We start from the raw sequence: 47319 nt of genomic DNA on the forward strand, positions 1-47319 counted from the left end.
CGCCCTCCGCTGGTTGAGCCGGGCGAGCCGCTGGGCGAGCGCGTGTCGAAACCTGGTGCCGTACAGGGAGAGTCTCCCTGTGCGTCACGGGGTTTCGACACGGTCCTCGGCTAGCGCCTCGGACCGGCTCAACCGGCGCGGAGTGGACCAACGCGTTGAGACACGGACAGAGACCACCCGGGGTGGTGCTCCGGAATCGGTCAGCCGGAGGTGAAGGTCAGGGTGTGCTTGCCGGATCGCTTCACGGCTTCGGGAGAGCTGGGCCACGCGAACGTCCGGCCGCTGCGCCACGCGGCCGACTGGTCGTTGTAGTGGCCGTCGAACGGGTGGCCGGACTGGCCGCCCAGCAGCACCCAGCGGGAACGGTCGAGGTCGGCCAGGTCGACGACCATCCGCATCGACGGACCGGCGCCCACCTCGAACCCCTTGCTCGCATCCCACGCGTTGGCGTTCACGACGGCCTGGCCGCCGTCGAGGCCCCATGGGCCCTCGTTGACGGCGGCGTGCACGATGCCCGGGACGCCGTCGCCGCCCAGGACGACGTGCTTCAGCTCCAGGCGGTGCACCTGGCCCCAGGTCCACTCGCCGGGGTCCTTGCCCATCTCGCGGGTCAAGTCGAGGCGGGCCTCCTGCAGGGCCCGCCGCAGGATCTCGTCCCGCCGCTCGGTGACCGCGGGCGTACGAACGTCGTCCCACCAGGGGTCGGTCGGGCGTTGCAGCAGGTCCTCGACGACGGCCTGGTCGCGGGCGCTGCCCGTCGGGGCGAGGTCCTTCGGCAGCTCCTCGAAGGTCAGGTCGAGCGCGCGCCGCCAGACGGCGTTGTAGTACGCGGCCGCCGCGGACTGAGGGCCGGACGCGGGCGTCGTGTAGTCCCACCCGCGCAGCAGCTGCTGGCCGTCGCCGGTGAAGTCGTCACCGCCGAGGTCGATGCGCAGCAGGAGCGGGACGAGCGACCGCGCGAAGGGGTTGGTGCTGTCCATCTGGATGCGGGTCATGTCGTCGACGGAGATCTTGCGACCACCTGCGGTCGCCTGCTGCAGCCGGTGCAGGATCTGCGAGCTGCGGTAGCCCGGCGCCCACTCCGTCGTGAGGTACGGGGAGGTCGCCGTCGTCACGGCGTTGTTGGCCGTGACGATCATCCCCTCGGGCGGGTTCAGCCGGCTGGGCAGCCGGTCGTACGGCACGTACCCCTGCCAGTCGAACTCCGAGCGCCAGCCCGGCGCCGGCCAGAACCCCGGGGGCGATCCCGCGACCGACGAGCGCCGGATCGGCACCACGCCAGGCGCCTGGTACCCGATGTTGCCCTCGGTGTCGGCGAACACCATGTTCTGCGACGGCGCCGCGAAGTCCTTTGCTGCCGAACGGAACTCGGCCCAGCTGTGCGCACGGCCCATGCCGAACAACGCGTCCGCCGTGCGCCCGGGCGACAGCGCGGTCCACGCGAGCGCGACGTCGTACCGGCTCGGATCGGTACCGGGCACGTGCCCCTTCTGGCCGGCCACGCGGACGTCGTCGTCGGCGTCCGACAGCAACGGCCCGTGAACGGTCTCGCGGACGGTGATGTCGACCGGCGAGCCACCGGCGACGGCGATGCGCTCGCGGCGGACCTTCAACGGCACCCGGATCCCGTCGCGCTCGTACGACGCGCCGGTCACCTTCTCCAGGTAGAGGTCGGTGACGTCGGGGTTGAGATTGGTGAAACCCCAGGCGATCCGGCTGTTGTGGCCGATGACGACCCCGGGCAGGCCGGGCATCGTGAACCCGCTGACGTCGTACTGGCAGGCGGCGGAGAGCGTGCGGCAGTGCAGCCCCGTCTGGTACCAGATGCTCGGCAGGGCGAGGCCGAGGTGCGGGTCGTTGGCGAGCATCGGCTTCCCGGTCGTGGTGAAGCGGCCGGACACCACCCAGGAGTTCGAGCCGAGGCCCTCGCCGCGCCCCGCGATCACGGGCACGGAGTCCAGCGTCCGGGCCGCGGCGGTGAGCGCACCGACCTGCCCGGTGTCGTACGAGGCGGGCACCGCAGCCGGCACGGCGGTGAGCGCTGCGACCGGCGGCCGCGGCGTCGTGGTCGAACCGGTCGTGGTCGCCCGCGGCTGGGTCGTGGTCGCCTGGGCCGCCGGTGACCAGTCGGCCGCGGACAGGATCGGCGGCCGGCGCGTGGCGTCGTACGCCGGGAAGAGGCTTGTCACCTGCTGCGGGGTGAGCACCGCGGAGAGCCGGGCCCGGAGCAGCTCGGTGTCGTAGTTGCCCTTGAGGTCCCACGCGAGCGCCTTGAGGTAGACCAGCGAGTCGACCGGCGTCCACGGCTCGATGGCCTTGCCGGGCACGCTGAGCCCGAGCACGACGTACTCCATGGAGACCCGCGACGGCGTCCCACGGCGCTCGAGGTAGGAGTTCACGCCGTCGGTGTACGCCCGCAGATAGCGCTGGGTGTCCGGCTGCAGCAGGCCGAGCTCCTGCTGCGCGACCCGGCGCCAGCCGAGCGTGCGGGTCACCTTGTCGGAGTCGACGCCCGGCTCGCCCACCAGAGCGGCCAGGCGACCGCTCGCGGCCCGCCGTACGACGTCCATCTGGAAGAAGCGGTCCTGCGCGGTCACGAACCCCTGCGCGCGGAACAGATCCTCGCTGGTGTCGGCGTAGATCTGCGGGACGCCCTGGCCGTCGCGGACGACCTCGACGGGGCCGGACAGGTCGCGCAGGTGGATGGTGCCGTCCAGCTGCGGGAAGGACCGGCGGACCAGGCCGACACCGAGCACCCCGACGATGACGAGCGCGACGACGAGCACGGTCGAGACGGCGAGCAGGACGCGACGCACCACCGGACGGCTGAGCACGCCTGCGAGACTAGGGCACCGACCCCGCCTGGAAGGGAGCTCCGCCGTTGCCTGCCCTGCTCCCCTCCGCGGCCACCGCGATGCTCACCGACCGGCTCACCGGCTGGCTGCTCATCGGCGCGGTGGTGCTGCTGGTCTCCATCGCGGCCGTGCGGCTGGCCAACCGCTGGGGTGTGCCGGCCCTGCTGCTCTACCTCGCGATCGGGATGGGGCTGGGCGAGTCCGGGCTCGGGGTCGAGTTCGACGACCGGGCGCTGGCCCAGGTCCTCGGGTACAGCGCGCTCGTCCTCATCCTGGCCGAGGGCGGTCTGTCGACGTCCTGGTCGGCGATCCGGCCCGTCATCGGCCCGGCCGCGCTGCTGTCGACGATCGGTGTCGTGGTGTCGGTCGGGGTGCTCGCCGCCGCGGTCCACCTGCTGCTGGGGCTGTCGTGGAACGTCTCCCTGCTGCTCGGCGCGATCCTCAGCTCCACCGACGCGGCCGCGGTGTTCTCGGTGCTGCGGGTGGTTCCGCTCCCCCGCCGGCTGACCGGTCTGCTGGAGGCCGAGTCGGGGTTCAACGACGCGCCGGTCGTGCTGCTCGTCGTCGCGCTCGCCGAGAAGGCCGCCCCGCACGGCGCCGACCACCCGTGGTGGTTCCTGGCGTTGGAGGCGGCGGGCGAGCTCGTCGGCGGTGCGCTCATCGGGCTCGTCCTGGGGTACCTGCTCGGCCGGCTGCTGCGCTGGGCCGCACCCGGCTCCTCCGGCCTGTTCTCCATCGCGGTCATCTCGGTGACGGTGCTCGCGTACGCCGCCGCGGACGCCGCCCACACCAGCGGCTTCATCGCCACGTACGTCTGCGCGCTCCTGCTCGGGAACCTCCACCTGCCGCACCGCCCCGCCGTCCGCGGGTTCTCGCAGGCGGTCGGGTGGCTGGCGCAGATCGGGCTGTTCGTGATGCTGGGCCTGCTCGCCTCGCCGTCACGCCTCGGCGAGCAGGTGGACGACGCCCTCGTCGTCGGGCTCGTGCTGCTGGTGCTCGCGCGGCCGCTGTCGGTGCTGGCCACGGTGTCCTGGTTCCGGGTGCCGCTGCGCGAGCAGGCGTTCCTGTCCTGGGCGGGGCTGCGCGGCGCCGTGCCGGTCGTGCTCGCCACGGTGCCGTTCACCCTCGGCACCCCGCACACGGAGTGGATCTTCGACCTCGTCTTCGTGCTCGTGGTCGTCTTCACCCTGGTGCAGGCGCCGACCCTGCCCTGGATCACCCGCCGGCTGGGCATCGTCGACCCCGCGCACACCGTGGACGTCGACATCGAGGCGACGCCGCTGGAGCAGCTGGGCGCCGAGGTCGTGCAGGTCACCATCGGCGAGACGTCGCGGCTGCACGGGGTGGAGATCTTCGAGCTGCGGCTGCCGGTGGGCGCCAACGTCACCCTCGTCGTCCGGGACGGCGAGGGCTTCGTGCCGACGTCGAGCACGACCCTGCGTCGTGGCGACTCCCTGCTGATCGTCGCGACCGAGTCGGTGCGCCGGAAGACCATCCGCCGCATCCGCGACGTCTCCCGCGAGGGTCGGCTCGCCGGCTGGCGCGCCGCCCGCCGCGACGACACGGCGCCGGCCTGAGCGCGCCCGTCCCGACCGCCCGTGGCCGCGGCGCCCATCGGACGGTCCGGAGCAGGCCTCCGGTCGGCGTACACTTGGCAGTCGAGCACGTCGAGTGCCAACCCGTTCACTTGATCACGCAGAGGTTCGACGCCCATGCCTACGTACCCGTATGCCTGCACGCAGTGCGGCCACCAGTTCGAGGTCTTCCAGTCCTTCAGCGACGACGCGCTGACCGAGTGCCCCGAGTGCACCGGCGCCCTGCGCAAGGTCTGGGGCTCGGTCGGCGTCGTGTTCAAGGGCTCCGGCTTCTACCGCAACGACAGCCGTAGCGACAGCAAGGGCTCCTCGTCCAAGAGCAGCACCGGCTCGTCCTCGACCGGCTCCTCGACCTCGAGCTCGGACTCCAGCAGCTCCTCGTCGTCCCCGTCGTCGTCCTCGTCGAGCGCGGGCTCGTCCTCGAGCAGCAGCTCCTCCTCGACGGGGACGTCCTCCGGCGCGGCCTGAGCGCCGCGTCCACATCCCCGCACGACCCGAGCCGCTCGTCCCCAGGGCGGCCTGAGCGCGGTCGCGAGCCGGCGCCGGCTGGCTAGCCTGCCGGCATGACCCAGACACCCCGCGCCGACATCGGCGTGATCGGCGGATCCGGCTTCTACTCCTTCCTCGACGGCGTGGAGCGCGTCCCCGTCGAGACACCGTTCGGCGAGCCGAGCGACGACGTCGCGATCGGCGAGCTGGACGGGCGGCGCGTCGCCTTCATCGCCCGCCACGGCCAGGGCCACCGCTTCCCGCCGCACCGGGTCAACTACCGGGCCAACCTCTGGGCGCTGCGCTCCGTCGGTGTCCGCCAGGTGCTCGCGCCGTGCGCGGTCGGGTCGCTACGCCCCGAGCACGGCCCCGGCACCGTCGTCGTGCCCGATCAGGTGATCGACCGCACCTGGGGCCGCGAGCACACCGTGTACGACGCGGTCGGCCCGGTCGTGCACGTCGCGTTCGCCGACCCGTACTGTTCGCGCGGGCGTACGGCGGTCCTCGGCGCGGCGTCCTCCGAGGCGAGCGCCGCGGCCGTCGACGGCGGAGTCCTGGTGGTCATCAACGGGCCGCGCTTCTCCAGCCGGGCCGAGTCCCGCTGGCACCAGGCCGCCGGCGGCACGGTCGTCGGGATGACAGGCATGCCGGAGGCCTCGATCGCCCGGGAGCTTGCGATGTGCCTGACCTCGATCTGCCTGGTCACCGACCACGACGCCGGCGTCGAGGTCGGTGGGCACGTGACCCACGAGGAGGTGCTGCGGGTGTTCGGCGAGAACGTCGAACGGCTCAAGGTGCTGCTGCGAAAGGCCATCGCCGCGCTGCCGGACGCCGAGCCCGACGAGACGGCCACCTGCTCCTGCCGCCGCGCTCTCGACGGCCTCGACCTGCCGATCGACCTGCCGTGACGGCGCGTCGCGGCAGGTGGTCCGTCCGGTTCGAGCCGCTGCTGCCGGCCGGCTGGCGCGGGCACAGCCGCGAGGCCGCGTGGCGGCGCTCGCGGGCCAGACGGGTCGGTGCCGGGGTGCTCGCCGCCACCGCCGCCGTCGGCGTGGTGGGCGCCGTCCGACCGCCGGCCGAGCCGACGCACGCGGTGGTGGTGGCGGCCCGTGACGTGCCCGCCGGCGCTCGGCTCACGTCGGCCGACCTACGGACCGTACGGTGGCCCAGCAGCGCTCGGATGCCCGCTGCCGTCCCCGCTCGAGAGCTGGTCGGCCAGGCGCTGGTGACCCCCGTGCGTGCGGGCGAACCGGTCACCGCGACCCGGCTCCGCAGCGTCGCCACCCTGCCGAGGCTTGCCGACGGTCAGGTGGTGGTGAGCGTGTCCCAGAGCGACCCCACTCTCGCCCGCACCGTCCGGGTCGGCGACGCCGTCGACGCGTGGGCCGCCGAGGGCGGCCAGCAGATCGGGCTCCGGCTGAAGGTCGTGGGGGTCGTCGGGGCCGGCGCGCGCAGCGGCGAGAGCGTCGGATCGGGATGGGGTGCCGGGCGTGCCGATGACGACCAGCCGCCGGCGCTGCTGTTGGCGGTGCGCCGGGACGTCGCCGGTCGGCTGGCCCGCGCCCAGGCCGGTAGCCAGTCGCCCGGAACGGCAGTTCTCCTGGCCATCAGCCCGGTCACCTGAGCAACACGCGTCACTCCAGAAACGCACCGCAAATTCGGCTGGTCCATCAGGAGAATACGGAAAGTCCTTTATCACGCGTCCGATAATTCGTTGACGCGGGTCGTTCTCGCGGGCCCTGCGCTCGGCTACCTTGAGGAAAACCGACCCCTCCAGCAAAGGACGAACCATGAAGGGCTTCAAGAATTTCGTGATGCAGGGCAATCTGGTCGAGATCGCGGTGGGCCTGATCATCGCACTCGCGTTCAAGAGTGTCATCGACGCCCTGGTGAAGGTCATCATGCAGCTGGTCGGCAAGATCGGCGGGTCGCCCGACTTCTCCAACTGGAAGCCGGCCGATCTGAGCATCGGAGCCTTTCTGACCGCACTCATCTCCTTCCTGATCGTGGCGGCAGTCGTCTACTTCCTGGTCGTCAAGCCCTACGAGGCAGCGAAGAAGAGGCTCCAGCGCAATCCCGACCCGGAGGTCGAGCCGACCGAGGTCGAGCTGCTGGCCCAGATCCGCGACGCCCTGGTGACACGCCGCTGACCGCATGACCGACGCTTGCGGCGCGCGAGCGTGACGAACGGGGCGGGATCCCATCACGGATCTCGCCCCGTTCTCGTGCATTCCACCGGCACATCCCGACGGCCACCACCATCACCACGAACCCACCCCGGCAAAAGGTGGCGCCCGGCACAGCCATACCTGCGACATCGACCAACTTCTGCCGACGGGCCCGGCACCCCCGCGTCTGTCCGCCGAGCGGCCCGCCTCCCCACTTCCCCACCACCGGCAAAAGTTGGTCGCCGGCACAGGTATGGGTGTGCCGGCGACCAACTTCTGCCGAAGGGGACGGGGCGGGTCTGGATCGCTCGGCCCTGGTCGCACACCGGGCGAGTCCTACTCCCAGTGCGGCGGGCGCTGCTCCTGCCACCACCGGTCGGCGGGTGTGGCCCCGCCAGGCTCGCGCGGGTCGACATCGTCCCTCGTCTGGTCGAGCGTGCCGCCGACCTGGGCCACACCGCCGGTCGCCGGCCGGGACGCGCGCCTGGACCGCCGCGGGTTCCCGCGTGCGCGGTCGGCGCTACGCCGCTCGCCACGCTCCTCGGAACGACCGCCCTCAGGCACCGCGCACCTTCTGATCGAGGTCCGGGTCCTCGTCCGGGCGCGACTCCATCGGCAGCGCCTCCTGGACGCCCTCGCCGACGGGCTCCTGGTCGATCGGCAGCGTGTCCTGAACCGGTCCGCCGTCGAGGTCGCCCCGGGCCGATGCCGCGGCGTGTACCTCGTCGACCGAGTGCTCCTCGGCCGCCTCCGCCTTGGCCTCAGCAGCATGCTCCTCGGCCGCACGCGCCGCGACGGACTGCCCCTGGACCGCCGTCGCGGCCGCCGCCGCTTCCTCCGCCGCCTGCCGCTTACGCAGCACCTCGGCGACGGCGTCCTCGGCCTTGCGCGCCGCGTCGTACGCGACCCGTCGTCGGCGCTCGGAGTGCTGCTGGGAGGCCATCCGGACGGTGTCGAGGATGCGGGCGACGTCCCGCGCGGGGTCGCGGAACACGTCGACCGACCAGACGCGCTCGTGCGCCCAACCGAGCCGGCGCAGCTGCTCGATCCGCAGCCGGTCGCGCTCGCGAACGCCCGCCGTGTCGGCATACACGGGGCCGTCGGTCTCGACGACCACGAGCATCTCGCCGGAGCGCATCGGGTCCTCGATGGCCAGGTCGAGCGGGTGGGCCGAGATGCCGTACCCGGTGTGGACGACGAGTCCCTTGTCGCGCAGCCGGCGCGCGAGGTCGAGGACGACCGGGGTGATCGGTCGCTGGGGCGGGCCCGGGACGAGCGGGCGCTCCAGCACGCTGCCGGTCGAGGCGGTGAGCCGCCGCCGGCCGCCGACGATCGTGGGCTTGCGAGCGCCGTGATCGTGGTGGGTCGCGCCACCGTCCGTCGCCTCCACCTCGCCGGCCGGTTGCGTGGCGTCAGCGGCCGCCTCGTCGTCTGCGACCTGGGCCCGCCGAGCCGACCCACCGGAGGCGGCGTACAGCAGGAAGTCCCGCAGCATCTGCGCGCCGCGCGCCCGTAGCCGTGGCACCTGCAGCTCCTCCCCCGAGAAGGAGGAGACGACCGTCATCCGGCGCCGCGCGCGGGTGATCGCGACGTTGAGGCGGCGCTCGCCACCCTCGCGGTTCAGCGGGCCGAACCGGTGCGGCACCTGCCCGTCGCTGCGCCGGCCGTACCCGATGGACAGCACGACGACGTCCCGCTCGTCACCCTGTACGCGGTCCAGCGGCTTGATGAAGAACGGCTCGTCGGAGCGGTCGGTGAAGAACCCGCGAACCTCCGGCGCCCCGGCGAGCGCGCGCCGCAGGGCGTCCTCGACCCGCTGGGCGTGGGTGAGCCCGAGGGTGATGACGCCCAGCGACTCCCCCGGCCGGCGGCGGGCGTGGTCGAGCACCACCTCGACGACCCGGTCGACCTCGGCGACGGACGTCTCGCCGTCGCCGCGTCCGCTCACGACGTCCAGGCGTACGGCACCCTCGGTCTCGGTGCCGGGGAACGTCACCAGGCCGCCGCGGTAGATCTGGGCGTTCGAGAAGGCGATCAGCCGCTCGTCGTGGGAGCGGTAGTGCCAGGTGAGCTCCTGCGTCGGCAGCATGGTCGAGAGGACGTCGAGCACCGACTGCACACCCTCGACCTGGAGGTCCTCGGGCGTGGTGTCCTCGTCGGGGGCGTCCGTGATGAAGAACGACGTCGGCGGCAGCTGACGCGGATCACCAGCAACGACAACCTGATTCGCGCGCGAGATGGCCGAGATCGCCTGAGCGGGCGGCACCTGTGACGCCTCGTCGAAGATCACCACGTCGAACCACATGCCCGGGGGTACGACCGACGCGACCACCAGCGGCGACATCGCCCAGCACGGTCGTACGGACGTCATCAGCTCGGGCGCCTCGGTCAGCAGCTCGCGCAGGGACAGGTGCCCACGGGTCCGGTCGGCCTCGACGCGTACGGTGTCGGCCTGGTCCGGCAGGTCGGCGACGACGCGACGGACCTGGGCGTCGACCGCGCGCTGCACCCGAGCGACGCCGGAGTCGATGTGCGCCCGGTCGAGGTCGGCGTACTCCGCCTCGATCCGTCGCAGCTGGGGGCCGTCGTGGGCGCCGTAGGTGTTGTCGCGCTCGCCGATGGCCGCGAGGACCGAGCTCCACCAGATGAACGCGAACTCCTCGGGGACCCGCTCCGGGGCGAGGCCACGACGGGCGAAGTCGTCGACGACGCCACCGAGTCCGTTGGCGCGCAGGCGGTCGAGTCGGGAGACGACCTGCGGGACGACCGCCAGCCGGTCGAGCGCGTCGGCGAGCCGCAGCAGCCGGTCGTGCAGGTCGTCGAGATCGGCGCCGGTCAGGTCGTTGCCCTCGGCCGTGCCTTCCAGCCGGGTCTCCAGCCAGGTCAGCTGCTCGCGGAACCGCTCGTGCGCGCGCTGCACCTCCGGGACCTGGATCGGCGCCGCCGGACGGGAGCCCGGCCCGCTGAACGCCCGCCACTGCCGGCGCTGCTCGGCAGCCCGCACCAGCACGCCGTGCAGGTCCGAGGGCGGTGTCCCGGGACGCAGCAGCGACCGGGCCTGACCGCGCAGCCGGCGCCGGTCGAGGTGGCCGAGAGTGACGCCGTTCTCCTTGCGGTACGCCCGCGACCCGGTGGCGGCGACCAGGTCGTCGACCGGCGCCTCGAACAGCTGCGGCCGGAACGTCTCGAGGGTGGCGAACACCCGGCTCATCAGCTCGAGCTGGTCGTCGGCCTCGATCACCGTGCGCGGAGGTGTGAGGCCGACCTGGTCGGCGAGGCGGTCCAGCCTCTCGCGGTGCCGGGCGATGCCCTCGGTCGCGAGGTGGACGACCAGCGCCTTGGTCCGCTCGGTCTGGTCCTCCCCGACGACGCGCGCACCGAACCACGGGTCGGGCTCGCCCTGGGTCCACGCACCGAGGGCGACGACCTCGTCCAGCTCGCCGAGCAGCTCGTCGCGGCGACGGGCGGTGACGGCGTCGAGCTCGTGGCCGATGAGCCGGACGTGCGAGCGGGGCGGGTGCGGCAGCGACGCGAGCCGCAGGATCTCGGTCTGCGCCTGGTCGACGGTGACACCCCACGGCTGCCGCTCGTCGTGCATGCAGCGGCGGTGGTCGATCAGCCGGTCGCGCCGGTCGACCAGGCGCGGGTCGACGGCCGGTCCCGGCGAGCCGTCGTCCGCGGCCACCCGGTCGAGGGTCTCGACCAGCGAGCGGGCCAGACTCGCGCGGTGCGGCCGGCCGTCGTGCGCGTCGAGCACGAGCTCGTCCAGCCCGCGGCGCTCCAGCCGGCCGACGACGGCGTCGATCGCCGCGCGCTTCTCGGCGACGAACAGCACGCGCTGCCCGCGGGCCGCCAGGGTCGCGATCAGGTTGGAGATCGTCTGGCTCTTGCCCGTGCCGGGCGGGCCCTTCATGACCAGGTGCGACCCGGCGCAGACGGCGTCGATGACCGCGTGCTGGGAGGAGTCGGCGTCCAGCACGAGGCGCTCGTCGTCCAGCAGGCTCTCGCCGATCCTCGGTGGCGGCGTCGCGCGGACCGTGTCGATGGCGTCCAGGTCGCCGGCGAGGGCGGCGATGACGTCGTGGTCGGCGAGCCCGGCGCCCTGTGCCGTGAGGTCGGTGACCATCGGCATCTTGGCGTAGGAGAACGTTCCGAGCACCAGCGACGGCGTGATCCGGAACCCCGCGATGCCCTCCTCCTCGCACACCCGGGTGAGCGCGTCGAACGCCGGGTGAGGGTCCCAGCCGCTCGCGCCGTACGCGAGGTTGCCGAGCTTGCGGTCGTCGATGGCGAGGCTGCGCTCGGACTCCAGGTAGGACAGCAGGACGGCGTTGACCTCGATCTGGTCACCGAGGGCGACCACCAGGTCGTCGCTGTCGGCGACCACCGGCCGCAGCGTCACCCGGCGCAGGAAGACCGGCGCGCGCGGGACCCGCCGGTACGCCGTCGGGACGTCCCAGGTCGCCATGCCGACCGCCAGGAACCCGGCGGAGATGCCGCGCTCCTGGGTCAGCTCGACCGTCTTGGCCCGGATCGCCCAGGCCCGGCGTGCCGCGTCACGGTAGGCGTTCGGCTCCCGGACCAGCTCGGAGAGGCGCACGGAGTGGCCGGCGAGCAGCTTCGCGACGCCCGCGGGGTGGGCGGTGGTGATGTCGAGCGTGCCGCCGGGCAGGTCGCGGTGCCACAGCAGCGTGTTGCGGCCGCCGAGGTCGACCAGGTGCTTGCTCCACGTGCGTACGGCCGCGGCGACCCGCGCTCGACGCGCGTCCGCCGTGGCGCCCTCGACGTGCTCCGCACTCACCTGCCCGAGGTTAACGGCGAATGACGTCCGCGCCGAGAAGGCTCACTCGCGGCGCAGGAACGCGTCGACGAACACCGAGGTGATCTGGTCGGGCGTGTTGGTGATGTAGGACAGGCCGCCGGTCGAGGTGGCGATGTCCTTGAGCGCCTGCGGGTCGGTCTTGTCACCGATACCGATGGTGATGATCTTGACCGGCTTCTTCGGGTCGTACTGACCGCGCAGCTTGCTCAGCACCTGCTGGAGGTTCAGGCCGCCGTTCGGGTCGTCGTTCGCGCCGTCGGTCATCACGACGACCGAGTTGACGTACCGCGCGTCGTAGGACTCGCTGATGCGCTGGTACGCGGCCGCGACCGTGTCGTAGAGGCCGGTGTCACCGTTGCGCTTGGCCAGGTCGGGTCCGGTGCCGAGCGCCTTGGTCAGCGCCGCCTTGTGCGCCCTGCCCTGCGGGGTGTCGTCGATGGACTCGATGGACGGGACCAGCTCCTTGTAGTCCTTGCCCTTGCCGTCAAGGTCGGTGGAGAAGGCCCAGCCGCCGATCGCGGTGGTCGGCGGGAGGACGTCCAGCGCCTGCGTGCACATCTTCACCAGCATCTCGACGCGGCTCTGGCCGGGCGAGATGTCGGTGAGCATCGAGCCCGAGACGTCCAGCACGACGAGCATGCGGGCGTCCTTGCTCAGGTTCTCCCAGGCGCGCTGGGCGCTCTGGCTCTCCGCGGCGCTCGCGCGCTTGGCGATCTTCACGCCGGCGGGCAGGCCGGTGCCGGCCGGCAGCTGGGCGCCCGGGACCCGGAAGCCGGCTGCGGTCAGCGCCTTCTTGCCCTGCGCCGACACCAGCTGCTCGTGCAGCGCGTCGAGCGCGCCCTGCGGGGCCGGGGTGCCGCGGACCGGCGTGGTCCAGGTGTACGTCAGCTCGGCGGCGCCCTCGGTGGGTACCAGCGGCGAGAGCTGCCCCTGGGGGTGCTCGTGGTTGTACGCGGCCATCTGCTGCTCGCTCGTCGGGAACAGCCGGGCGATGTCCTTGCCGGCGGACGACTTGGTCTGCAGGGTGTCCTCGGTGCTCAGCGACCGACTCAGCCGCAGGTAGGAGCGCAGCAGCTCCTGCTTGTTCTTCTGCTGGTTCGGGCCGGAGACCGACTGGTTCGCCGCGACGAACGAGGTCAGCGAGGCGGACGAGACGTTCGGGTCGACCATCGACAGCGGGTACTCCGACTGCAGGATGCTCGCCCACGACTGCGGCTTCTGCAGTCTCGCGTCGGACCGCAGGCTCTGGGGTACGGCCACCACGACGGGGCTGGTCGCGATCGTCTCGCCCGGGGTGATCCAGCCCGCGCCGAGCTTGGCGTTGATGTTGTCCGCCCAGATCGTGCTGTCCGGGATCCACACGTCGGGGACGGAGGTGTTGGACGTGATCGCCTTGGCGGCCTCACCGGAGCCCTTGGCCTGGACGTCGTACGACGCGCAGGCCGCTCCCTCGTTCTCGACCGCGTCGGCGGCAGCCACGACGGTGTTGTACATCTCCGGGGTTGTCACCACGCGAACGCTCGCGGGAGTCTTGCACCCGCCGCCCTCGGCGCCCATGAACGAGACCGCTTTACTGACGCCGAAACCGCCCGCGACAAGCACCACGGCCGCGCCGCCGGCGACGACGACACGTCGCCGGGTCGGTGGTGCTGGTTCCGCGTTGTGCTTACCCATGGCGCCGTAGGTTACCCGTGCGACAAGTTCGATGAGGAATTCGTCACACCCCGAGACACGATCGAGGAGCGCTCATGGCCCGCCGCCTGGAATCGCAGGACCAGCCCCCCGAGCCCTCCTCGCCGACCGGCGTCGACCGCGGGGACGTGATCTCGCGGGGGCTGCGCTGGACGTCGAGCTGGGCGCTGCGGACCATCGTCGTCCTGATCGCCCTCTACCTGCTGGAGCGCGCGTTGGCCCCGCTGTGGGTCGCGCTGCTGCCCCTGATCCTGGCGCTGGTCATCTCGACCGTCCTGTGGCCGGTCGCCCGCTGGCTGCGCGACCGCGGGTTCCCGCCGGCCCTCGCGGCGGCGACATCCCTCCTCGGCGCGCTGGTCGTGCTCGGCGGCGTCATCGTGGCCATCGCGACGTCCGTGGCCAACCAGTCCGAGGACCTCGCGAACCGGTCGATCGGCGGCGTCAACAAGCTGCGCGACTGGGTGCAGGGTCCCCCGCTGAACATCCGTCCCGAGCAGATCGACGACGGGGTCAAGGCGATCACCGACCGCCTCCGCGAGAGCGGCGCCCAGGTCGCCGGGGGCGTGTTCACCGGTGTCTCCGCGGCCGGCGCGGTGATCGTCACCCTCCTGCTGTCGCTCGTCCTGACCTTCTTCATGATCAAGGACGGCCCGCGCTTCCTGCCCATGCTCCGACGGGTCACCGGCGAGCGGGCCGGCGCGCACCTGACCGAGCTGCTCACCCGGATGTGGAACACGCTCAGCGGCTTCATCCGCACCCAGGCGATCGTGTCGATGGTGGACGCGGTCTTCATCGGTGCCGGTCTGCTGATCCTGCGCGTGCCCCTGGCGCTCCCGCTGACCGCGCTGACCTTCCTGGGCGGGTTCATCCCGATCGTCGGCGCGACCGTCGCCGGCGCGCTCGCCGTGCTGGTGGCGCTCGTCTCGAACGGGTTCGTGACCGCGCTGATCGTCCTCGGCATCGTGATCGCCGTGCAGCAGCTCGAGGGGCACGTCCTACAGCCGGTGCTGCAGTCGCGGTCGATGAACGTGCACCCCGCGCTCGTCCTCCTGGGTGTCACGGTCGGTTCCGCGACCCAGGGCATCATCGGCGCGTTCCTGGCGGTGCCGGTGGTCGCCGTGCTCGCGGTGGTGCTGCGCTACCTCGGTGAGCAGGTCGACCTGAGAACCGGCGCCAAGGAAGCCTCCGACGTCAGCCCCGCGACTCCCCACGGCGAGATCACCGCCAAGGCGGGCGAGGCGGCGTACCGAGAGCACTCCGCCGGCTGAGCGCGGCGCCACCTCGTCCGGGCCAACGGGTGTAGGAACGCGGCGCATACCGCGCGTTGCGACACCCGTTGAGCGGCGGCCGTCGGTGGCAGGCGGCAAAGTAGGGCCATGGCGTACGACGAGGGGCTGGCTCAGCGCATCCGCGAGCTGATCGTGGACGAGCTGGACGTGACGGAGAAGCGCATGTTCGGCGGGCTGGCGTTCCTGGTCAACGGGCACATGTCGGTGGCGGTCAGCAGCAAGGGCGGCCTGATGGCACGGGCCGACCCGGAGGACGCCGAGCGGCTCGTGCTGGACGACGGCGTCGAGCCGTTCGTGATGCGCGGCAAGGCGCTGCGCGGGTGGCTGCGTGTCGACGGGTCCCGGCTGACCGAGGACGACGAGCTGCGCGGATGGGTCGACCGCGGCCTGGACGTCGCTCGCGGACTGCCGCCGAAGGAGTGAGCCGCGATCACGTAGGCTGACCCACGGTCCGGCGCCCGGCGTCGGCCCGCCCCCGTAGCTCAGGGGATAGAGCACCGCTCTCCTAAAGCGGGTGTCGGCTGTTCGAATCAGCCCGGGGGCACAACCCGTCCGTACGATTTCCGCGGTTCTCGAAGCGCCCAGCGCCGCTCAGTGAGGTCCACACTGGATCGGGTGAGAGCCATTCGGCGCAGGCACTCGGTCCCGACCGTCCTCGCGACGGTGTCGTTCGTCGTCGCGCTGCTGGTGCCCTCGCTCGCGCCGGCTTCAGCGCAGCCACCACCCGTTGCCGACCTCGCGACCAGCCGGCCCGCTGTCGCCACGTCCGTCGTCCGGTTCGTCAACGCGGACACGGTCAACATCCGCAGCGGTCCGTCGACGTCGACGACCGTGGTCGGTCAGGCGCGGCGGGGCACGATGCTGGTCGGCACCGTCAGCGGCGGGTGGCTACGTCTGGAGCAGACGCCGTACGTCGGCCGCTACGTCTCCCTCTCCGTCCTGACCACGACGAGGCCGCCCGCGCGGAGGCTGTGGACCGGCTACGCCAACGCGCTCGTGAAGGAGACCCCCGCCAGCACCGCGCGCACCCTGGCCACCTGGCCCGCCGAGACCGCCCTGACCGGCACGCTGATCCACGGCTGGATCCAGCTCACCAGCGGCTCGCTGTCCGGGCGCTGGGTCTTCGGCGACTACCTCACGACCACCGACCCGGCGGTGCCGTTGAAGCCGGTCAGCGGCACCAGCCCCGTCGCCGCGCCCGGCACGACCGTGACCCGCTACGTCGTGGCCCCGAACATCACGCCGGCGATCCGGGCCGGCACGACGTTCACCAGCACGATCATGGCCAGGACCACGAACGGCCAGGCCTTCACCGGTACGTACGTCAACAGCTCGTGGTTCCGGATCACCAGCGGCACGTACGCCGGCCGCTACCTCTCCGCGGCGCTGCTGCAACGGTCCGCATCCCTGTCCGCCGTCGACGGTCGGCTGCCGTCGGTGCAGCTGTGCCCGCTGCCGTCGAACCTACGCACCGTGTGGGAGCCGGTGACCACGCGCTACCTGCAGTGCTCGGCCCGCGACGCGCTCCTGGTCCTCGACCGCGACTTCTACGCGAAGTTCGGGGTGCACCTGGGCATCGACGAGGGCTACCGGGATCTGGCCAAGCAGCAGTACTTCTACGACCTCTGGGGCTCCCCCATCGCCGCGCGCCCCGGCACCTCCAACCACGGCCTCGGCAACGCGATCGACCTCTACTGCCCACCGCCGCCGGGGACCTCTACCCAGTCGCCCTACTCCTGGGGCAAGCCGTACGACGTCTGGCTGAAGGCGAACGCGCTGGGGCGCGGCTGGCAGCGCCCGGCGGCGTACGACAAGCCCGGGCCCGGCTCGGAGTTCTGGCACATCAACTTCGTCGGCTGACGCGGTCAGTTCGCCGAGCTCGTGCCGAGCGTCACCGTCGCGGAGTGGCTCGATCCGGACGCGTCGCTCCACTGCACGCTGACCCGCTGGCCCGGCTGGTAGGCGTCCATCACCGAAGACAGCCGGCTCGCGTCGCTGATCGTGTGGCCGCCGACCGCGGTGATGGTGTCGCCCGCGGCCAGCCCGGCGGACGCGACGCCGCTCCCGTCGAGCACGCCCACCACCGCGGCCCCGGCCGCGCTCCCGTACGAGCCGTCACCGGTGCCGTACGGCGACCAGCCGCCGTACGCGGACCCGTCGGATGTCGTACCGCTGGACACCTCGACGCCGAGCGCCGCCCGCGCACCGATGTGGTTGGTCGCGGTGTGGGTGCCGTTCTGGATCTGCGTCGCGATGGACAGGGCGGAGGCGATCGGGATGGCGTACCCGGTGATGGGCGACCGGCTCGACGCGGCCGTGTCCATGCCGACCACCTCGCCGTCGGCGTCGGTGAGCGGGCCGCCGGAGTAGCCGGCGACGATCTGGGCGTTCGTCTGGAGCAGCCCGGTCAGCGTCTCGGAGCCGGACGACTCGTCCGAGGCGGTGATCTGCTGGCCGCTGGCGGTGATCGTGCCGCTGGTCTTGTAGAGCGTGCCCTGACCGCCACCCTGCCCGATCGCCGTGACCGCCTCACCGACGGTCGTGGTGGTGTCGAACGTTGCGGTGGCCAGGCCGCTCGCGTCCGTCAGCTTCAGCACTGCAACGTCGTGCGACTCGTCGTACCCGACCACGCTTGCGGTGTACGTCTTGCCGCCGCTCGCCGTGACGCGGATCGACGTCGAGCCCTCGACCACGTGGTAGTTGGTGAGCACGACGCCGTCGGAGCGCAGCACGATCCCGGACCCTGCGCCCTCACCGCCCGGCAGGACGGTGTCGACCATGACGACGCCGGACGCCGAGGAGACGGGCGTACCCGAGGTGGTCGTGGTCTGGCTCGACGATCCGTAGCCGTAGCCCCAGTCGGCCGGCGACCCGCTCGACCCGGCGGAGCCTGAGCCCGACGAGCCGGAGCCGGACGAGCCCGCGCTCGCGGGCGCGCTCGTCACCGTGGGCGAGGTGTCCTGCATGGCGCGGTCGATGGTGACCGCGGTGGCAGGGGCGACCGTGAGCAGCAGCGCACTGGTGGCGGCGATGGCGAGACGAGTTCTCATGACGTCCTCCTGAGGTCCAGGACCTCAGTCGACTCCCGCCAGCCTGAACCCGCCTAGGTCAGCCCTGTGGCTCTCCTGTGGGCCGGAGCGGTGACCTTCCCGGACCGCGTCAGCGACTCGACCCCATCCAGCTGCGGTGGCCTGATGTGCGCGGTGGCGCGAACAAGCCAAGCCTTCGCGAGGCGCAGCAGATCCATGCGACCGAAGGGGCCTGTGAGCGCCGGCAGCTCGGGTTCGTACGCAGCCCGGCTGCTGACGAGCCCATGGATCCCGATTGGCGACGCATCGCGGCTGGCGATGACTTCGAGGACCGTTCTGACGCGGTGCCACCCGGTGGCTGGACGTGGCCTGAGGACTCGACCACGCTCTACTGGTGGCGCCGGACCTTCTGGCGCGGTCCAGTGCACCAGATGCGTGATCTTGGATGTCGTCGAAGGGAGCGGCCCGTGTCGACCGAGGGACAGCCATCCCCCATGCGGCCATCGATCGCCCTGCGGCGGCATCGCGCCGAGGCCGAGCGCGTCGCGGCACGGCACCGCGCGGTCGAGATGCGGGTGTTCGGCTCGGTGGCTTGGGGTGAGGACCGACCGGGCAGCGACCTCGACCTGCTGGCGTCGTTCGCGCCCGACGCCTCGCTCTTCGACCAGGTCGAGCTGGCACAGGAGCTCGAAGACCTGCTGGGCGTCCGAGTCGACGTGGTGAGCGCGGCAGCGCAGGGCCCCGCGCCGACGTCATCCGCGCCACCTCCCAGCCGTGGTGACCGACGACCGTGCTGACCGCCGAGCGAACCTTGCTGGCAACGAGGCTCTCGGGTCGTGAGCCGATCGATCCCGTCGTCAGTGCAGTGAGCCAACGCGCGACGACATCGGTGCAGCCGACTAGCGTGAGGAGCGTGAGATCCGCACTGCTCGCCGCGACCGGGGTCGCGGCTGGGCTACTTGGCCTGCTGCTGGGATCGGCGCCGTCAGGGGTCGAGCCGGACGGGCTGTACGTCGACTGCGGACGTGCGCTGTTCCACGACCGGGACGTGTTGCCTCACCCGGCCTGCGCCTCGGCGTACGAGCCGTTCCAGACCGTCTCGGTCGTCCTGCTGGTCGTCGCAGCGGGTCTGATGCTCGCGGCAGCGGTCACGGTTGCGAGGAGGCTGCGCCGTCGGTCCAGCGGCACACGCCAGGACCCGGGTCTGACGGGCCAGCACTCGGCGGCGACGGCTAAGCCTTGAGGGTCTTGGCGATCCAGGTGAGGACGTCGGCGGTGACCTCGTCACGGTTGGTCTCGTTCAGCAGCTCGTGCCGTGCACCCGGGTAGAGCGTCAGGATCACGTCCTGGACGCCGGCCGAACGCAGCTGTGCCGCAACGGCTTTCACGCCCTTGGCGCCCTTGCCGCCGACCGGGTCCTGGTCGCCGGAGATCACCAGGACGGGCAGCCCGGACGGGATCCGTGCCACGTCACGGTCGCTGCTGATCTCGGCCAGACCGCCGAGCAGGTCGACGTAGAACGCGGAGGTGAAGACCTCGCCGCAGCGCGGGTCGGCGATGTACGTGTCGACCTCGGCCTCGTCGCGAGACAGCCAGTCGAAGTCGGTGCGCGTCGGCTTGAACGCCGCGTTGTACTGCCCGAACGTGAGCTTGTTCATCAAGTCGCTGGGGTGCCGTCGCCCACGCACCCGTGCCTCGACCGACGCCACCGCCTTACCGACCTTGCCGAGCAGACCGGGGTCGGTCGCGGTACCGCACAGCACCAGGCCGGCGAGCTCGTCGCCGTGCCGCATCGCGTACGACCGCGCCAGGAACGAGCCCATGCTGTGCCCGAACAGCACGACGGACAGCCCCGGGTGCTCTGAACAAGCACGCTCGGTGAGGGCGAACAGGTCCTCCACGACCGTGCCCCAGCCGTCGGAGTCGGCGAGGTACCCGGTGTCGGCACCCTCCGACGTACGGCCGTGGCCGCGGTGGTCCTCGGCGTACACCGCGTAACCCGCATCAGTCAGCGCCTGCGCGAACCGCTCGTACCGCGCGGCGTGCTCGGCCATGCCGTGCGCCAGCTGGACGATCGCGGACGGCTCGCCGTCGGGCAGCCACCGGTGGACGTGCAGCGACGTACCGTCGTGGGACTCCAGGGTGAACGTGTCGGCGCGCATCGGTGACCTCGCGATCGAAGGGGCTCGTCGGCGCCACCGTAGTTCGCCGGTACGTCGGAGGTGGCCTCAGTCGCGCAGGTCGCCACCATCCGGGCGCTTCTCGCCGTCGCCGGCCCGATCCTCGTCGAACGTCGGTCGACCGGCAGGCGGGACGATGGGCGGCGTAACGTCCGGCCACCCGTCGGTGTTCCGGTACGTCTGCCACGGGTTGAGCTTCTTCAGCCAGTCCATCGCGCCCATCCATCGATCGTAGGCCGCAGCGCTCCTACGGTGTGTCACACCGCGCAGAGCCCCTCGCGGTGGGTCACACCGCGCGTGCTTGCCAAGCCGGACACATGCGAATAAACCGGTGCACAAGGGGTTTTCGCGTTCGTACGGTCAGTGACGGTCCGCTCGAACCGCGAGCGATAGAAGACGGGAAGGACGATGGAGCAGATCAACGGGAAGCTCATCAGCTGGGCTTCCATCCTCGAGCAGGGCACCCGCGACCAGGCGGTCACGACGGCGCGGATGCCGTTCATCCACCCCCACCTCGCGCTGATGCCCGACGCGCACCTGGGCCTGGGCGCGACGGTGGGTTCGGTCATCCCGACCCTCGGCGCGATCATGCCCGCCGCGGTGGGCGTCGACATCGGCTGCGGCATGATCGCGGTCCGCACCCAGTACACCCTCGACCAGCTCCCCGAGGACCGGCGCCCGGTCCGGGAGGCGATCGAGCGGGCGGTCCCCGTGAGCGCGGGCGCGGCCAACCGCACGATCAGCCGCGAGCACACGCAGCGGCGCCTCGAGGAGCTGCGCGGGCTGGCCGAGCAGGCCGGCTTCGACCCGTCGTCGCATGCGAAGAAGTGGGAGCTGCAGCTGGGCACGCTCGGCTCGGGCAACCACTTCATCGAGATCACCGTCGACGAGCAGCAGCGGGTGTGGCTGTTCCTGCACTCCGGCTCCCGGGGCGTCGGCAACCGGATCGCCCAGCACCACATCGGCATCGCCCGGAAGCGGTGCGAGCAGTGGTGGATCCAGCTGCCGCACCGTGATCTCGCCTACCTCGTCGACGGCACCCCGGAGTTCGACGCGTACATCACCCAGATGCGGTGGGCGCAGCACTACGCGCTGCTCAACCGCGAGGAGATGATGGACCGGGTCGAGCGCCAGTTCGCCGAGTGGGTCGGTGGTGACGTGGAGCGGCAGGAGGAGATCAACTGCCACCACAACTACACCGAGCAGGAGCGCCACTTCGGCAAGCAGGTGTGGTTGTCCCGCAAGGGCGCGATCAACGCCGAGCAGGGCCGGGCCGGCCTGATCCCCGGCTCGATGGGCACCGCGTCGTACGTCGTCGCCGGGCTCGGCAACCCGCTCGCCCTCAACTCGGCACCGCACGGCGCCGGGCGTGAGTACTCCCGGACGAAGGCCCGGCAGACCTTCACCCGTGAGCAGCTGCGGGAGGCGATGACGGGCATCGAGTACCGCGACACCGACGCGTTCATCGACGAGATCCCGACCGCGTACAAGGACATCGACCAGGTCATGGCGGACGCCAAGGAGCTGGTCGAGATCCGGCACACGCTGCGCCAGGTCGTGAACGTCAAGGGCGACTGACCCAGCACGAAGCAGAGGCAGGACCGGAGCGAGCGCACCGGTCCTGCCTCTGTCGTACGCCGTCGGTCGGGCAGCCGCCCGCTCTGTCCCCGGTCTGTGCTGGGCTGACCTCATGAGCGAGCAGGGATGGCGGGAGTTCCTCCGGGCCGAGGGCCTCGAGGACTGGGTCGTGCTGCACGGCGGAGCGGCGACGGCGTACGCGGCGGGCTCCCTCACCGAGGCGGCGGCCCTGGCCGCGGCGGTTGCCGCCGTACCCGGGCTGGAGGAGGCGCGCGGCCTCCTCACCATGAGCAGCGCGCGGCTGACGGTCCGGCTGGCGCGCGGGGTGGAGCGCATCGAGCCGCACCACATCGAGGTCGCCCGGGCCGTCTCCGCGGTGGCGCGAGCGCACAGGGTCGTCGCCGACCGTGGCGCCGTGCAGGAGGTCCAGGTCGCGGTGGCCGCGCGGCCGGACGACCTCGACGTCGGCTTCTGGCGAGCCGTCCTGGGCTACGACACGCTGGCCGACGACAACGGGATCGACCCGCTCGGCCACGGCTCGACGTTCTGGATGCAGGACCTCGACCCCGCCAGGCCGCTACGGCACGCCATGCACATCGACGTGTCCGTCGCCCGCGAGCACGCGGAGCGACGCCTCGCGGCGGCCCTGGCCGCCGGAGGTCGCGTCGTCGAGGACTCCGAGGCGCCGGCGGCCTGGATCCTCGCCGACCGCGCCGGCAACAAGGTCTGCATCGCGGCCTGGCCGGACGGCGCCGTCCAGCCGGGCGCCGGTGCATGAGCGGACGAGACCGCGACGACCTGACCCGGCGCCGCGGACGGTCAGGCGCCGGCGCGGTCCACGCGGCGGTGGAAGCGCATCCCGGCCAGGCCGCCGAGGACGGCGCCCACCAGGCTCGCGACCGCGACACCGACCGCCGCGGCGATGCCTGCGTCGGTCAGGTCGCCCTCCTTCAGCGGGATGCGCGGAAAGCTGTTCAGGTGAGCCAGCACGTTGTACTTCGTGCCCGCCGCCGCGACCAGCGCGCTCACCGCGGCCGCGATGACCAGCGCCCACACCCATACCGCCAGGCCCTGCCGGGCGCCGTTGAAGCGCGCCATCCGGCCCGCGACGTACCCGCCGCACCCGTACGCGACGAAGATGATCGCCAGCAGCGCGACGCCGCCGGTCAGCCCGACCGACTCGGCGTTGCTCTGCACCTTGTCGGCGGCGAGCCGCACGTCGGCGCCGCTCGCCAGGCCCACGGCCGTACCGCCGGCGGCGAGCAGGGCCGTCAGCAGCAGCGCCGTCCCGGTGGCGGTCAGCCACCCGAAGAACGCCGAGCCGACCTTCACCCCGCCGTACCGCGCCCTGACATCGACCGCCGGACGCACCTCGTCAGCGGTTCGTCGCCGCGTCATCAGCCTGACCATCGTGTTCGTTTCCTCCTGAGTCGGTTGCTGCGCGCATTCTGGCGGAGCACGCGACCGGCCGAAGGCCGTTCACCGATGCCTGACGTTCACGCCCTCAGCTGCCCTCGGCGTGCTCGTCCTCCAGCCCGCTGAGGTAGGCGGCGAACCCGCCGCGTGCCCGGCCGATCCGGCGGGCGGACGTGAGGACGGGGTCCTCACCCACCGTGAGGATCGGCAGGCCGGCACCCCGCAGCCGACGGACGAGCTCGACGTCCTCACCGCTCGCCAGCGGCGGGAACCCGCCCACCTGCTCGTACGCCGCGAGGCCGACGCCGAGGTTCGCGCCGAAGACGTGCTCGTGGCCAGGGCCGAGCTCGTGCCGCGCGAGCCACCGCCGGAGCAGCTCGGGCCCCTCGTCGGCCGAGTCGGGACGGACGGCGCCCACGCGGGCGGCGTACCCCTGCTCGGCCGCCCGGGCCAGGCCGAGCAGCCAGCTCGGCGGGACGACGCTGTCGGCGTCGGTGCAGGCGACCCAGACCCTCTCGGCGTCGTGGTGCGCCACCCGGCCGGCCGCGTGCTGCACCCCGGCGGCGCGCGCCGCGCCGACCGACAGCGCAGCAACCTCGAGCGCGTCCACGCCGGGTGCGGCGGCGACGATGTCCGCTGTGCCGTCGCTGCACCGGTCGAGGACCACCATCACGTGGACCTCGGTCTCCGGCCGGACGGCGGCCAGGACCCGGCGCGCCCGGGCCAGACCGGTCAGGCAGCGCCCGATCAGCAGCTCCTCGTCACGGGCCGGCACCACCACGCACATCGCGTCCAGTCCACTCATCGCTGCGGGTCCGGCCACTGCGACGGGTCGGCGTGGACCACGATCTCGACGTCGCGGTCGCGGTACGACGCCGCGACCGGGGGCAGGCCGCCCTGCGCAAAGCCGCGGTGCACCGCCGCCGCGTCCAGCGGCCAGCCGTGGACCGGGTGCCGCCAGTGGCAGAGCACGACCACGCCGTCCGCGGTCAGGCACGAGGCGACGCGGGCGACGAGCCCCTCCAAGGCCACGGGGCTGAGGAAGTACCCGATCTCGGACACCACGACGAGGTCGAACGAGCCCTCCGGCCACTGCTGCGGCACGATCATCCGGTGCACCTCGGCGGTCTCTCCCAGCCGCTGCTCGGACCGCTCGGCCGCCGCGGCAGAGCCGTCGACCGCCACCAGCCGGTCCACCCGTGACACGAGGTCCTGCGCGAGGACGCCCGTCGAGCAGCCGACCTCCAACCCGCGCCCGAACCGCGCGCGGGGCAGGGCGGCCAGCAGCAGCGCGCGCTTTCGTCGCTCGTACCACCGCGACTCGACGCCCCACGGGTCCGGGCGCTCGACGTGCAGCCGGTCGAGCCGGTCGTCCTCGACCTCCTCGGCCGGGGTGAGGGCGAACAGCTCCTGCCCGCCGAGGAAGTGCTCGAGCACGTTCGCGGCCAGCAGGACCTCGTCGCCGGGCTGGTCCGACAGCGGCTCCACCTGGCTCGCGTGGCAGGCGATCGCCTCACGCTTCACCGCGCGCGCGGACGCCGTCAGGGGGACGCGGACGAACCGGTCCCACGGCAGGTCGTCCGGCTTCCCCGCGTGCCACGTCCAGACGGGGTACTCCGCCAGCGTTGCACCCGTGCGGTGAGCGGCCGCCGCGGCGGCGCGGCCCATGGCCTCGTGGTCCGGGTGCCCGTCGCTGCGGTAGGGGGCGACGACCAGGGTGCGGCGACCGTCCCCGATCAGCGAGACGATCTGCGCGGTCACGTCGTCGAGGTGGTCCGCGAGCCCGCCGTCGGGTATGTCCAGCATCGAGACGTCAGCCTCGTCCAGGCCCAATGCCTTTGAAGCACAACGCATCTCGTGCCGACGAAGCTCGGCGAGGTCAGCGCGGGAGTGCGTCGGGGAGTCCGGGTGCGATGCCTCCCCCACGGTCGCGACCAGCACGTGGGTCGCGACTCCCAGGGCCACAGCCGTCGCGATCAGGCCGCCCGACCCCAGCGTCTCGTCGTCCGGGTGCGCGGCGACCACGACCAACCGCTCGTACGCCGACGGCTCGAGCCCGCCCAGGTCGCGCTCGCGTACTGCGTGCGCCCACACCGCCGCCGGGGTCCCCGCGTCGTCGTGCGTGAACGACCTCACCACGGGCCCTGCTCGTCGGCGAGGACCTGATGCCCCAGGGCCGCGACGTCCCGCTCGGCGTGGTGCTGGCGGACGTACAGCCGCAGGTCGCTGACGCGCTGCGCGTGCTCGGCGTCGTACGCCAGCGGCGCCGGCCCCATCGCGTGGTCGGCGACCTGGATGACCGTGTCCACGGCGTCGGCGACCTGGCTGCGAGTGCGGACCGCCAGCAGCTCGGGGAAAACGCCCGGGCCGGACGGCGAGTCGACCGCCCCGGCCGCCGCCACCAGCGCCTCCCGCGCCGACGCGAGCGCGAGGTCGAGCCGGCCGACGTGCAGCTCGGCGATCTGGTCGGGCTCGCGCTTGCGGACCTGCTCGACGACGCGTCGGGCGATCCCGACCGCTCCCCCATACCAGATCGCGGCGACGCCGATGCCGCCCCAGGCGAAGCCGGGACGGGTGAGGTACCAACCGTTCTCGCCGACAGGATCCGCCTCCACGCCGGTGAGATCTACGCCCGAGCTGGTGATCAGCGGGAGGCCGTGCCCGACCCAGGTGCCCTTGGCCGGGACCGGCTCGACGCCGTCCTGACGCAGGTCGACGGCGAACAGCCGACGCGTGGAGTCGTCGACCCACGCCGTGATCAGGGCGTGGGAGACGCGTCCGGCGAGCGAGCACCACGGCTTGTGCCCGTCCAGCACCCATCCGCCCCCGTGGGCGGTCGCGCGCAGGCGCTCGCCGGGCCCTTCTGCCGCGTACACGCCCCAGGTCGTGTCGGGGGGCGCCGACCTGTCCGCCTCGGCCAGGATCGCGAGCGCGTCCAGGTGCGGCTCGACCGCTCGCGCGACGGTGAGATCGACGGCTCCGAGCGTGGCCAGCGCGGACCAGAGCTCGACCGTCCGTCCGTGACCGGGACGCGGCAGGCCGGCGCCTCGTGACGAGGCGAGCTCCAGCGCGCAGCCCACGACGTCGTCCGCGCGGCTCGCCCGGCTCGCCTTGCACGCCAGATCGTCGAGCGCGTCGCGTCCGTCGGCCGGTGCGGCCAGCACCACCGTGCGCGGGCCTGCTGGATCTTCTCGGTCGGTCACGCGCTCGCCTTCCGTCGGGCAGGTTCACCAGTGCGGTGTGAACATGCCCGGTGGCGGCGGGAGGGAAACCCTGCGGCTCAGTCAGTCACGGCCGGAGGGCGACCAGATCATCCGACGGAAGACGCGCAGGGACTCGTTCACCATGGCCTCCTTCTCCGGCGTCGAGGCGCCGACGAACGGGCCGTCGATCATCAGCAGGGCCAGCCCGTGGACCAGACCCCACGCGGTCAGCTCGATGCCCGTGCGGTCGTCCTCGGGCAGCGCGCCGAGCCGGATCAGCGCCTCGATCTCCCCCATCAGCATCCCGTGCGGGTGCTCCGGGTCAGAGAGGTGGCTGTCGTCCTTCATCGCCAGTCCGGCGTCCCGGCCGAAGGCGGTCTGGTAGAGCCCGGGCTCGGCCAGCGCGAAGTCGAGGTAGCCACGGCCGATCGCAGCCAGCCGGGCCTGGATGTGCTCAACGGGGTCGTCCTCCGCCGCCACGACCGCGAGCCGGGCTCGCATCGCGTCCGCCAGGCGACTCGTCGCCTCCTCCTTCGCGGCCATGAACAGCTCCTCGTGGCCGGCGAAGTGCCGGTACGCCGCCGTCGGGGTCACGCCGACCTCGCGGGCCGCGGCGCGCACCGTCACCGCCTCCGGGCCGCCGCGAGACGCCAGCTGCGCCGCCGCCTGAACCAGGGCGTTGCGCAGATCTCCGTGGTGGTACGGCTTCCGAGGAACCATGGAAATGGATGTTGACACCCGTGCACATCGATGACAAGTTAACAGGCACCAAGTTTACGCCCGTGCACATCTCCAGGGGAACCCATGCTCCGTCCACTCGCACACCTCGTCGTCAGACGGGCTCGGCTGGTCCTAGCCGCGTCCGTCGTCGTCCTCCTCGCCGCCGCCGTCGTCGGTGTCGGCGCCTTCAGCAAGCTCCAGGGCGGCGGGTTCGAGGACCCGGCCGCCGACTCCACCCGGGCCGGCACCGTCGTCTCGCAGCGGTTCGCGGACGACCCCGACCTCGTCCTCGTCATCGACGCGGGCCGCCCCGTCGACCAGGTCGCCGCCCAGGGCCGCGCCCTCACCCAGCGACTCGCGCAGGAGCAGGGCCTGACCTCGGTCGCGTCGTACTGGACCACCGGCGCGCCCTCGATGAGGTCCTCCGACGGCACGAAGGCGATGGTCGTCGCCACCATCCCCGGTGAGTTCGACCAGCAGGCCGAGGTCGCCCAGCACGTCGTCGACACCTACGGCGGCACCCGCTCCGGCCTGCAGGTCGACGTCAGCGGCGAGAGCGGGGTCAACCTCGACGTCACCTCGCAGATCACCGGCGACCTCGCGTTCGCCGAGGCCATCGCCATCCCGCTCATGCTCGCCCTGCTCGGCCTCGCGTTCGGCAGCCTCGTCGCCGCGCTGCTGCCGCTGGCCATCGGCGTCATCGCGATCTTCGGAACGTTCGCCGAGCTGTCCGTCCTCGGCTCGCTGACCGACGTCTCGGTCTTCGCGATCAACCTCACGACGAGCCTCGGCCTCGGTCTGGCCGTCGACTACGCGCTGCTCATGGTGAGCCGCTACCGCGAGGAGCTCGCACTCGGCCGCTCACCCGACGACGCCGTCGTCCGTACGGTCGAGACCGCCGGGCGCACGATCGTGTTCAGCGCCTCCACGGTGGCGGTCGCCCTCGGTGCGCTGATGCTGTTTCCGCTGTTCTTCCTGCGCTCGTTCGCGTACGCCGGGATCGGCGTGATCGTCATCGCGATGCTCGCGGCGCTGGTCGTCCTCCCCGCCCTGCTCACGGTGCTGGGCACACGGGTCAACGCGGGCCGGCTGCCCTGGGTCAAGGACACGCCGCGCACGGTGGCGCCGTTCTGGGGTCGCCTCGCGGGTACGGCGATGCGCCGCCCGGCGCTGACCGCTCTGCCGGTCGTCGCCGGCCTGCTGCTGCTGGCCTCTCCCCTGGCGCACGTCTCGTTCGGCACGCCCGACGACCGGGTGCTGCCCACGACAGCGACCAGCCGGATCGCCGGGGACGCCCTGCGGGAGGACTTCACCGCGGACGACACCGACGCCATCACCGTGGTGAGCAGCCGCGCCGTCTCGCCCACGGCCGTCACGTCGTACGCCGCCGACCTGTCCCGCCTCGGCGGGGTCGAGCGCGTCGACTCCAGCGCCGGCACCTTCGTCCGCGGCAGCCGGGTCGCGACGTCCCCCGCGGACGCCCGCAACGGACGGCCGGAGGCCCAACGCTTGTCGGTCGTGATGCGGTACGACGCGCAGTCCGACCAGGCGAAGGACCTGCTCGCCGACGTCCGCGACCTGCCGCAGCCCGCGGGTACCACCTTCCTCGCCGGCGGAACCACCGCGACGCTGGTGGACGGCCAGGACGCGATCACCTCGCGCATCCCGCTGGCCGCCGGCATCATCGCGATCACGACGTTCGTGCTGCTCTTCCTCTTCACCGGAAGCCTGCTGCAACCGCTGCGAGCGTTGGTGCTCAACGTGATCGGGCTGTCGGCGACGCTCGGCGCGATGGTGTGGATCTTCGAGGACGGACACCTCGCGAGCTGGCTCGGGTTCACCCCTCAGCCGCTCAACACCAGCATGCTGCTGCTGATGTTCTGCATCACCTTCGGCCTCTCGATGGACTACGAGGTCTTCGTGATGAGCCGCATCAAGGAGCTGCACGAGGCGGGCGCGGGCATCCGCGAGGCGGTCACCACCGGTCTCGCGCGCAGCGGCCGGATCGTGTCGATGGCCGCGGTGATCCTGGCGGTGAGCTTCTTCGCCTTCGGGACCAGCTCGGTCAGCTTCCTGCAGATGTTCGGTCTGGGCGCAGGGCTCGCGATCCTGATCGACGCGACCCTGATCCGCGGCGTGCTCGTCCCGGCCGCCATGCGGCTCATGGGCGACCGCGCCTGGTGGGCTCCCGCACCGCTGGCCCGGCTGCACCGCCGGTTCGGCCTGTCGGAGGCGCCCTCGGCGGAGGTCCCCGTCCCGGCGCAGCGCGTCCCCGTCGACGCCTGACGCACGCCCGTACGCCGGTCGCGCTCCCTCGGGGGGAGGGCGGCCGGCGTTCGGCCGTCAGCGGGCGAGGTAGGTCCGGATCGCGCCGGCGAGTCCCGCCGCCTCACGCTGCCGGAACGCCGGGTCCGACAGCAGGGCGGCGTCCGTCCGGTTGCGCATGTTGCCGGTCTCGATCATCACCGCCGGCACGGTGGAGAGGTTCAGCGTGCCGAGGTCGGGCCGGCGGGTCAGGCCGACGCCGCCGCCGGTGTACGTCGCGTACGGCATCCCGGTGCTCTTCGCGAATGCGGCGCGGACCGTGGTGGCGAGCTGCGCCGACGCCGCCTGCACCGAAGCACCACCGGTCATCCGGCTCGCCTGCAGCACGTGGAACCCGCGTGCGCTCGCAGCAGAGTTGCCGTCCGCGTGGATCGACAACATGAGGTCGGCCTTCGCACGGCCGCCCGACCGGCCGCGGACGTCGATGCACGGGCCGACCCCGTCGTCGGTCGGCCTGGTCAGGACGACCCGTGCGCCCTGGGCGCGCAGGAGGCTCGCCAACCGGTTTGCGACGTCCCACACCTGCGCGTGCTCGGCGTACCCGGCGTTCGTCGCAGTTCCGGTGCTGTTGCACGGCTTTCGCACGCCGAAGCCCGCGTCCACCGTCCGGTTCACCTGGCGGAGCGCGCGCGCGTTGCCGCCATTGTGCCCGGGGTCGATCACGATGACCCGACCGCGCAGCGCTGGCCTGCCGGCCGTCGACGGGGCGCTCGTGGTGGTGCTCGATGTCGGCGTCGGCGCGACCGTCGACGACGTCGAGCCCGAGGCCGTCGGAGTGGCGGACAGGCGACCGGACGACTCCTCGCCGCTGCACGCCGACGCTCCGACGACCAGCGTCAGGACGAGAGCGGGAACTCCGATGGCACGCATTCCCCGAACCCTACGCAGGGTCCGATCGTTCACGCCGGATCGGCCGGCGGCAGCCCGCGACCGCCCCTCGTGAGGGCCCGGGTGGTCGGCCCCACCGCCCCGACCCGTTAGAATTCATGGTGGAGCTCGTCCAGTCTTGCCTCGGGCTCCCCTTGACGTGGTCCCCCCATTTCATGCGCCGCCGCGGGCGACCCGCCTGCTGAGCGAGCTGGGCGAGACACCATGTGCATCGGAGCAATCCTGTTGTCCAGCAATGCTTTTGCGCGCCTCGGCGTGCCCGCTTCGCTGTGCTCGGCCCTCACCGAGCGCGGCATCGACGAGCCCACCCCGATCCAGGCCGCCACCCTGCCCGACTCCCTCGCCGGACGTGACGTCCTCGGCCGCGGGCGTACGGGCTCCGGGAAGACCTACGCCTTCCTGCTGCCGGTCGTGACCCGACTCACATCCTCGGGCCGGCGCGCTCAGCCGAGCCGGCCCCGTTCGCTGATCCTGGCGCCGACCCGCGAGCTCGCGACCCAGATCGCCGAGGCGCTCGCTCCGCTGGCCGCCGCGGCCGGTCTGAGCACCCTCACCGTCTTCGGCGGCGTCGGCCAGAACCCGCAGGTCCGCGGGCTGCGCGCCGGCGTCGACATCCTCATCGCCTGCCCGGGCCGGCTGCTGGACCTGATGGGCCAGGGCGCCTGCCAGCTCGACCAGGTCGAGATCACCGTGCTCGACGAGGCCGACCACATGGCCGACCTCGGCTTCCTGCCCGGCGTGAAGCGCATCCTCGACGCCACCCCGAAGCGCACCCAGCGGCTGCTCTTCTCCGCCACCCTGGACGCCGGTGTCGACGTCATCGTGAAGCGGTACCTCTCGAACCCCGTGACGCACGAGACCGACTCGGCGCAGTCGCCGGTGTCCACGATGGAGCACCACGTGTTCCACGTCAGCGTCGACCACCGTCTCGCGGTGCTGACCGACCTCGCCGCGGCACCCGGCCGCACCGTCGTCTTCACCCGCACCAAGCACGGCGCGAAGAAGCTCGCCAAGCAGCTGAACGCCCAGTCCGTGCCGGCCGTGGAGCTGCACGGCAACCTCGGCCAGGGCGCCCGGCAGCGCAACCTCGAGGCGTTCCACTCGGGGCGGGCAACCGTGCTGGTGGCCACGGACATCGCGGCACGCGGCATCCACGTCGACGACGTCGCGCTGGTCGTCCACGCCGACCCACCGGTCGAGCACAAGGCGTACCTGCACCGCGCCGGCCGCACCGCCCGGGCCGGAGCGGACGGCACGGTCATCACGCTGATGCTCGACGACCAGGTCAAGGACGTCCGCGCTCTCACCCGCGCCGCGGGCATCAAGCCGCGAACGACCCGTGTCGACCCGCAGCACCCGGTGCTGACCGAGGTCGCCCCGGGTGAGCGCACCTACATCGGCGCCCTGGTGCTCACGGCGCCCGGGCAGCAGTCCGGCAGCCGTCCGGCCGGCCAGCCCCGCTCCGGCGGACGCGGTCAGGGTGGACGAGGCCAGGGCGGCCGCGGCGGGCAGGCCGGCCGCGGCGAGGGAGCACGCGGCCAGGGCGAGCGCGGACGCGGTCGCGGCCGAGGGGGCCGTGGAGCCGCCGGCGGCAGCGGTCAGCAGACCACGACCCGTACCTCCGGCTCCGGCTCCGGCTCCGGCGGCCAGCGCACGTCCTCCGGCGGCGGTGGCGGCCGGGCGACGGTGTACTCGACCTCGTCGAACGGCAGCGCGGCCGCGTTCTCCGCGCGCAGCTCGGCGGGTCGGCGCAGCCGCTGACCAGCCTCATCGACGCCGAAGGCCGGTCCCGACGAACGGGACCGGCCTTCGGCGTACGTGAGGTGCTGGTCAGGCGGCGTGCTTCTGCACGACCGCGCCGACGCGCGGCAGAGCGGCCTTGACGTTGTCGTGGGCCTTGCCGCGCAGGCTGCCGTACGCCTTGCGGAGCACGTCGCGGTCGGTGGCCTCCGCGCGGCGGTCGGTCACGGCGAGGAGCGCGTCAGCGGCCTCGTCGCCCCGGCCGGCCAGGTAGCCGCCGAAGTCGCCCACGCCGCCGAAGTCCACCCAGAACGGCTCGAGCGCCGTCGCGATCTCCGGGAGCATGCGGTCGGTGGCGCTGGCAGCGATGTCCGAGCGGACCTTCTTGGCGGTCCCGTAGGCAGCCTTGATGGCGGTGCCGGACAGGCCCTTCTTCTCGCTCACCTCGGTGTCGATGGTGGCGGCGAGGTCAGCAACGACAGCGGGACGGCGCTGCTCGTCGAGCAGGGATGCTGCGAGGGTCACAGGTGTGGCCTTTCGTGATCGGGGGGGAAGTCGCCCAACCGTACGATGCCTGCCGCCGCGATGGCAGGCGGGTCACCACAATTCGTGCGACATCGACTCGACTAGCGTGGGCGGCGACGCATCAGCGACCGTCTCGCCGAGCAGGAGGAGTCCTCGTGGACCTGCAGCACAAGGTGATCTGGGTCGTCGGCGCCTCCAGCGGCATCGGCGCCGCCGTCGCCCGTGAGGCGCAGGCCCGCGGCGCCCAGGTGGCCATCACGGCTCGTCGCGAGCAGGAGCTCGTCGAGGTCTCGGGCGGCGCGATGCTGGTGCTGCCCGCCGACGTCACCGACCCCGAGGCGATGGTCGACTGCGCGTCGACGATCGAGCGACGCCTCGGGCCGATCGACGTCGTCGTCATCGGAGCGGGTGCGTGGGCCCCGATGGACATCCGCGCCTGGGACACCCAGGCGTTCGCCGACACCGTGCAGGTCAACCTCGTCGGCACGAGCAACACCATCGGCGCGGTCCTGCCGAGCATGCTGCGCCGTCGCACCGGGACCATCGCCGGCATCACCTCTCCCGCCGGGTACCGGGGCTTCCCCACCGTGGAGGCGTACGGCGCGACCAAGGCCGGCATGCTCAACCTGCTGGAGGGCCTGCGCGCGCAGGGGCAGCAGCACGGCATCCACGTGACGACCATCGCGCCGACCGCCGTACGCACCCGGCTGGCGACCGCCTCCCGGCTGCGGCTCCCGTTCAGCATCGACCCCGACGTCGCGGGCCGGGCGATCTGCGACGGGCTCGAGCGGGAGCGCGTCGAGATCGCCTTCCCGCACCGGATGGCGTTGCCGCTCAAGCTCATCCGGCTGACCCCCGTACGCGCCTGGCCGGCTCTCGCCGACCGGCTCACCCGCGGACGCTGACCGGCCCGACGCGCGCGACGCTCAGGCGACCAGCCACCAGCCCAGCGCGGCGGCGAGCACGCCGCCCACGACCGACACCCCGAGATTGAGCAGCGCCGTGGTCAGCCGGCCGCCCTCCGCGAGCCGCCACGTCTCGAAGCTGAACGTGCTGAACGTCGTCAGCGCCCCGCAGAACCCCGTCCCGACGAACGCGTACGCGGACCCGTCCAGACCGGCCGCGGCCGCGCCGAGCACGAACGAGCCGAGCAGGTTCACCGTGAGCGTGCCGTACGGCATCGGCGACGCGCGCAGCCCGCGTACCCAGCCGTCGATCAGGTAGCGAGCCGGCGCGCCGGCGCAGCCCCCGAGGGCGACCATCAACCAGGAGAGGGCGCTCATCGCGGCCCCCACCGCCGCATCAGCGCCACGCCGGCAGCGACCGCGACCAGGCACAGCACCACGCCCGCGACGATCTCGACCAGCGCGAGCGGCAGGTCGTGGCCGAGCAGTCCGCGGGTGTGCACGGTGTAGGTCGAGAACGTCGTGAACCCGCCGAGCACCCCGACGCCCACGAACGGCCGCAGCAGCGGGTGACCCCTCTCGTGCTCGACGACGTACACCATGAGCATGCCGAGCAGGAGGCTGCCGACGACGTTCGTGACCAGCGTCGCGACGTCGAACCCGTCACGCGGATGAGGCAGCGCCTCGGCGACGCCGGCACGCGCCAGGGCCCCGATGGCACCGCCGACCGCGATCACGGTCAGGACACTCGCGGTGGACGGGCTGATGGGCTGGTCCGGGTCGACGGGAAGGGGGTGGTCAGGCATCGCGGGGCCAACCTACTCCCGCGGCTCCCTTAGACTTGAGGGCATGACGCCTTCCCGAGAAGACGCCGGAGACTGTTGTAGTACCCAGCCGGGTGACGCCCGGCTTCCCGCAGGACGCGGCCGATGAACATCACGATCGGCCTGGTCAGCATCCTGGCGCTGACCCTCGCCACGGCCTACTTCGTGGCCCAGGAGTTCGCCTACGTCGCCGTCGACCGCGGCCGCCTGTCCCAGCTCGCCGACGAGGGCGACGCCGCCGCGGCCCGCGCGCTCAGCGTGACCGGCCGTCTGTCCTTCGCCCTGTCCGGGGCCCAACTCGGCATCACGGTCACCGCCCTCCTGGTCGGTTACGTGTCCGAGCCCTACCTCGGCGTCGGGCTGGCCGAGCTGATCACCGGCAGCACCGGCGTCTCCGAGGCGCTGGCCCTGTCGCTGTCGGTGCTGGTCGCGCTGGTCCTGAGCACCGTCGTCCAGATGGTGGTCGGCGAGCTGGCCCCCAAGAACTACGCCATCGCACGGCCGGTCGCACTGGCCCGCGCGCTGTCCCGCAGCACGGTGATCTACCTGGCGGTCGCGGGTCCGGTCATCCGCCTGTTCGACGGCGCCAGCACCAGGCTGCTGCGCTCGGTCGGCATCGAGCCCGTCGAGGAGCTCCCGCACGGCGCCACGCCCGAGGACCTGCACCGGATCATCGGCGAGTCCCACGCCGGTGGCCTGCTCGACGAGAACCTGTCGCACCTGCTGGACCGCGGGCTGGCCTTCCGCCACCTGCGCGCCGGCGAGGTGATGACGCCGCGCGTCGACGCCGTCACCGTCCCCGTCGCCGCGAGCGTCGCGGACCTGGTCGGTCTGCTCGCCTCGGGGCACTCCCGCTTCCCGGTGACCGGTGACTCCATCGACGACGTGGTCGGCATGGTCGGCACTCGTGAGCTGCTCCGCGTCCCGCTCGACGACCGGGCCCGGATGCGTGTCGAAGAGGTCATGGTCGACCCCGTCCGGGTGCCGAGCAGCCTCCCGCTCCCGGGCGTGCTCACCCAGCTGCGGCACGCGCACCAGCAGCTCGCCGTGGTCGTCGACGAGTACGGCGGCCTCGACGGGATCATCAGCCTCGAGGACGTCGCCGAGGAGGTGGTGGGCGACATCCGGGACGAGGGCGACCAGCCGGCCGCCGTCCCGAGCGCCCCCTCGTCCGGCGGCTGGTCCCTGCCCGCCCGGCTGCGCCTCGACGAGGTCGCCGACACGACCGGCGTCGTGCTGCCCGACGGCGAGGACTACGACACGCTCGGCGGCCTGGTCCTCGCGCGTCTCGGGCGCGTGGCCGTCCCGGGCGACCGAGCGGACGTCGAGTGGCTGCACCACACCGACGACGACGCCGTACGCCGTGCGGTGCGCCTGACCGTCGAGGCCGTCGCGCGGCACGTGCCCGAGACGGTACGACTCACCGACCTGGGCCCGATCGACGACGACGCTTCGACGCGGGCCGTCGAGGACGACCAGGAGGCCGGACGATGAGCGCCGGTCTCGCCCTCGGCGTGTCCGTCGTGCTGCTGGTGCTGAACGCGTTCTTCGTCGCTGCGGAGTTCGCGCTCATCGCCAGCCGCCGCCACCGGCTGGAGGACCTCGCGACCTCCGGTGGCCGGGCCGCTCGCGCCGCCGTCGACGCCTCGCGCGAGCTCACCCTGATGCTCGCGGGTGCCCAGCTCGGCATCACGTTGTGCACCCTCGGCCTCGGCGCCGTCGCCAAGCCGGCCGTCAAGGACCTGCTCGCGCCGCTGCTGAAGACGACCGGGATGCCCGAGGCGGTGGCCGGCGGGATCGCCCTGGTCCTCGCCGTCGGCATCGTGGTCTTCCTGCACATGGTGGTCGGCGAGATGGCGCCCAAGTCGTGGGCCATCTCCCACCCCGAGCGGTCCGCGATCCTGCTCGCCCTGCCGTTCCGGGCGTTCTCCCGCGGGTCCCGGTGGGCGCTGCAGGCGCTCAACGGCCTGGCCAACTCGATCGTGCGGCTCCTGCGGGTCGACCCGGTTGAGACGGTCGCGGACGCTCACGGCCCGCAGGAGCTCCAGCTGCTGCTCGCGCAGTCCCACCAGCACGGCGCCCTGCCCGAGGCGGAGCACACCATGCTCTCGGGTGCGCTCCGGCTGGAGCAGACCAGCCTCGCGGACGTGACGCGGCCGTGGGACCAGGCCGTCACGGTGCCGTACGCGGCGTCCGTGGCCGAGGCGAGCGCGGTGAGCCGGTCCACGGGCCGGTCTCGCCTCGTCGTGGTCGACGACGGCACGCCGGTCGGGCTCATCCACATCCGCGACCTCATCACGGCCGACCCGGGCGCCGCGCTGCGTCCGCTGGTTCGCCCCGTGGAGCGGCTCCGCGCCGACTTGCCGCTGATCGACGCCCTCGAGGCGATGCGCGGCCGCAGGGCCCACCTGGCGCTCGTCGCGGACGGCGAGGCGGTCATGGGCCTCATCGCGCTGGAGGATCTGATCGAGGAGGTGCTCGGCCGCTTCGACGACGAGACGGACCGGGCGGGCGCGGCGTAGGGCGCTGGTCCGACAGCTCGCCGCACCGGCGCCCACGCACGCAGAAGGCCCGCACCCCGAGGGGTGCGGGCCTTCGTGCTCGGCTCAGCGGATCAGAGCACGCGGCGGAAGTTGTTACCGCTCCAGTTCTTGTGGATGTTGACCTCGCCACCGGGCTTCGGCGAGTCGATGACCATGCCGTCGCCGACGTAGATCGCGACGTGCGTGGCCGGGTAGTCGGTGAACACCAGGTCGCCCGGACGCGGCTCGGAGACCCGGTAGCCCTGGGTCTGCTGGGTGCGCGCCGTGCGGTTCAGGTCGATACCGACCTGACGGAACACGTAGCTGGTGAAGCCGGAGCAGTCGAAGCCGTCCGGGGTGGTGCCGCCGTAGACGTAGTCGACACCGATGTAGCGCTTGGCGATCTCCAGGACGCGCTCCGCGGTGGCGCTGCCACTGTCGGAGCTGTCGTCGGAGGTGCTCGGCGCCGGGGTGGAGGTGGTGTGGCGGGTCACCTTGGTCGCCACCGAGCGCGAGACGCGCTTGACGACGGGAGCGGTGCGGGTCGCCGGCTTCTTGACGAGGTCACGGGCCTCGACGACGTCCGGAAGGCGAATCTGGCCGACGGACACGACACCGGCGGAGCTGCCGATGGCCGGGAGGCTGACAGCGGTCGGTGCGGCCGCCACGTGGGTGGCCTCGGTCGGCGGGGTGGTCAGGCTGGGCAGGCCCTGGGCGTCGGCCGGCGCTGCGACGGCGGCCACGAGGCCACCGGAGACAGCAACGACAGCAGAGACACGGGCGGCAGTGCTGGCGTTGCGACTGGGGGCGCGGTGGCGACCGCGGGGACGCGTCTGGTCGATCACAGAATGAACCTCTCCGGACGCCTACGAGGTGAGCTGTCGGGTTCGGGTGGGAGATCACCCGGCCTTCGTCCGCACTCCCCGAGTCGGTGCGGCTTCCGGCTTCACCCCAGGGCGTCTCACGACACCCAGTTGTGGTTCCCCCGCTCCTGCCTGCGGACCGTCACTCCCGAGCCGGCTGGCAGGATTCGGCGGTGCCAGCTCAGGGGCCCTCTTTTTGAGAGCCGGGACGTAACGTACACACCCGGGGGACCCGAGTCACACTCGCCCCAGGGCAAATGTCGCATCTCTGCCAGTCGGGCCCGCTCAGGCGCCGAGAACGGTGAAATGACGCGGATTTTCAGGGTCGCTCATCCGCCATGTGGACAGCCTTTCCACGGCGTTCCGACGGCCGTCGTCGTTCCGTCGCGGAACGTGTGAACGGCAGGCAGACGGCTCCGCCCCCGACCGGTCGGCCGAGGGCGGTGCAGAGACGTCGTACCGCTGCCTACGGGACGGCGACGAAGACGTGGGAGGCGACGTCCGGGGGCAGCGACGCGCCCTCCCCGGCATCGCGTCCGGCGGCCACGGCCAGGACCCGGCCGTTCTCCCGACGGACGAGGATGCGCACTCCCGGCTGCACGCCCGCGCCGGTGAGCACGGTCAGCGCCTGGTGGTCGGCCTGGGCGGGCTCGCCGATGCGACGCACGAGCACCTCACGCTCCTGCTCCTCGGCGACCTCGATCAGCGAGGCGACGCCGTCGCGGAACTGCTCGGTCTGGATGTCCTCGCCCAGCTCCTCCAGCCCGGGGATGGGGTTGCCGTACGGCGAGAGCTGGTGCTCCTTGAGCAGGTCCAGGATCTTGCGCTCGACCCGCTCGCTCATGACGTGCTCCCAGCGGCACGCCTCGTCATGGACGTACTCCAGCTCCAGGCCGATGACGTCGACCAGCAGCCGCTCCGCGAGCCGGTGCTTGCGCATGACCCGCGTCGCCAGGGTGCGGCCGTGCTCGGTGAGCTCGATGTGACGGTCGCCCGCCAGGGTGAGGAGGCCGTCGCGCTCCATCCGCGCCACCGTCTGTGAGACGGTCGGACCGGAGTGGCCCAGCCGCTCGGCGATGCGCGCGCGCAGGGGCACGATGCCCTCTTCCTCGAGGTCGAAGATGGTGCGCAGATACATCTCGGTGGTGTCGATCAGGTCGGTCACCCACCAAGCGTGCCACCCGCGACCGACATTCGCCCAACCCCGAGGTGCGCGCACTCGGCTCACGCCCAGGGCGCTGAGCCATAATGGCGACGCTCGTCCGCTGACCCAGGAGACCACCACTCATGTCTGACCAGAACGAGTCCTCGACCGGCTCGGCCCGAGAGGACGCCCGCGCCAAGCTCGCGACGATGCAGAAGAAGCAGTCGCGTCAGCAGCGGCGCGGTGGCGTCGTCGTCGGTGCCGTCGTCGCCCTCGTGATCATCGCCCTCGTCGGGGCCGGTGCCTTCTTCATCAAGCGCGACCAGGACTCCAAGAGCGCCGCCGGCGACATCGGCGTCGTGAAGACGTACAAGAACCTGAAGTTCGACCACGTCCAGGGCAAGGTCAGCTACCCGCAGAACCCGCCGGTCGGAGGCAACCACAACCCCGCCTGGGCCAACTGCGGCATCTACGACAAGGTCGTCCCGAACGAGCACGCCGTCCACTCCCTCGAGCACGGCGCCGTGTGGATCACGTACAAGCCCGGCAGCGTGTCGACCGCCGACATCAACCTGCTGAAGGGTAAGGCGCGCACGCAGAGCTACATCCTGATGTCCCAGGACAAGACGCAGTCCTCCCCGATCGTGCTGAGCGCGTGGGGCAAGCAGATGCACCTCAACAGCGCCCGCGACAAGAAGATCGACCAGTTCCTCAAGGACTACGTGCAGGGCCCGCAGACCCGCGAGCCCGGCGCCGCCTGCTCGGGCGCGTACGACCCCAACACCGGCCAGACCGGCGGGGGCATGTGACCGGTGAGCGATCACCAGCACGACCTCGCCGAGACGGACGTCCCGGCGCAGGGCGCCTCGGCAGTCCAGGAGCCGCGGTCCGAGCCGCTGTCGATGCGCGAGGTGCGTCGTCCTCTGCTGCTCAGCCTCGGCGCGCTGGTGCTGGCGGCGCTCGCCGCGTTCGGGGGCTGGTACCTCGGCCGGCCCTCCTACCCGGGTGACTCCAGCGTCGACGCGGGCTTCGCGCGGGACATGCAGATGCATCACGGCCAGGCGGTCGAGATGTCCTGGATCGTGCGCGGCGCCCGGCCGGCGAGCGACGTGTCGACCCTCGCGTACGACATCGCGACCTCCCAGGAGAACCAGCGCGGTCAGATGCGCGGCTGGCTGACGACCTGGGGACTCTCCCAGGCCCGCTCGGGCGAGCCGATGGACTGGATGAAGAAGACCGGCCACCGGCACCCCGGCATGAGCGCGGGGACGATGCTGATGCCGGACGGCAGGATGCCCGGCATGGCGACCGACGCGCAGATGCAGCAGCTGCGCCGGCTCACCGGGAAGCCCGCGGAGACCCTGTACCTGCAGCTGATGATCATCCATCACCGCGCCGGGGTGACGATGGCCCGCGCCTGCGTCGACAGCTGCCGCGAGCCCGACGTGGTCGACCTGGCGAAGACGATGGTCGCCGGTCAGTCCAGTGAGATCACGCTGATGACGGACTACCTGAAGGCACGTGGGGCGGTCCCGCTCCCCGACCCCCGGCAATAGGGGTAAGGTCTCCGGGAATCCTTCGGTCCCCCCGACCGTTGGACCAGACGAGCGTCGTGGCGACCTCCCCCCTGTGCCACGGCGCGAGGCCCCTCCCCAGGGGCCTACGGGCACCTCGAGTGCCCCGGCCGGTTGGCGCGTTCCCCCCTGTCCGCGTCAACCGGCCACCTTTGTCTCCGGGCCACGTCGCCCGTTCCGATGAGCCGAGCCGGAGGCTGACCGGGGCTATCTGCCACGACATCGCGCACCGCGGCCCTCCCCGCGGCCCAATCCGGGGCTTCCTGCCGCGACATCGTGCGAGGTGTCGCCGCTGTCCCTACCTCGCTCTGCGCGACGGCGCCACGCCCCTTCGTCCGCCGTCGGCGAAATGCGTTGCCTGTCTCGGCGCAGCGACCTACGGTGCTGGTACACGAGAGAGGAGGTGGTCCAGAGGTGAATTCTTCTAGGACGCGTGAGGTGACTGCGCGCTAGCGCAGATCGTCTGTCGGACACCTCCGGTGACCGACGTCGGACGTGGTGGCGAATTCAACGCAGTCACCGCAGCCCGTGGGAGCGCGACTCGTCCATCGCGCACCGTCTCCTCAGAGACGGAGCCCACGGGCTGTCGTCTGCCCACCTTCCCGCGGATGTCGTCCGTCCGGCACTCCATGCACGGCCGGGCAGACGAGCCTCGCGAGGACGGCGCCGGACGAGACCCCGCCCGCCCCGGGGCTACGGCTGGCGCCGCTCGATCCGCCAGGCCGCGTCGGCGTCCAAGGCGCCCGGCGCCGTACGGACGTAGACCAGCCGGTCGTGCAGCCGGTTGCGCCGGCCGCCCCACAGCTCGACCTCGTCGCAGACGATCCGGTACCCACCCCAGAACGGCGGTACGGGCACGTCGTCGAGCCGCCCACGGTCGGGCCAGCGCGTCGCGTACGTCTCGTACGCCGCCTCGAGCTCGGCGCGCGACTCCACCGGCTGGGACTGCAGCGAGGTCCAGGCGCTGATCCGTGAACCCCACGGCCGGGACGAGAAGTAGGCGAGGACGACGTCGGGCGGGAGCGCCTCCGCGTGCCCCACGAACCGGATGGCGCGGTACATCGCGGGCCAGGTGAGCGACGCGGCGACCGCAGGGTTGGCGTGCAGGTCCCGCCCCTTGCGGGACTCCAGGTTGGTGTAGAACCCGGGGCCGTCCACGTCCAGGTACCGCATCAGGACGGTGCGGACGTGCGGCTGGCCGGTCTCGTCGATGGTGGCGACCGACAGCGCCTCCGGCTCGGAGACGTCGCCGTGCTCGGCCTCCCGCTCCCGGGCGTCGGCCAGCCAGCCCGTGATGGCGCTCCACGGCGCGGCGGGCAGGGCGTCGGCGTCGATGCCGTCACCGTCGTAGTCGATGCGGGGACTCAGGTCGGCCATGGGTCGAGCCTGCCACCGTCGCTCGGAGCACCGACGCGCGGTCACCCGAGAACGAGGCGAATCGCAAGAACTCTCGGCTGGCCAGTCTATAGATTGCTAGCATTCGCAGATGGAGCGAACCGGCGACGCGAAAGCGCAGTTCAACGTGTACCTCCCCCGACCCCTCATCACCCGCATCAAGCACCTGGCGGTGGACGAAGGCCGCAGCCTGTCGGCACTCGTCGAGCAGGCCCTGACCGAGTACGCCGACCACCAGGAGACGCGATGACCGAGCAGCAGCTGACCGTCGCGGCCATCCGCTTCACCGACCGGGCGGCCGCCGTGCAGGAGTTCCTCGAGACGCTCGGCCTCTCGACCGCAGTCGAGGGCCGGGACAACGGCTGGGTCGACCTCCGGGCCGGCGCCGGACGGGTCTGGCTGCACGACGCGGCCAGCAGCGACACCGGCGGCGTGCCCGGTCAGACGCGGCTGACGTTCGAGGTCCCCGACGTCGAGAGGACCACGGCCCACCTGGTCGGTGCCGGGTACCAGGCGTCCTGGGTCGACGAGAGCTACGGCCGGTCGATGACGGTGACGGACCCGCTGGGCGACGAGCTGCTGCTGAACGAGCACTCCGAGGACACCTACGGCTTCACCGCGTCCTCACCGCGCCCGGACGAGCGCCTGACCGTCACGCCCGTGCGGTTCACCGAGCCGCGCGGGACGTACGGGAGGTTCCTGCGCGACCTCGGCCTGCGTGAGCGCGGCGAGGCGGACGAGTGGTGGGCGGCGTTCGACTCCGGCGACGGCGTCGTCGGCCTGCACCACGACGACGGGTCGGCGCCGATCGTGCCCGGCCCCGGCGCGTGCCACCTGACCTTCGGCACCGTCGAGGACCTCGACGCCCTCGCCGCACGCCTCGTCGCGGCCGGGTACGCCGACGCGCACGTCGAGCGGGACGAGTACGTCTCCCTCGTGGCCGTGACCGACCCGGACGGCCAGCCGGTGCAGGTGCACGCGCGCTGAACCGGTCGGCGCCGCACCCCGGCCATCAGGTAGGACGGGCCGACGGTCGGCGGTCACCGCTGGCACACTGCCACGGGTGAGCGAGATCGAGCTGCCTCAGGAGCTGCTGCCCGTCGACGGCCGGTTCGGCTCGGGGCCCTCCAAGGTCCGCCCCGAGCAGATGAGCATCCTGCAGACGCTCGGCACCACGGTGATGGGCACCTCGCACCGCCAGGAGCCGGTGCGGTCGCTCGTCCGCGACGTCCGTACGGGCCTCGCGCAGCTGCTCTCCCTCCCGGACGGGTACGAGATCGTGCTGGGGCTGGGCGGGGCGTCGGCCTTCTGGGACGTCGCGACCTTCGGGCTGATCCGCGAGCGCGCGCAGCACCTGGTGTTCGGCGAGTTCTCCGCCAAGTTCGCCGCTGCGACGCAGCAGACGCCCTTCCTCGCCGACCCCTCGATCCGCGAGGTCGCGCCGGGGACGGTCGCGCGGGCGCAGGCGGAGGCCGGGGTCGACGTGTACGCCTGGCCGCACAACGAGACGTCGACCGGTGCGATGGCGCCGGTGCACCGCGTCGCCGGTGCGGACGAGGACGCGCTGGTCGTCATCGACGCGACGTCCGGTGCGGGTGGCCTGCCGATCGAGATCGCCGAGACCGACGTGTACTTCTTCGCGCCGCAGAAGAGCTTCGCCTCCGACGGTGGGCTCTGGCTGGCGGCGTTCTCCCCCGCCGCGCTCGAACGCGCCGCCCGTATCGCCGAGAACCGTTGGGTACCAGCGTTCTTCAGCCTTCCCGCCGCGATCGAGAACTCGCGCAAGGACCAGACGCTGAACACTCCGGCCGTGGCGACGCTCGCCCTGATGGCCGATCAGCTCCGCTGGATGAACGACCACGGCGGCCTCGGCTGGGCCGTCTCCCGGACGACCGAGAGCAGCAGCCGGCTCTACCGGTGGGCCGAGGCGTCGCCGTACGCCGAGCCGTTCGTGACCGCGCCGCAGGAGCGTTCGCTCGTGGTCGGCACGATCGACCTCGCCGACGGCGTCGACGCCGCCCGCATCGCCGCCGTGCTGCGGGAGAACGGCGTCGTCGACACCGAGCCGTACCGCAAGCTGGGCCGCAACCAGCTGCGCATCGGGATGTACCCCGCCGTCGAGCCGGACGACGTCAGCGCGCTGACCGCATGCATCGACCACATCGTCGAACGACTCTGAGCCAGGCGGGGTTTCGGACGCCCGCCGGATGCGCCACAGTGGGGTACGACCCGGAGGAGGCAGCCGTGCCCGAACCCGCTCGTTCCCGCGACCGCCGCAAGCAGGACGCCCTGCACCGTTTCGAGCACGACGTGGACGCGTGGGTCGCGACCGCGGACTCGGCCGAGGCGACGCCGTACCTCGTGCCGTTGTCGTTCGACTGGGACGGCGCGACGTTCCTGCTGGCGACGCTCGCGACCAACCCGACCGGACGCAACCTGCACTCCACGGGTCAGGTGCGGCTCGCGTTCGGCGAGACCCGCGACGTGGTGCTGGTCGAGGGCACCGCGCAGACGCTGGCCCCGGACGACCTGTCCGACGCCGAGGGCGATGCGTTCGCCCGGCGGTCCGGCTTCGACCCGCGCCCGCTGAAGGGGTACACCTTCTACCGGGTGCGGCCGCGCTCGGTGCAGGCCTGGCGCGAGGTCGACGAGCTCGCCGACCGGGAGCTGATGCGGGACGGCATCTGGGTCGTCTGACCAGGTCAGATGCCCATGTCGACCGGCGTCCAGAACGCGTTCCGGGGCGCGTTCCGGTGATCACCGGTGAACGCGGGAGCGCTGTCAGAGAACCGTTCCGCGCCTGGTTCACTGGTCTGTCGTGACCGAGAACACCAACCTCACCCACGCCGAGTGCCAGGCCCGTGCGACCACCGTCGCCGTGCGCACCTACCGCGTGGAGCTCGACCTCGCAGGCGCACCCGATCCCAGCGTCCCGACCTTCCGCTCGCGCAGCACCATCACGTTCACCGCCGAGAACGACGCGACCTGGGTCGACCTCATCGCCGAGCGCGTTGTCTCCGCGACGCTGAACGACGCGCCGCTGGACGTCTCCGCGTACGACGGCGCCCGCCTCCCGGTCACCGGCCTCGCCGCCGAGAACGAACTCGTGGTCGAGGCCGACTGCGTCTACAGCCGCAGCGGTGAGGGGCTGCACCGGTTCACCGACCCGGTGGACGACCAGACCTACCTCTACACCCACTTCGAGCCGACCGACGCGCGGCGGCTCTTCGCGAACTTCGAGCAGCCCGACCTCAAGGCCCGCTTCACGTTCGTGGTCACCGCGCCGGCCGACTGGGAGATCCTGTCCGGTCAGCCGGAGGTGTCCCGGACGACCAGCGGCTCCACCGCGACGGTCACCTTTGCCGAGACGCCGCCCCTGTCGACGTACATCACGGCGATCGCGGCCGGCCCGTACTTCCGCGCCGAGGACACCTGGAGGACCACCCGCGCCGACGGCTCCACCCAGGAGATCGCGCTCGGGGCCTTCTGCCGTCGCTCGATGGCCGAGCACTTCCACGCGGAGGAGATCTTCACCGTCACCCAGCAGGGCCTGAGCTTCTTCGACCGAGAGTTCGGCTACCCGTACCCGTGGGGGAAGTACGACCAGATCTACGTGCCGGAGTACAACCTCGGCGCGATGGAGAACCCCGGTCTGGTCACGTTCACCGAGACCTACCTGCACCGCGGCACCGCCACCCTGGACCAGCAGGAGCGCCGCTCCAACACCACGATGCACGAGATGGCCCACATGTGGTTCGGCGATCTGGTGACGCCGCGCTGGTGGGACGGGCTGTGGCTGAAGGAGTCCTTCGCCGACCTCATGGGCTACGACGTCAACGTCGCGGCCACCGAGTACAAGAACGCCTGGACGACGTTCGCCTGCGGCCGCAAGGCGTGGGCGTACCGCCAGGACCAGCTGCCCACGACCCACCCGGTCGTCGCCACCATCGACGACCTGGAGGCCGCCCGGCAGAACTTCGACGGCATCACCTACGCCAAGGGCGCGTCGGCGCTCAAGCAGCTGATGGCGTACGTCGGGCGCGAGGCGTTCTTCGCCGGCAGCCGCGAGTACTTCGCGACGCACGCGTACGGCAGCACCGAGCTCGACGACCTGCTGGTGTGCCTCGAGCGGGCCTCGGGCCGCGACCTCAAGGAGTGGTCGCAGGTCTGGCTGGAGACGGCCGGCATCTCCGAGCTGACGCCGGAGGTCGAGCACGACGGCGAGGGTCGGATCACCCGGCTGACGATCGTGCAGTCGGCCACCGACCCGCTGACCGGCGAGGACGTCGCGCGGCCGCACCGGCTGGTCGTCGGGCTGTACGAGCTGGTCGGCGACGAGCTGCGACCGGCCCGCTCGATCGAGCTGGACGTCACCGACGGCCGCACCGAGGTCCCGGACGCCGTCGGCGTGCCGGGCGCCCTCGTGGTCGTCAACGACGAGGACCTGACGTACGCCAAGGTGCGGCTCGACGAGGTCTCCCTCGCGGTGGCCCGCGAGCACCTGTCCAGCCTGGAGTCGAACCTCACCCGCGCGCTGGTGTGGTCGTCGCTGTGGAACGCCACGCGGGACGCTCTGCTGCCCGCGTCGGCGTTCCTGGACATCGTCCACGCCCAGGCCGGCACCGAGCGGGACGCGGCGCTGCTCGCGATCGTCCTGGAGCAGGCGCGGGGCGCGATCGTGCGCTACCTCCCGGAGGGCGAGCGCGCCGCCGCCGGCGCACGCCTGGTCGACACCACGCGCGCGGGGCTGCGGGCCGCGGCGCCTGGTTCGGACGCCCAGCAGACCTGGGCCAAGTACCTGGCGCACGCGACCGGCCTGAGCGGTTCCGGCCTGGACGACGTCCGCGGGCTGCTGGACGGGTCCGCGGTGCCGGAGGGCCTCACCGTCGACGCCGACCTGCGGTGGGAGTGCTGGCAGGGCCTGGCCGCCCAGGACGCCGCCACCCTTGCCGAGCTGGACGCCGCGCTCGCCGCGGACGACACGATGACCGGCCGGACCGCGTACCTGCTCGCCCGCGCCTCGCGCCCGGCCGCCGAGGCCAAGGACGAGGCCTGGGAACGCGCGACCACGGACGGTCAGGTCACCAACGACCAGCTGCGCTCGCTGGTCCACGGGTTCAACCACCCGAGCGGCTCGCCCGACCCCTCGTACGCCGACCGCTACTTCGAGGCGCTCACCGAGTGGTGGCGTACGCACACCATGACGATGGCCGGCATCCTGGTCGCGGGGCTGTACCCCGGCGGTGCGCTCGCGGCGGGGCAGGAGCCGGAGCGGCACCCGGTCGTGCTGCAGGCGCAGGAGTGGCTGGACGGCCACGCGGACGCTCCGAAGGCCCTGCGGCGCATCGTCGTCGAGAGCCTGGACGACCACCTCCGGGCCCTGCGCGCCCAGCGCAAGGCCCCCGTCCAGCAACCCGCCGCCTGACCCACCGCCGGCTCAGCCGGCACCACCCGCCGGTTCAGCCGGCGAGCCGCTAGGCGAGCCGTGTCGAAACCCGGTGAGACGCGGGGAGACTCTCCCTACGCCTCACCGGGTTTCGACACGGTCCTTCGCTAGCGCTCCGGACCGGCTCAACCA

42 protein-coding genes, 1 tRNA gene, 1 pseudogene and 1 riboswitch are annotated in these 47319 nt (G+C 72.2%); of the genes and pseudogenes, 26 read left to right on the forward strand and 18 right to left on the reverse strand.

Features of this window, described 5'->3' with window-relative positions:
• Positions 1 to 200: 200 nt before the first annotated feature.
• Complete coding sequence (locus tag P4R38_RS04995) at positions 201 to 2834, reverse strand: penicillin acylase family protein (RefSeq protein WP_277191292.1); 2634 nt, start codon at positions 2832 to 2834, stop codon at positions 201 to 203.
• Between the two features lie 47 nt (positions 2835 to 2881).
• Between P4R38_RS04995 and P4R38_RS05000 the strand changes: the two genes are divergently transcribed.
• The 5 genes from P4R38_RS05000 to P4R38_RS05020 all read left to right on the forward strand — a co-directional run bounded on the left by P4R38_RS05000 (position 2882) and on the right by P4R38_RS05020 (position 7089).
• Positions 2882 to 4432 (forward strand): potassium/proton antiporter, encoded by a 1551-nt coding sequence (locus tag P4R38_RS05000; protein ID WP_346770738.1) that lies wholly within the window; start codon positions 2882 to 2884, stop codon positions 4430 to 4432.
• A 135-nt stretch (positions 4433 to 4567) separates the two neighbouring features.
• Complete coding sequence (locus P4R38_RS05005; protein ID WP_277191293.1) at positions 4568 to 4918, forward strand: FmdB family zinc ribbon protein; 351 nt, start codon at positions 4568 to 4570, stop codon at positions 4916 to 4918.
• A gap of 95 nt (positions 4919 to 5013) precedes the next feature.
• Positions 5014 to 5847: an S-methyl-5'-thioadenosine phosphorylase gene (locus P4R38_RS05010; RefSeq protein WP_277191294.1), complete on the forward strand. Its 834-nt coding sequence runs from the start codon at positions 5014 to 5016 to the stop codon at positions 5845 to 5847.
• Positions 5844 to 6563 (forward strand): SAF domain-containing protein, encoded by a 720-nt coding sequence (locus P4R38_RS05015; RefSeq protein WP_277191295.1) that lies wholly within the window; start codon positions 5844 to 5846, stop codon positions 6561 to 6563. Before P4R38_RS05010 ends, P4R38_RS05015 begins: the two co-directional genes overlap by 4 nt.
• Before the next feature lie 166 nt (positions 6564 to 6729).
• Positions 6730 to 7089: an MscL family protein gene (locus P4R38_RS05020; protein WP_275236675.1), complete on the forward strand. Its 360-nt coding sequence runs from the start codon at positions 6730 to 6732 to the stop codon at positions 7087 to 7089.
• Between the two features lie 574 nt (positions 7090 to 7663).
• On the opposite strand, the gene P4R38_RS05025 is transcribed toward P4R38_RS05020, so the two are convergent.
• Both P4R38_RS05025 and P4R38_RS05030 read right to left on the reverse strand, forming a co-directional pair.
• The gene (locus P4R38_RS05025; protein WP_277191296.1) at positions 7664 to 11908 is read right to left on the reverse strand and encodes an AAA domain-containing protein; all 4245 of its coding nucleotides are present in this window, start codon (positions 11906 to 11908) and stop codon (positions 7664 to 7666) included.
• A gap of 42 nt (positions 11909 to 11950) precedes the next feature.
• Positions 11951 to 13603, reverse strand: coding sequence for a VWA domain-containing protein (locus tag P4R38_RS05030; RefSeq protein WP_275236672.1), 1653 nt, complete (start codon positions 13601 to 13603; stop codon positions 11951 to 11953).
• Positions 13604 to 13677: 74 nt separating this feature from the next.
• Between P4R38_RS05030 and P4R38_RS05035 the strand changes: the two genes are divergently transcribed.
• The 4 genes from P4R38_RS05035 (at position 13678) to P4R38_RS05050 (ending at position 16770) form a co-directional block, all read left to right on the forward strand.
• Positions 13678 to 14889: an AI-2E family transporter gene (locus P4R38_RS05035; RefSeq protein WP_277191297.1), complete on the forward strand. Its 1212-nt coding sequence runs from the start codon at positions 13678 to 13680 to the stop codon at positions 14887 to 14889.
• A 108-nt stretch (positions 14890 to 14997) separates the two neighbouring features.
• A complete protein-coding gene (locus tag P4R38_RS05040; protein ID WP_277191298.1) occupies positions 14998 to 15333 on the forward strand; it encodes a TfoX/Sxy family protein in 336 nt (111 codons plus the stop codon).
• Between the two features lie 48 nt (positions 15334 to 15381).
• Positions 15382 to 15454 (forward strand) — tRNA-Arg (locus tag P4R38_RS05045).
• Between the two features lie 71 nt (positions 15455 to 15525).
• On the forward strand, positions 15526 to 16770 hold the full coding sequence (locus P4R38_RS05050; RefSeq protein ID WP_277191299.1) for a D-alanyl-D-alanine carboxypeptidase family protein: 1245 nt from the start codon (positions 15526 to 15528) through the stop codon (positions 16768 to 16770).
• Positions 16771 to 16775: 5 nt separating this feature from the next.
• Here P4R38_RS05050 and P4R38_RS05055 read toward each other — a convergent pair whose 3' ends face one another.
• Positions 16776 to 17960 (reverse strand): S1C family serine protease, encoded by a 1185-nt coding sequence (locus P4R38_RS05055; RefSeq protein ID WP_277191300.1) that lies wholly within the window; start codon positions 17958 to 17960, stop codon positions 16776 to 16778.
• A gap of 77 nt (positions 17961 to 18037) precedes the next feature.
• Between P4R38_RS05055 and P4R38_RS20085 the strand changes: the two are divergent.
• From P4R38_RS20085 to P4R38_RS05065, 3 genes and pseudogenes are all read left to right on the forward strand, one after another.
• A pseudogene (locus tag P4R38_RS20085) lies at positions 18038 to 18208 on the forward strand (CPCC family cysteine-rich protein); the annotation flags it as partial.
• 225 nt (positions 18209 to 18433) lie between these two features.
• On the forward strand, positions 18434 to 18736 hold the full coding sequence (locus P4R38_RS05060; RefSeq protein ID WP_277191301.1) for a nucleotidyltransferase family protein: 303 nt from the start codon (positions 18434 to 18436) through the stop codon (positions 18734 to 18736).
• A 116-nt stretch (positions 18737 to 18852) separates the two neighbouring features.
• On the forward strand, positions 18853 to 19182 hold the full coding sequence (locus tag P4R38_RS05065; RefSeq protein ID WP_277191302.1) for a hypothetical protein: 330 nt from the start codon (positions 18853 to 18855) through the stop codon (positions 19180 to 19182).
• On the opposite strand, the gene P4R38_RS05070 is transcribed toward P4R38_RS05065, so the two are convergent.
• Entirely contained in the window at positions 19172 to 20101 is a 930-nt protein-coding gene (locus P4R38_RS05070; protein WP_277191303.1) for an alpha/beta hydrolase, read from the reverse strand. The two genes, P4R38_RS05065 and P4R38_RS05070, sit on opposite strands and share 11 nt — an antisense overlap.
• A 66-nt stretch (positions 20102 to 20167) precedes the next feature.
• Positions 20168 to 20341, reverse strand: coding sequence for a hypothetical protein (locus P4R38_RS05075; protein ID WP_277191304.1), 174 nt, complete (start codon positions 20339 to 20341; stop codon positions 20168 to 20170).
• 186 nt (positions 20342 to 20527) lie between these two features.
• Between P4R38_RS05075 and P4R38_RS05080 the strand changes: the two genes are divergently transcribed.
• Both P4R38_RS05080 and P4R38_RS05085 read left to right on the forward strand, forming a co-directional pair.
• Positions 20528 to 21697: an RtcB family protein gene (locus P4R38_RS05080; protein WP_277191305.1), complete on the forward strand. Its 1170-nt coding sequence runs from the start codon at positions 20528 to 20530 to the stop codon at positions 21695 to 21697.
• A gap of 112 nt (positions 21698 to 21809) precedes the next feature.
• Positions 21810 to 22475, forward strand: coding sequence for a VOC family protein (locus P4R38_RS05085; protein ID WP_277191306.1), 666 nt, complete (start codon positions 21810 to 21812; stop codon positions 22473 to 22475).
• 41 nt (positions 22476 to 22516) lie between these two features.
• Here the strand turns inward: P4R38_RS05085 and P4R38_RS05090 are convergent, their stop codons facing one another.
• The 5 genes from P4R38_RS05090 to P4R38_RS05110 all read right to left on the reverse strand — a co-directional run bounded on the left by P4R38_RS05090 (position 22517) and on the right by P4R38_RS05110 (position 27036).
• A complete protein-coding gene (locus P4R38_RS05090; protein WP_346770739.1) occupies positions 22517 to 23095 on the reverse strand; it encodes a hypothetical protein in 579 nt (192 codons plus the stop codon).
• A 106-nt stretch (positions 23096 to 23201) separates the two neighbouring features.
• Entirely contained in the window at positions 23202 to 23918 is a 717-nt protein-coding gene (locus P4R38_RS05095) for a glycosyltransferase (protein WP_277191307.1), read from the reverse strand.
• Entirely contained in the window at positions 23915 to 25252 is a 1338-nt protein-coding gene (locus tag P4R38_RS05100; RefSeq protein ID WP_277191308.1) for a bifunctional PIG-L family deacetylase/class I SAM-dependent methyltransferase, read from the reverse strand. Before P4R38_RS05100 ends, P4R38_RS05095 begins: the two co-directional genes overlap by 4 nt.
• Positions 25246 to 26316 carry an acyl-CoA dehydrogenase family protein gene (locus P4R38_RS05105; protein WP_277191309.1) on the reverse strand — a complete coding sequence of 357 codons (1071 nt, stop codon included), beginning with the start codon at positions 26314 to 26316 and terminating at the stop codon, positions 25246 to 25248. The genes P4R38_RS05100 and P4R38_RS05105 overlap by 7 nt, the downstream gene beginning before the upstream one ends.
• Before the next feature lie 81 nt (positions 26317 to 26397).
• Entirely contained in the window at positions 26398 to 27036 is a 639-nt protein-coding gene (locus tag P4R38_RS05110) for a TetR/AcrR family transcriptional regulator (RefSeq protein ID WP_277191310.1), read from the reverse strand.
• A gap of 84 nt (positions 27037 to 27120) precedes the next feature.
• Between P4R38_RS05110 and P4R38_RS05115 the strand changes: the two genes are divergently transcribed.
• Positions 27121 to 29322, forward strand: coding sequence for an MMPL family transporter (locus P4R38_RS05115; protein ID WP_277191311.1), 2202 nt, complete (start codon positions 27121 to 27123; stop codon positions 29320 to 29322).
• Between the two features lie 57 nt (positions 29323 to 29379).
• On the opposite strand, the gene P4R38_RS05120 is transcribed toward P4R38_RS05115, so the two are convergent.
• On the reverse strand, positions 29380 to 30231 hold the full coding sequence (locus P4R38_RS05120; RefSeq protein ID WP_277191312.1) for an N-acetylmuramoyl-L-alanine amidase: 852 nt from the start codon (positions 30229 to 30231) through the stop codon (positions 29380 to 29382).
• A 222-nt stretch (positions 30232 to 30453) separates the two neighbouring features.
• On the opposite strand from P4R38_RS05120, the gene P4R38_RS05125 reads away from it, so the two are divergent.
• Positions 30454 to 32010 (forward strand): DEAD/DEAH box helicase, encoded by a 1557-nt coding sequence (locus tag P4R38_RS05125; protein WP_275236652.1) that lies wholly within the window; start codon positions 30454 to 30456, stop codon positions 32008 to 32010.
• 69 nt (positions 32011 to 32079) lie between these two features.
• On the opposite strand, the gene P4R38_RS05130 is transcribed toward P4R38_RS05125, so the two are convergent.
• On the reverse strand, positions 32080 to 32514 hold the full coding sequence (locus P4R38_RS05130; RefSeq protein WP_275236651.1) for a DUF6918 family protein: 435 nt from the start codon (positions 32512 to 32514) through the stop codon (positions 32080 to 32082).
• A gap of 155 nt (positions 32515 to 32669) precedes the next feature.
• Here P4R38_RS05130 and P4R38_RS05135 point away from each other — a divergent pair, with 155 nt between their 5' ends.
• Entirely contained in the window at positions 32670 to 33419 is a 750-nt protein-coding gene (locus tag P4R38_RS05135; RefSeq protein ID WP_275236650.1) for an SDR family NAD(P)-dependent oxidoreductase, read from the forward strand.
• 21 nt (positions 33420 to 33440) lie between these two features.
• Here P4R38_RS05135 and crcB read toward each other — a convergent pair whose 3' ends face one another.
• Both crcB and P4R38_RS05145 read right to left on the reverse strand, forming a co-directional pair.
• Positions 33441 to 33797, reverse strand: a complete 357-nt coding sequence (gene crcB, locus P4R38_RS05140) for a fluoride efflux transporter CrcB (protein ID WP_275236649.1) — start codon at positions 33795 to 33797, stop codon at positions 33441 to 33443.
• Entirely contained in the window at positions 33794 to 34225 is a 432-nt protein-coding gene (locus tag P4R38_RS05145; RefSeq protein ID WP_275236648.1) for a fluoride efflux transporter FluC, read from the reverse strand. Before P4R38_RS05145 ends, crcB begins: the two co-directional genes overlap by 4 nt.
• 123 nt (positions 34226 to 34348) lie before the next feature.
• Between P4R38_RS05145 and P4R38_RS05150 the strand changes: the two genes are divergently transcribed.
• Both P4R38_RS05150 and P4R38_RS05155 read left to right on the forward strand, forming a co-directional pair.
• Positions 34349 to 35737 (forward strand): hemolysin family protein, encoded by a 1389-nt coding sequence (locus tag P4R38_RS05150; protein WP_275236647.1) that lies wholly within the window; start codon positions 34349 to 34351, stop codon positions 35735 to 35737.
• On the forward strand, positions 35734 to 36765 hold the full coding sequence (locus P4R38_RS05155; RefSeq protein ID WP_275236646.1) for a hemolysin family protein: 1032 nt from the start codon (positions 35734 to 35736) through the stop codon (positions 36763 to 36765). Before P4R38_RS05150 ends, P4R38_RS05155 begins: the two co-directional genes overlap by 4 nt.
• 92 nt (positions 36766 to 36857) lie before the next feature.
• Here the strand turns inward: P4R38_RS05155 and P4R38_RS05160 are convergent, their stop codons facing one another.
• Together P4R38_RS05160 and P4R38_RS05165 are read right to left on the reverse strand one after the other, a co-directional pair.
• Positions 36858 to 37508: a C40 family peptidase gene (locus P4R38_RS05160; protein WP_275236645.1), complete on the reverse strand. Its 651-nt coding sequence runs from the start codon at positions 37506 to 37508 to the stop codon at positions 36858 to 36860.
• A gap of 106 nt (positions 37509 to 37614) precedes the next feature.
• Positions 37615 to 37811: riboswitch (cyclic di-AMP (ydaO/yuaA leader) on the reverse strand.
• Between the two features lie 283 nt (positions 37812 to 38094).
• Positions 38095 to 38793 carry a metal-dependent transcriptional regulator gene (locus P4R38_RS05165; protein WP_275236644.1) on the reverse strand — a complete coding sequence of 233 codons (699 nt, stop codon included), beginning with the start codon at positions 38791 to 38793 and terminating at the stop codon, positions 38095 to 38097.
• 122 nt (positions 38794 to 38915) lie between these two features.
• Between P4R38_RS05165 and P4R38_RS05170 the strand changes: the two genes are divergently transcribed.
• Together P4R38_RS05170 and P4R38_RS05175 are read left to right on the forward strand one after the other, a co-directional pair.
• Positions 38916 to 39581: a DUF3105 domain-containing protein gene (locus P4R38_RS05170; RefSeq protein WP_275236643.1), complete on the forward strand. Its 666-nt coding sequence runs from the start codon at positions 38916 to 38918 to the stop codon at positions 39579 to 39581.
• A 3-nt stretch (positions 39582 to 39584) separates the two neighbouring features.
• The gene (locus tag P4R38_RS05175; protein ID WP_275236642.1) at positions 39585 to 40328 is read left to right on the forward strand and encodes a DUF305 domain-containing protein; all 744 of its coding nucleotides are present in this window, start codon (positions 39585 to 39587) and stop codon (positions 40326 to 40328) included.
• Between the two features lie 711 nt (positions 40329 to 41039).
• On the opposite strand, the gene pdxH is transcribed toward P4R38_RS05175, so the two are convergent.
• Positions 41040 to 41723 (reverse strand): pyridoxamine 5'-phosphate oxidase, encoded by a 684-nt coding sequence (gene pdxH, locus P4R38_RS05180; RefSeq protein WP_275236641.1) that lies wholly within the window; start codon positions 41721 to 41723, stop codon positions 41040 to 41042.
• 109 nt (positions 41724 to 41832) lie between these two features.
• Between pdxH and P4R38_RS05185 the strand changes: the two genes are divergently transcribed.
• The 5 genes from P4R38_RS05185 (at position 41833) to pepN (ending at position 47166) form a co-directional block, all read left to right on the forward strand.
• A complete protein-coding gene (locus P4R38_RS05185) occupies positions 41833 to 41991 on the forward strand; it encodes a ribbon-helix-helix domain-containing protein (protein ID WP_275236640.1) in 159 nt (52 codons plus the stop codon).
• Positions 41988 to 42728 carry a VOC family protein gene (locus P4R38_RS05190; RefSeq protein WP_275236639.1) on the forward strand — a complete coding sequence of 247 codons (741 nt, stop codon included), beginning with the start codon at positions 41988 to 41990 and terminating at the stop codon, positions 42726 to 42728. The genes P4R38_RS05185 and P4R38_RS05190 overlap by 4 nt, the downstream gene beginning before the upstream one ends.
• 67 nt (positions 42729 to 42795) lie before the next feature.
• Entirely contained in the window at positions 42796 to 43920 is a 1125-nt protein-coding gene (gene serC / locus P4R38_RS05195) for a phosphoserine transaminase (RefSeq protein ID WP_275236790.1), read from the forward strand.
• Between the two features lie 65 nt (positions 43921 to 43985).
• Complete coding sequence (locus P4R38_RS05200; protein ID WP_275236638.1) at positions 43986 to 44438, forward strand: pyridoxamine 5'-phosphate oxidase family protein; 453 nt, start codon at positions 43986 to 43988, stop codon at positions 44436 to 44438.
• 121 nt (positions 44439 to 44559) lie between these two features.
• Positions 44560 to 47166, forward strand: coding sequence for an aminopeptidase N (gene pepN, locus P4R38_RS05205; protein ID WP_277191313.1), 2607 nt, complete (start codon positions 44560 to 44562; stop codon positions 47164 to 47166).
• The last annotated feature ends 153 nt before the right edge of the window (positions 47167 to 47319 follow it).

Source organism: Luteipulveratus flavus, assembly GCF_029439465.1.
Classification (GTDB): domain Bacteria; phylum Actinomycetota; class Actinomycetes; order Actinomycetales; family Dermatophilaceae; genus Luteipulveratus; species Luteipulveratus flavus.

Coding starts and splice junctions, on each gene's coding strand:
- P4R38_RS05005 (WP_277191293.1), top strand. CDS start 4,568: ATGCCTACGTACCCGTATGCCTGCACGCAGTGCGGCCACCAGTTCGAG.
- P4R38_RS05010 (WP_277191294.1), top strand. CDS start 5,014: ATGACCCAGACACCCCGCGCCGACATCGGCGTGATCGGCGGATCCGGC.
- P4R38_RS05020 (WP_275236675.1), top strand. CDS start 6,730: ATGAAGGGCTTCAAGAATTTCGTGATGCAGGGCAATCTGGTCGAGATC.
- P4R38_RS05030 (WP_275236672.1), bottom strand. CDS start 13,603: ATGGGTAAGCACAACGCGGAACCAGCACCACCGACCCGGCGACGTGTC.
- P4R38_RS05035 (WP_277191297.1), top strand. CDS start 13,678: ATGGCCCGCCGCCTGGAATCGCAGGACCAGCCCCCCGAGCCCTCCTCG.
- P4R38_RS05040 (WP_277191298.1), top strand. CDS start 14,998: ATGGCGTACGACGAGGGGCTGGCTCAGCGCATCCGCGAGCTGATCGTG.
- P4R38_RS05055 (WP_277191300.1), bottom strand. CDS start 17,960: ATGAGAACTCGTCTCGCCATCGCCGCCACCAGTGCGCTGCTGCTCACG.
- P4R38_RS05060 (WP_277191301.1), top strand. CDS start 18,434: ATGCGGCCATCGATCGCCCTGCGGCGGCATCGCGCCGAGGCCGAGCGC.
- P4R38_RS05070 (WP_277191303.1), bottom strand. CDS start 20,101: ATGCGCGCCGACACGTTCACCCTGGAGTCCCACGACGGTACGTCGCTG.
- P4R38_RS05075 (WP_277191304.1), bottom strand. CDS start 20,341: ATGGGCGCGATGGACTGGCTGAAGAAGCTCAACCCGTGGCAGACGTAC.
- P4R38_RS05080 (WP_277191305.1), top strand. CDS start 20,528: ATGGAGCAGATCAACGGGAAGCTCATCAGCTGGGCTTCCATCCTCGAG.
- P4R38_RS05085 (WP_277191306.1), top strand. CDS start 21,810: ATGAGCGAGCAGGGATGGCGGGAGTTCCTCCGGGCCGAGGGCCTCGAG.
- P4R38_RS05090 (WP_346770739.1), bottom strand. CDS start 23,095: ATGACGCGGCGACGAACCGCTGACGAGGTGCGTCCGGCGGTCGATGTC.
- P4R38_RS05095 (WP_277191307.1), bottom strand. CDS start 23,918: ATGAGTGGACTGGACGCGATGTGCGTGGTGGTGCCGGCCCGTGACGAG.
- P4R38_RS05110 (WP_277191310.1), bottom strand. CDS start 27,036: ATGGTTCCTCGGAAGCCGTACCACCACGGAGATCTGCGCAACGCCCTG.
- P4R38_RS05115 (WP_277191311.1), top strand. CDS start 27,121: ATGCTCCGTCCACTCGCACACCTCGTCGTCAGACGGGCTCGGCTGGTC.
- P4R38_RS05120 (WP_277191312.1), bottom strand. CDS start 30,231: ATGCGTGCCATCGGAGTTCCCGCTCTCGTCCTGACGCTGGTCGTCGGA.
- P4R38_RS05125 (WP_275236652.1), top strand. CDS start 30,454: ATGTGCATCGGAGCAATCCTGTTGTCCAGCAATGCTTTTGCGCGCCTC.
- crcB (WP_275236649.1), bottom strand. CDS start 33,797: ATGAGCGCCCTCTCCTGGTTGATGGTCGCCCTCGGGGGCTGCGCCGGC.
- P4R38_RS05145 (WP_275236648.1), bottom strand. CDS start 34,225: ATGCCTGACCACCCCCTTCCCGTCGACCCGGACCAGCCCATCAGCCCG.
- P4R38_RS05150 (WP_275236647.1), top strand. CDS start 34,349: ATGAACATCACGATCGGCCTGGTCAGCATCCTGGCGCTGACCCTCGCC.
- P4R38_RS05155 (WP_275236646.1), top strand. CDS start 35,734: ATGAGCGCCGGTCTCGCCCTCGGCGTGTCCGTCGTGCTGCTGGTGCTG.
- P4R38_RS05170 (WP_275236643.1), top strand. CDS start 38,916: ATGTCTGACCAGAACGAGTCCTCGACCGGCTCGGCCCGAGAGGACGCC.
- pdxH (WP_275236641.1), bottom strand. CDS start 41,723: ATGGCCGACCTGAGTCCCCGCATCGACTACGACGGTGACGGCATCGAC.
- P4R38_RS05185 (WP_275236640.1), top strand. CDS start 41,833: ATGGAGCGAACCGGCGACGCGAAAGCGCAGTTCAACGTGTACCTCCCC.
- P4R38_RS05190 (WP_275236639.1), top strand. CDS start 41,988: ATGACCGAGCAGCAGCTGACCGTCGCGGCCATCCGCTTCACCGACCGG.